Source organism: Pseudomonas sp. VEM90 (genome assembly GCF_054611535.1).
Window position 1 is genome coordinate 114,338 of the sequence record NZ_JBTRAR010000016.1, and the last position, 41,323, is coordinate 155,660.

Here is a 41,323-nt window from a genome sequence, read left to right on the forward strand (position 1 = left end):
AGCTCTTTGCTGGCAATAAATGAAGCCCAAGAGGGAGAGCTCAAGAAATTCGATCGTTCAATTTCGATTTTCTCGAAATGGACTTCCTCTTTGCTAAACGGTAAGCCTTGTACAACTGCGCCCAAACTTCTAGAGCAATGAAGTCTGATGTGTAGCGGAATATTATTAGCAACAAAGCGCGTGCTGCTAAGGGATTCAGGTGCCTCGACACACAAGATGTTTGGAATTCGCTCTACTTCATCGCGCACACGAAGGCGAAAAGCCTCGAGAGTCTCTTCCAATCCCTTTTTGATGACCTTCACTGTCAATCCAAGGATTGCTAGCTGCTCGGATGCATAGCGGGTGTATGTGGTGACGCCACTGTCTTTTCGGTTGAACGGGTCAACTAGTATGTAGATTCCATTCATCGTGGGGTCCATGCATCCCTTCCTGGAGCGGGTCAGCAAACTTAAAAACCGGCAGCTGGGCTGCCGGAAGTATCATAAATTATTACTGGTATGCACCAACGGTGCGGCCAAGAATCATCGTCTGAACTATAGGCGAAATAACTTTTTGCCACTCATAAACTGCAGCGTTTGTTACGTAGATCGTATCGTCCGGCTTGATCATAACCTGGCGGGCATAGAAAATGGCGGCCGGATCGCGCATGTTCAACCTCAAGACAGTTGGCTTGCTTACACCGCTTGCCATGCGGAAGACGAAAACGCCCTCAGGGTTTGCATTGGCTTCTCGTAGACCACCAACACTTCCCAGTGCATCAAGCAAGCTTGTATGTTGGCTGGGCAAATCCTTCAGTCCAGGTTCAGTGACAGCTCCCATGGCTACGAAACGCTGACGAGCTCTGTCGAGCACTACTTCAGAATTAGGTCGCAAAACCATGTTGTTGCCAGAGAGCACGTCTTCGTAGTTGAACTGCTGCACTTGGCTTCCGGTACGCACAGTGACGTTAACCAGGTGTGGTTCGATCACGGGGCCGCCAGCTTGGTTGATAGCATCTAGCAAAGTCAACGGACCCTGCAGGGTGCTGAAACGTCCTGGGCTTTTTACTGCGCCTGCCACCAATACAGAGCCAGATAGGTCACCAACAAGTTCTACATGTGTCTGGACATCTGTAGTTATGCCTTTCAGTTGGCGGCGAATCATGTCCTCAACTTGGTTAAGCGTCATCCCTCCGACGAACTGCCGGCCTACATATGGCAAGGAGAGCATACCTTGAGTGTCAATCCGCGATTTCAACTGGGTTCCACCGCTCGCGAGAGGAGCAAACAGGGCGGATCCCTCCGGAGCCGTATCGGCAATCAATACGTTCAGAGTGTCTCCGGGCATTAGGCGTACCTCTGGTGAAACAGGTTTGCTCACTGTTGCCAGAGGAGGAGGCTCAACACCGCGCATATAAGGGGCAATCGTATTTGCATTAATGTCGACGAGATTGTACGCCTCATTCTTGCTTTCGATTTCACCTTTGTATGGGCCGGCCCCTGATATGGTACCGCCGCAACCGGCAAGACCAACGGTCGCCAAGGCCAGTGCCGCCAGTTTCAGGTTAAATATCTTGGACACAGGCTGAAATTTAATCACGATGATCCTCGATTGAAGCCAGGATGAAGCGGGTAATACCGTATAGCATCAATAGTCCGAGCAATATGGTTGCCAAGTTGTACAAGCGCTCGGGATACAGTGCCAGTTGAGGGGTGTTTGGGCTCACCACAGTGACGAGTGTCCGTATTTTTTTACTTGCTTCGATCCGGGCGTTGTCCAGCGCAGCTACTGCACTTTTGTATGTCTCTTCTGCAATCCCGGCGTCTAGCGTCAGTTGTTGAAAGCGAGATGCAACTACGTTCAACTGCGAGCCTTTCGGGGAAGAGACAAGCAGGCGCTTCTCTTTAGCTAGCTGCTGGGTAATCGCTTCTACTTTTTGCTTCTGCTGCCGCACCTGAGGAGCGTCACCACGAAGCTTGAAGGTCATTTCTGTGAGCACTGCTTGCTCTTTCGTGTACTGGCTCTCCAACTCAGCGATAATGGTTGCACGATTTTGGGCAGTGTTGCCTCCGTCGAGAACCTTGTTATCATTCTGGAAGTTAAGGAGTTGGGTTTTTCGTTTCGTGTAATTTAATCGAGCAGTTTCCAACTCGCCTTGTGCGAACTTCATTTGTTCGCGAGCAATGTTGTGGCTTACTTCGTTTACAAAGTGTTCGCTTGCCTGGAGAATAGTGCGCAACATTTTCTCCGAGAGCTCTGGGGTGAAGGCCTGAACTTCAACCCGGAGCAATCCAGTGGTTTCGTCATAGTGCGCAGATACTAAGCGTTGGTAGTACTTTAGCAGATCCTCGCGAGGAGCATCGTTGTCAAGCCAGAAAAATATATCGCTCTTCTGAGTTGCGTAGGCTTCAATCCATTGAACTTCTTGCTCTAGGAGTAACATCATGTCCATAGAGGTGATGTACTCGCGCAAATATAGAGTTTCTTCTCGCGAGGCGGGATTAGTGCCGGTAAGCAGGGTGGCTAAGCCAGGAACCTGAGCACCTTGGTTGTTGCCATCCTGGCGCACTACCACTTGGGCGGTGCTCACGTAGCGGTCTACAGCGAAAACGCTGTAATAAACGGCCGCTAGGACCATGGGCAGGACTACCATGGCGATCGCCAGTCCCCAGCCTTTCTTGTTGCCCGAACTGCTCATAGTTGGATGCATCCTTGATATGTAGCGGTGTTGCAAAGTTAAGGGTTGGTCAGCTGTTATAGGCTTGGATGCCTTCATCAATATCGTCGTAAACGTGGATTCCTCCGCCGCGAACCAATAGCACGATATCGCATAGTTTCTTGATTTCCGGCATAGAGTGCGAGACTAGGACGACGTTAGATTTTTTTAATCTATCTTCGAAAACTTCAGCGCATTTTCGTTTGAACTGTGCGTCACCAACCGACATAACTTCGTCGATCAAATAATAGTCAAAGTCGAAGGCCATGCTGAGCCCGAATGCCACTCTGGAGCGCATGCCGGATGAATACGTTTTGATTGGCTCGTCGATCCAGTCGCCGATCTCTGCGAATTCTTGTACAAAGCGGATTTTTTCACGCATTGACTCGCCCTCGGCGCCATAAATTCGACACACAAACTTTATATTGTCGCGACCGGTCATGCTGCCTTGAAATCCACCAGTCAGGCCGACTGGCCAAGAAATACTTCTGTCGGTCACAATACTTCCAGAGTCTGGTACATCAGCCCCGCCGAGCAGGCGCATTAATGTTGACTTGCCTGCCCCATTTCGGCCGATCAGGCCAATGTTTTTTCCTGGTGGAATGGCCAGCGAAAGATTACGAAATACGTATCTGCGCCCATTGGGTGTCAGGTAAGACTTGGTTACGTTTCTAAGCTCGAACACGTTTGACCCGTACTCAACCGTTCTTGGTGGAAATGAGGTGCATCCTGCGAGCGCGATAGGCGCCGAGCGACAGGAACATTAGTACTACAGTGACTGTGACAACATAAGCTTCGGAAACGCCGTCAACCGGGACGTAATTCGGCAGAACCTCGGCGCGAATAAGCTCCAGCAGGTGCAGAAAAGGGTTTAGTAAAAGTGCTGGCATCATCGCTGGTGGTAGGTAGGCCGGTGGAATTAACACGCCTGAGATGAAGTACAGCGGGAAAAATGCCATTCTGATAATAATTTTAATGCTTGGTAGTGCATGTGTGATCATCGCGAAAAACATGCCCAAGCCAAACGCGAAGAAGAGACCTAGGGCGAGTGTCGTTATCCACTCTAGAGGGCTGTGTACGGACATGTTAAAGCCGAACCATGCAAAGCCAAAAACCAGAATGGCGTAGACAGTTGCACTAATGCATGTTTCAACAATCACTCGCGCTACGTATGTGTCAAGCGGTTTGATTTGTTTGTATCCAAAGAGCGAACGATTTTCGCGCAGACTATCCATCAAGCGCAATGCTGTATTTCGGTAAAGCAAAAACGGAGCCATACCAACTAAAACGAATACAGGATACTCGACGTCCGCAACCGTGCGGGCGCGGAGCATTGCAAACAGGATGGAGAAGATAAGCAGGTGGCATACTGGTTCGAGCAGCAGCCATAAGGCTCCCAGGCGACTATCACCAACACGAGACCGTGCCTCGCGAAGCACGAGAGCGAAGATGACCGATTTCTGAATCTGCAGAGACGAACGAGCTTTCAAGATGGCGACCGCAAAGCAATGCAGCGCGCCTAGGCACGCCGGAATTCATCTTCAGGAAAGGCTCGCCCTGAGGCGATTTCAGACGGATCTTCCGGACACTTCCCTGTTCTAAGGGGCGGAAGAGTAAGCGCGAGAGGGCGTAAGCGTCAAGCAAGACGCTGCAAATGCAACCGAAAGTTCTAATCCTTTAGCCGCATTCGAGACAAATGGCTTAGAGTGATGGTGGCACATTGATATCGTCTTTGGAAGGGGGCCAGCAGATTTTTGTTACCGATATTGCTCACAGCTTACGCTGGATGGACAGTTTTAGAAGTGAATGGGTTCACACTATGCAGTGCAAAGCATGGTCGTGCGATGGTCAGTCGCTGACTGTAAAATTTTTGACTGAAATGCGCGCCCGACCGGCGGATTTTGCAGCGATGGTTGAGGGGCGGGGTGCCCTTCGGGAGTCGAAGGTAGCTTCAGAACGCATAATGCCAAGCGCAAGCAGAGCTGCGACACTGGCCGCGAACCCTATGTGTTAGCAGCAAAATCCGCAAAATTATGGCACTCTGCCAGGCCTCGCTAGCCTTCTGGCTTGACTTATACCCGTACCGTGGCATCTGCCCGGCACGCCTGCCTGACCGTGAAACGATGAACATCCCTAACTTCAAGAAGTTGTTTATGCCTGATATTTCAGCAGACGCAGCCAGCCTTATCCATGCCATAGCCTCTGCCACTGCGGTAATCGCTGCGCTGATCGCCGCCAGTGCGATGATCATTGCCCATATGACCTCGGATGTAAAAAACCAGCATGCCGACGTGCCCGTTTCGCGGGGGGCGCAAGGGGTTACTGTCGTCCACGAGTCGGACGTGCAGGCCAGGCTGGAGATCGAGCAACTCATTGAGCAGAACGACGCGCTCAGGGCCGAACTGGAGCGCGAGAGGGCCGAGCGGTTGAAGCTGGAAGCCAGCCTCAAGCCCAGAACGCTGACGCCGCAGGCGCATGACGCATTCAAGGCATTGGCGGGCGAGCTGAAGGCTAAGACGCTGGCACCGGTGGTGCTGCTGAATATTCACAAAGACGACAAGGAGGCTGTGCGCTTTGCCAAGGAAATTGCCGTTGCGCTGACCAAGGCGGGTGTGCAGGTTCAGATCAAGCAGTTGCCCCTGCAGAAGCACAATACCGGTACCCAGGTGGTCGTTTATGGCGGGGTCGGCAGTGACGAGCTTGAGCAGGCGTTCAAGGCCGCTGATTTTGCTTCGGATATCAAACGCTCGGGGCAGAGCCCGCGGGTGAAGGTGGATGATGGGGATGCGATTGCCATTTCGGCGTTTATCAGTGTTTATCCGCGCACGTTGATTTGAGGGGCGGGGCTGGAAGGGGGCTCTGATTCTTTGCGGGATTGTTGGGGATGGCACCGGCTGTGCCGGTGTTCGCGGGCACGCCCGCTCCCACAGTGTGGGTTTGTTCAGCTCAGTGGCCTGCCCTCGGCAGGTCTTGCCTGATATTGCCCATTCCATCTGACTGCAAGCGAGGCATAGCCTCGCCTGGTCTCGCGTCATACCCTTCAGGGATGCCTGTTCTTCGCAATCTCGATGTCGTTCATCAGGGCTTTTGCGGTGGCCAGCAGGTAATCCGCTGCGCCCAGCATCTTGTGGTCGTCTTCCATATCGCCTTCGCGTACCAAGTGCTTGCAATAGCCCAGCAGGACCGAGACGTGTTCATAGGCGTCATCGATGGGGACGCCGGGTTGGACGCGGAGCAGGTTCAGGGTGGGGTTGCCGGCTTCGAGGAAGGTTTCGATGCCTGCGGTGAGGAGGGGGGATTGGTTGTGGTTTTTCATGGTGAGACTCCAGTGCGTTGACAGAACCCACCACCTCGATCTTTCTCACGGACAAAGGTGGCAGCCATTGCGCGGGGTGAGAAACCGATGCACTGAAACCGGCCAAGCCGAAGCTTGCCCGCGAATGGCTGCCATTGAACAGTAGAGCAGCAGTGCGCAACGGGTTCTCACACCCGGTCACCAACATGGCGACCCGGTGACGTTATCCCTGAGGCATTTCCCCGACAATTCAGCTGCTTCTGACTGGTGCGTAGGATAGTTCGCTTGGTTGTCCGAGCTGAAGGGGTGGGGCAGGGTTTCAGGAAAGTCTGACGTGCGGAATGTGCATCCCAAGGCAAATCTCTTCGCCGTGATTGTTGACCGTTGTTGGGGTGGGTTTACACGCGGAAGGGGGGCTGCTGGCCAGTTTTTACTGGGTGTTCAGCGGTGCTGCGGCTACCGTATTCGCGGGTGAACCCGCTCCTACGCCGGGCGGGGATGGGTTCAGGTCGGGGTGGGGCTGCTGGCCAGTTTTTACTGGGTATTCAGCGGGGCTGCGGCTACCGTATTCGCGGGTGAACCCGCTCCTACGCCGAGCGGGGGTGGGTTCAGGTCGGGGTGGGGCTGCTGGCCAGTTTTTACTGGGGGGGCAGCGGGGCTGCGGCTATCGTATTCGCGGGTGAACCCGCTCCTACATTGAGCGGTGGGGGCTGTTCCAGGTGGCCAGGGCTTCGCGTATGCGCGCGCAGGCTTTGCCATCGCCATAAGGGTTATGGGCGAAGCTCATTTCGCGATACGCCGCCTCATCGGTCAGCAAGGTACGCAAAGCCCGCACAATCGATGCCACTTCGGTGCCCACCAGCTTCACCGTACCTGCCGCTACGGCTTCTGGCCGCTCGGTTGTGTCGCGCATCACCAGCACTGGTTTGCCCAAGGCCGGTGCTTCCTCCTGAATGCCACCCGAGTCGGTCAGAATCACGTGGGCGCGGGTCATCAGGTACACGAACGGCAGGTAATCCAGCGGTTCGACAAGGTGGATGTTGCTCACATCCGCCAACAGCCGGTTGACCGGCTCGCGCACGTTGGGGTTGAGGTGCACCGGGTATACCACGTCCAACTCGGGGAATTGCCGCGCAGTCTGCACCAGGGCCTGGCAGATGCGCTCGAAGCCGCCACCAAAGTTTTCGCGCCGGTGGCCGGTGACCAGCAACAGCCGGCGTTCGGCTGCCAGGTAGCTGAACTGGCTGGCGAAACGGGCCTTGAGCGCGGGGTTTTGCAGCTTTTGCTCCACCTCCAGCAAGGCGTCGATCACGGTATTGCCGGTGGTGAAAATGTGCGCCGGATCGGTGCCTTCGCGCAACAGGTTGTCGCGCGAGGTGGGGGTGGGCGCAAAGTGCAGCGCGGCAAGGGCCCCGGTCAGGCGCCGGTTGCCTTCTTCGGGCCAGGGTGAATACAGGTTGTTGGTGCGCAGGCCGGCCTCTACATGGGCAATGGGGATTTGCTGGTAGTAAGCCGCCAGGCTGGTGGCAAAGGTGGTGGCGGTGTCGCCATGCACCAGCACCACGTCGGGCTTGAACGCGGCCAGCACCGGTCGGATGCCTTGCAAGATGGCGGTGGTCACACCGGTCAGGTCCTGGCCGGCTTTCATGATGTTCAAGTCGTAATCGGGGCTGATGCCGAACAGCTCCAGCACCTGGTCGAGCATTTGCCGGTGCTGGCCGGTGACGCACACGCGGGCTTCGAAGCGGCTGTCCTGCGCCAGTTGCAGGGCTAGCGGGGCCATCTTGATGGCTTCTGGGCGGGTACCGAAAACAGTCAGGGTCTTGAGGGGCACGGCAGTGATCCTCTTTCTCGGGTCCTTGAAGCAGGCCGGTTTCCATTGCTCAAGAAATCTAGCAGGCGGGCAATGGCGTGCCAGTTTGCCGGGGGGGGCTTACCGACTGGGGGAGGGCGGTTTACCGGGCGAGCCTTGTTCGGCGGGCGTTGTAGGACAATGGCCTGGCATGGGTGGGCAGCGGCTATCGGACAAACGGGGATTCGGCTACAGGCACAGGACCAGGGCCTTGTGCATTCAGGGCCGGGCCGAGCGGGGCGTAAACGGCCACGGTTGCTGGGTGGGCGAGGTTGAGCGTTTTGCTGACCGATTCGGTAACCATTCGCCGGGGGGGTTGGGTATTGTGCGGCCGGGTTACCCGCTAGGGTTGGTTGCGCAGCCGAAGGAAAGCGGTTGCTGGAAAATGACCAACCCAAGGAGTGTTGACCATGCGCAATAACGTTCTGTCGTACCTGCTGCTGCCGCTGTTCGCCAGTATGTCGTTCTCCCTGAGCGCCGCCCCGGCCAGCACCATGGCAGTGGCCGAACCGGTGCCGGTGGTGGCCCAGGCTCAGGCACAGCAGGCGCCGAGGCTGGACTTGAATACGGCGGATGCACTCACCCTGCAAAAGGAGCTGAATGGCATTGGCAAGGCCAAGGCGGAGGCTATCGTGGCCTACCGCGAGGCCAATGGGCCGTTTGCTTCGGTGGATGAGCTGCTGGAGATAAAGGGGATAGGCAACGCGTTGCTGGAGCGCAACCGGGACAAGGTGATGGTGGAGTAAGCGGGCAGGGGCCGGGGTGATGCCCTGGCCCGGCCTTTATGTGCCGGGAATGGGGGCTTCCACAGGCGCAGCGCCTGAAGGGCTGGGTGTTTTAACGGTCTTCTGCGTCCTTGGCATCCGCTTCGGCATTGCGCTCATGTACCTTGCGCAGTTGCTCTTCGGTCAGCGGCAGTTTCTTGGCCGTGTCGCGCAGCAGCATCAACCCGCCGACAATCGAGCCGAGGGCTATGATGAGTATCAGCCAGGCATACCAGGGCATTGTCGTTCTCCTTAGATCGGGCCGTGGGCAACGGTTACATGAATTTTGAGCAATTGCCCGTTCCGTTGGTTCAATTATAGGTGCCAGGCCGTGCTGGGCCAATTCCGTGACCTGCGGGCCCCCAAGCCTGCGTCACTTCGTTTACAATGCGCGCCGATTTCGACTTGCCAAGAGACCCTGCCCATGTCCGCCTGCCAGACGCCCCTGATCGTCGCCCTGGATTTCCCTACCCGTGAGGCCGCCCTGAAGCTGGCTGACCAGCTTGACCCTGCGCTGTGCCGGGTGAAGGTTGGCAAGGAGCTGTTCACCAGCAGCGCTTCGGGCATTGTCGAAACCCTGTGTGACAAGGGCTTTGAAGTGTTCCTGGACCTCAAGTTCCACGACATTCCCAACACTACCGCCATGGCGGTAAAGGCCGCCGCCGAGATGGGCGTGTGGATGGTCAACGTGCATTGCTCCGGTGGCCTGCGCATGATGGCCGCCTGCCGTGAAGAACTGGCCAAGCGCAGCGGCCCGCAGCCGTTGCTGATTGGCGTGACCGTGCTGACCAGTATGGAGCGTGAAGACCTGGCCGGCATTGGCCTGGATGTCGACCCCCAAGAGCAGGTGCTGCGTTTGGCGGCACTGGCGGAAAAAGCGGGGATGGACGGTTTGGTGTGCTCGGCGCTCGAGGCCCCGGCACTGAAGGCGGCGCACCCGTCGCTGCAATTGGTGACCCCGGGCATTCGCCCAGCGGGCAGCGCGCAGGATGACCAGCGCCGTATCCTCACCCCGCGTCAGGCACTGGATGCCGGTTCGGATTACCTGGTGATCGGCCGGCCGATCAGCCAGGCCGCAGACCCTGCGCAAGCGTTGGCAGCGGTGGTGGCGGAGATCCGCGGGTAATTAACCTGCGGTTGTCCAGCAGGGGCCTGCGCCGAACCACCGATGTGGGCCCACCACCGATGCCTGTGTCGAACCCCTGATGTGCCTGCACCCCCGATGCGTGTGTAGGAGCGGGTTTACCCGCGAATACGGTAGCGGCGGCAACGGTGAACGGCTGGTGGAAATTGGCCGGCAGGCCCGGCCCTTTCGCGGGTGAACCCGCTCCTACGACGGGCTGTGCCGAGCCATCGATGTGTGTTACCGCGAATACGGGGACGGGGGCAACGGTGGGCGGCTGGTGGAAATTGGCCGGCAGGCCTGGCCCTTTCGGGCCACCGATGCCTGTGTCGAACCATTGATGTGGCTGCACCCCCGATCCGTGTAGGAGCGGGTTTACCCGCGAATACGGTAGCGGCGGCAACGGTGAACGGCTGGTGGAAATTGGCCGGCAGGCCTGGCCCTTTCGCGGGTGAACCCGCTCCTACGATGGGATGTAGGAGCGGGCTTGCCCGCGAATGCGGTGGCTGCGGCGACGGTGCATGACTGGGGGATATTGGCCGGCAGGTCCGGCCTATTCGCGGGTAAACCCGCTCCTACGACGGGCTGTGTCGGGCCATTGGTGCCGTGCAGGGCGTTTAAACCTTCAACACCAACTTGCCAAAATTCTCCCCGCTGAACAGCTTCAACAAGGTCTCCGGGAAGGTTTCCAGCCCTTCCACCACATCCTCTTTGCTCTTCACCTGCCCGCTGGCCAGCCAGCCGGCAATCTCCTGCGCGGCCTTGCCGTAATCTTTGCTGTAATCCATCACCACAAAACCTTCCATGCGCGCGCGGTTCACCAGCAGCGACAGGTAGTTGGCCGGGCCTTTCACGGCTTCTTTGTTGTTGTACTGGCTGATCGCGCCGCAAATCACGATGCGTGCCTTGAAGTTGATGCGCGTCAGCACGGCATCGAGGATGTCGCCGCCCACGTTGTCGAAGTACACGTCCACGCCTTTGGGGCATTCGCGCTTCAGGCCGGCCAGCACGTCTTCGGCCTTGTAGTCGATCACGCCGTCAAAGCCCAGTTCGTCCTTCAGGTACTGGCACTTCTCGGCACCGCCGGCAATACCGACCACGCGGCAGCCTTTGATCTTGGCAATCTGCCCGACAATGCTGCCCACCGCACCGGCCGCGCCGGAAATGACCACGGTGTCGCCAGCTTTGGGTTGGCCGACGTCCAGCAGGGCAAAGTAGGCGGTCATGCCGGTCATGCCCAACGCTGACAGGTAACGGGGCAGGGGGGCCAGCTTGGGGTCGATCTTGTGCAGGCTCTGGGGCTCGCCGGTGAAGTAGTCCTGCACACCGAGGGCGCCGCTTACGTAATCGCCGGGCTGGTAGCCGGGGTGATTGGAGGCAACCACCTCACCGACGCCCAGCGCACGCATTACCTGGCCCAGGGCCACGGGCGGGATGTAGGACTTGCCTTCGTTCATCCAGCCACGCATGGCCGGGTCCAGCGACAGGTACAGGTTGCGCACCAGTATCTGGCCTTCGCCGGGTTGTTCGGCGGGTACGGTCTCGAAGCTGAAGTCGTCACGGCGCACGGCGCCGACCGGGCGTTTGGCAAGCAGGAAGCGGCGGTTGGTCTGGGTCATGGCGGGTCCTTGTGGGCTGTGGAGGGCGTAAGGCGTTCAATCTACCTTGTTGATGAAGGCGGTTGCTTAAAATCACTGACAAGCATGGTAGCCCAACCGTTGCTGTGATGATGCTGCCCGGCCGAGTGGTGGCTGACTATGCTCTGACCCCTACCCAAACCCTCACAGGAGCACGCGATGAGCATGACCTTTTCTGGCCAGGTAGCCCTGGTGACCGGCGCGGCTGCTGGGATCGGCCGGGCAACCGCCCTGGCGTTCGCCCACGAGGGCATGAAGGTGGTGGTGGCCGACCTCGACCCGGTCGGCGGCGAGGCCACCGTGGCGCTGATCCACGCGGCGGGCGGCGAAGCGCTGTTCATTGCCTGCGACGTTACCCGCGACGCCGACGTGCGCCAGTTGCATGAGCGCCTGATTGCCGCGTACGGCCGGCTGGACTACGCCTTCAACAACGCCGGGATCGAGATCGAGCAACACCGCCTGGCCGAAGGCAGCGAAGCGGAGTTCGATGCCATCATGGGTGTGAACGTGAAGGGCGTGTGGTTGTGCATGAAGTATCAGTTGCCCTTGTTGCTGGCCCAAGGCGGTGGGGCCATCGTCAATGCCGCGTCGGTGGCGGGGCTTGGGGCGGCGCCGAAGATGAGCATCTACAGCGCCAGCAAGCATGCGGTCATCGGCCTGACCAAGTCGGCGGCCATCGAGTACGCCAAGAAGGGCATCCGCGTGAACGCCGTGTGCCCGGCCGTGATCGACACCGACATGTTCCGCCGCGCCTACCAGGCCGACCCGCGCAAGGCGGAGTTCGCCGCAGCCATGCACCCGGTGGGGCGCATTGGCAAGGTCGAGGAAATCGCCAGCGCCGTGCTGTACCTGTGCAGTGACGGCGCGGCGTTTACCACCGGGCATTGCCTGACGGTAGATGGCGGGGCCACGGCGATCTGAGTGGATGCCGTGCGGGCTGCTTCGCGGGCAAGCCCGCCCTTTGCAAGTGCGATCACCAGGCCAAAGCCCACAATGTCGCGCATGGACAGGATGGGCGTGCCCAGGCCTTTCCTGAGCAAGCCGCGCAGGCAGCTGGCCCCCGGCTAAAAGCTGACGCCTATCTTCAAGCCATACTCGTCACGGGTTTGTTCGTCCGAGGCGGTCATCTGGAACTGCCCGTCCAGTTCATAGTTGTAGCGGCTGAAGTAAAGCGAAGCGTATACCGGCACAGTACCGTGTTGGTTGAAGAGCACGCTAAGTTCGGCAAAGGGGCTGGTGGTATCTTTCAAATCAACCTCTTCACTGCTGATGCCATGTATTTTCAATTGCGAGTCGCCATTGATGACCTGGCGTATGCCCGCTTCGAAACGCAGGGTGGCATTATTGAAGCGGTAATTGTACCCCGCTGCGAGCTTGGCGAATGGCGTGCGGTTGGTAAGGTCGACATCATGACGGCTGGTATTGGGCTCCAACCGGTTCCATTTGTAGCCGGCGCCCAGCAGCAGGTCGACTGAATGCCGTTCCGCCAACGCCAGCCGCCAGCCCAGGTCCAGGTCGGCCTGGCCGTCCTTGAGCTTCTGGTCATGCTGTTTCGAGTACATGCCGCTGGCTTCGGCCTGGTAGACAAGGCCTTGCCTGGCCGTCATCTTGTTGCCGTAATTGATGAATAAACCACCTTCGGGCATATCTTCGGTGTCATCCTTGGGGCCGTTCAATTCCAGTTGGGTGTAGCTCCCTTGTAGGCCGAGGGTGAATATCGGTGCGGTGGAAGTATCGGCATATCCAACGGTTGGCACAGTAAACAGCAGCAACGGGGTGACCACAGCAGTAAACATGGCTGTTTTCATTACAAACTCCAGGGTGCACTGCAGGTCCGGAGAACGGGCCAGTTACCGATCACGATAGCGACGTTTTTAATGTGTGCAGGGGTATTTAAAAAAATTTCAATACCCTCTGTTTGGCGCAAATTTAATGGCGTCAATAGTGTTTTATAAAGTGTGGATTGGAATAAATTAATGGCTTACTTGCGTCGATTTAATATGGGAAAGCACCGTCGCAGGTTGAGGGGCGGGCTATCATTGATGGCCTAGTGATATCGCTTACAGCGGGCACTGAAAGCGACCCCTTTGCAGCCAAAAACGACAAGACATAGCTATTTGACACTATTTTGGCGCCACCCCCTTGTTCATTGGCAGATAACGTTGCCACCCTTAGCCTTCGGGATAACCTCACTGGCTGAAAGGGGATCGGTGATGGGCGCGAGCAAGCACGGTGTGCTGGCCAACCTGGGCATGGCCCGCAAACTTGGCCTGGGCTTTGCCCTGGTGCTGCTGCTGACGCTGGCAGTGGCAGCTATCGGCGTTGTGGCGTTGCAAAGCGTTGGCCAGCGCTTCGACAGTTTGCGTCAGCTGGCCCAGTTCAATACCGACTTGCTGCGTTTGCGCGAGCATGAGCAGGCATTTGCCCTGCGCTCCGATATTCAGCAGGCCGACGCCTTGCGTGGCGGCCTGCAGGGTTTGGTCGAACGCGCCCAAGGCCTGCCGGCGCTGGCCGCGGCGCAAACCGATCTTGCCGCCTATGGCCAGGCATTCGAAGCCTTTGTCGAGGCTGTGCAGGCCAAGGAGCTGGCGCTGGACATGGCCAGCTGGTCGGTGTCCAACGTCTCCAATAACCTTGATGTGCTGCAGGCCGGCCTGGCCGATGACGGCGCATATACCCTCAAGCAGTCCCAAGGCCAGCAGGGTAGCGAGTTTCTTGAGCAAGCCGCGCAGGTGGCCCAGGTGTCGCGGCTGATGCTGCAGGCCATGGACGAAGCACGGGTGCGTCTGGATAAAAGCCGCAAGGGCGAGGAGGGTGTCAGCCAGGAGCGTATTGCCCAGACGGTGGAGGCCGCCGGCCTGGTCAGCCAGTTGCAGGGTGCGGTTGGCGATGCCGGTTACCAGAGCGTGCTGGGTGAAGTGGCTGGGCACATTGGCAGTTTCTCGGAAAAACTCAACGAATACACCGACCAGCTGGCCCGCGAGCAGGGGCTCAAGGCGCAGTTGCAAGCCAGCGCCGAGCGGGTGACCGGGCGTGTCGACCAAGCCTATCTTGGGCAAGAGCAGGCCCTGCAAGGCGAGCTGCAGCGTAATGCCCTGGCCATCGGCCTGGCCACGGCGCTGGCGTTGCTTGTAGGCGTGTTGGCGGCCTGGCTGATTACCCGGGCTGTGGTCGGCCCGTTGAAGCATGTGATTGCCCGCGCCCAGCGCATTGCGGCGGGTGAACTGGGCTTCGACGCCCAGGCACCGCGCCGGGATGAGGTGGGGCAACTGATGCAGGCCATGCAGCAGATGGCGGCGGGGCTTTCGGGCATTGTCAGCGGCTTGCAGCAGGGCATCGAACAATTGGCCGGCAGCGCCCAGGCGTTGTCGACGGTGACCGAGCAGACCAACCGCGAGGTGGGCAGCCAGAAAGAGGAAACCGAGCAGGTGGCGACCGCCATGCAGCAGATGACTGCCACCGTGCACGATGTGGCGCGCAATGCCGAGGAGGCGGCGCAGGCGGCCCAGGCGGCGGACGAGAAGGTCGACTCCGGTCAGCAGGTGGTGCGCCAGAGCATGCAGCGCATCGAGCAACTGGCGTCGGCGGCAGAAGCTGCCAGCGCCGGCATCGACAGCCTCAGTGCCGAAATCCACACCATTGGCGACGTGCTGGAAGTGATCAAGAGCGTGGCCGAGCAAACCAACCTGCTGGCGCTCAATGCCGCCATCGAGGCTGCCCGCGCCGGCGAGCAGGGGCGTGGCTTTGCCGTGGTGGCCGATGAAGTGCGCGCGCTGGCTCGGCGTACCCGGCAATCCACCGAGCAGATCGAAACCTTGGTGGCCAGCCTGCGCGGCAATGCCCAGCAGTCGGTGGCGCAGATCCGTGGCAGCACCGAGTTGGTACGGTTGGCCGTGGCTGATGCCCTGCAGACCGAAAGCGCGTTGGGCAGCATTGCCGCAGCGGTGTCATTGATTCAGCAGATGAACCAGCAGATTGCCGCAGCCGCCGAGCAGCAGAGTTCGGTGGCGGAAGAGATCAGCCGCAGTGTCACGCAGATTCGCGGCAGTGCGGACCAGGCGGCGTTGGCGATGCAGGACAATGCCCGGTCCAGTGTCGAGCTGGCGCAGCTGGGCACCGATTTGAAGGGCATGGTGGGGCATTTCAGGTTGTAATCTCGTTGCCTGTGGCGGCCCATTCGCGGGTTTTGTGATTTCCCGTTGTAGGAGCGGGTTTACCCGCGAATAGGCCGCCACAGGCAACAACAACCCTCACCCCCTGCGCGGGTTAAGCATCACCAAGGCCAATACCCCCGCCACAATCCCCCAGAACGCTGAGCCAATCGAGAACAAGGTCAGCCCCGAAGCGGTCACCATGAAGGTGATCACCGCTGCCTCCCGCTCGCGCGCCTCGCTCATGGCCACGGTCAAACCGTTCATGATCGAGCCAAACAGCGCCAGTGCCGCGATCGACAGCACCAACTCTTTCGGCAATGCCGCGAACAGTGCCGCCAAGGTGGCGCCGAACACCCCGGCAATGCCGTAGAAAATCCCGCACCACACCGCCGCGGTGTAGCGTTTGTTCGGGTCTTCATGGGCATGCGGCCCGGTGCAGATCGCCGCGCTGATCGCCGCCAGGTTGACCCCATGCGAGCCGAACGGCGCCAGCACCAGCGAGGCGAAGCCGGTGGCCGAAATCAGCGGCGAGGCCGGTACCTGGTAGCCGTCGGCACGCAGTACGGCCACGCCGGGCATGTTCTGCGAAGTCATGGCCACCACGAACAGCGGAATGCCGATGCTGATGGTTGCCGCCAGCGAGAAGCTTGGCGTGGTCCACACCGGCTTGGCCACTTCCAGGTGGAAGCCGCTGAAGTCCAGCAGGCCCAACGCGCCGGACAATGCCGTGCCCACCAACAGTGCGGCCAGCACGCAATAGCGCGGCGACAGGCGTTTGACCAGCAGGTAGCTGAAGAACATGCCCAGTACCAGCAATGTGCGGTGCTGCGCGGCCACGAAGATTTCGCTGCCGATCTTGAACAGGATGCCCGCCAGCAGTGCCGAGGCCAGCGAGGCCGGAATGCGCTTGACCAGGCGCTCGAAGCTGCCGGTCAGGCCGCACGCCAGCACCAGCAAGGCACAGGTAATGTAGGCACCAATGGCCTCGCCATAGCTGACCCCACCCAGGCTGGTGATCAGCAGCGCCGCGCCGGGGGTGGACCAGGCGATGGTGATCGGTGTGCGGTAGCGTAGCGACAGGCCGATGCTGCACACCGCCATGCCGATCGACAGCGCCCAGATCCATGACGAAATCTGCGCGGTGGTCAGCCCGGCTGCCTGGCCGGCCTGGAACATCAGCACCAGCGAACTGGTATAGCCGGTGAGCATGGCAATGAAGCCGGCGACCACCGCCGACGGGGAGGTGTCTGCCAGGGGCCGCAGACGTGCGGAAGTGGCATCGGTCATGAACAAAATCCTTGTAAAGGTGTAAGCAGTTTTTTCAGACTACAGCGAGCAAGGTTGATCCTTGCCATACAGCGGCCATTGCTTTTAGCCGTACAGTCGCCACATATTGGGCGCAATTGCGAAACTGCTTTGCAGGGAGAGTCGATGTACAAGGTCTATGGCGACTATCAGTCGGGTAACTGTTACAAGGTCAAGCTGATGTTGAGCCTGCTGGGCCGGCCGTATGAATGGCACCCGGTGGACATTCTCAAGGGTGAGACCGAAACGCCCGAGTTTCTGGCGATGAACCCCAACGGCAAGGTACCGGTGCTGGAACTGGAAGACGGTAGTTACCTGTGGGAGTCCAACGCCATTCTCAACTTCCTGGCCGATGGCAGTGAGTTCCTGCCCAGCGAGCCGCGCCTGCGTACCCAGGTGTTGCAGTGGCAGTTCTTCGAGCAGTACAGCCACGAGCCGTATATTGCTGTGGCGCGGTTCATCCAGTTCTACCTGGGCCTGCCGGACGAGCGCCTGGACGAGTACCGCAAGTTGCACAAGGGCGGCTACAAGGCGTTGAGGGTGATGGAGCGACAGTTGCAGATGACGCCTTACCTGGTGGGTGAGCAGTACTCGATTGCCGATGTGGCGTTGTATGCCTACACCCATGTGGCGCAGCAGGGCGGGTTCGACCTGGCAGAGTACCCGGCGGTAAGGGCCTGGCTGGAGCGGGTCAGCAGCCACCCGCGGCATGTGCCGATGGTGGGTTGAAAACCGACCTGTTTTCCAGGCTTGTGGGAGCGGGCGTGCCCGCGAACACGGGCGTAGCCCGTGCCAACCACCGCGGTGCCTGCTTCGCGGGCTCGCCCGCTCCCACAGAGGGATCTGCAGCGTCAGTCAGATGGCGGCAAACCGCTTATTCCGGCGGTAAGGGCCTGGCTGGAGCGGGTCAGCAGCCACCCTCGGCATGTGCCGATGGTGGGTTGAAAACCGACCTGTTTTCCAGGCGCTTGCGCAATCCTTGTGGGAGCGGGCGTGCCCGCGAACACGGGCGCAGCCCGTGCCAACCACCGCGGTGCCTGCTTCGCGGGCTCGCCCGCTCCCACAGGGATCTGCTTCGTCAGTCAGATGGCGGCAAACCGCTCATCCAGGTAAGCGATGATCGCCTTGGACTCGTACATCCAGGTCACCTTGCCGGCTTCTTCAATGCGCAGGCATGGCACTTTCACCCGGCCGCCACCTTCTTGCAGGGCCTGGCGGTGCACCGGGTCGTTCTTGGCGTCGCGCAGCGCCACCGGCACGTTCAACCGGTGCAGGGTGCGGCGGGTTTTGACGCAGAACGGGCAGGCGTGGAACTGGTACAGCGCCAGCCCCTTGGCCGCTTGCTCGATGCGGGCCTGGGCGGCGGCGTCGCGCTTGCGTTTGGCCGGACGGCTGATCCAGTCACCGAACACGATGAGCTGGCCGAGGCCAACCCGCAGGGCTTTGACGATCATGGGCAACTCCTGAAATGCAAAAGCCGACCCTTAAGGGTCGGCTTGGGGCCAGCAACCAATCACTTGATCAGGCTGAGGAACTCGCTGCGGGTGGCGGCGTTATCGCGGAACTCACCCAGCATCACGGAGGTGATCATGGTCGAATTCTGCTTCTCGACACCGCGCATCATCATGCACATGTGCTTGGCTTCGACCACCACGGCCACGCCCGCAGCACCGGTTACCTGCTGCACGGCTTCGGCGATCTGGCGGCTGAGGTTTTCCTGGATTTGCAGGCGGCGGGCGTACATGTCGACGATACGTGCCACCTTCGACAGGCCCAGTACCTTGCCTTTTGGCAGGTAGGCAACGTGTGCCTTGCCAATGAACGGCAGCATGTGGTGTTCGCACATCGAATACAGTTCGATGTCCCGGACCAGCACCATTTCGCTGTTGTCAGAGCTGAACAAAGCGTTGTTGGTGACTTCTTCCAGTGTTTGCTCATAACCGCGGCAAAGGTACTTCATCGCCTTTGCAGCCCGCTTGGGCGTGTCGAGCAGGCCCTCACGGGAGACGTCCTCGCCAATCTGGCTGAGGATCTCGGTGTAGTTCTGTTCCAGGGACATGGATCTACCTGTGGGAAAAAATCGCAAAAACGAAGGGTACGGCGGTGAGGGCGGCGCTGCAAGCGCGGCGTTACTCGTCGCGGCCTTCGAGCATGGTTCGCTTCAGCATCACATACACCGCGCCAGTGCCGCCGTGGCGGGCACTGCACGAGGCAAAACCGAGCACTTGCGGGTGCTGGCGCAGCCAGGTGTTGACGTGGCTCTTGATCATCGGGCGCTTGCCGTCCAGGCGCGCGGCCTTGCCGTGGGTCACCCGCACGCAGCGGACCTCCAGTCTGGTGGCTTCGGCGATGAAGTCCCACAAGGTTTCGCGGGCCTTTTCCACCGTCATGCCGTGCAGGTCGAGGCTGCCCTCGAACGGAATCTGCCCCAGCTTCAGCTTGCGCAGTTGGCCTTCCTGTACGCCGTCGCGGCGCCACATCAGCTCGTCTTCGGCGCCTACGTCGATGACGAACTGGTCGGACATGCCGTCGATGACCAAAGCCTTGTCACTGCGCACGGTTGCCGCCTGGCGCAGGCCGGCCAGCTTTTGGCGATCGGCCTTGGGCTTGCCGACTTCGGCACGATCGTGACGGATCGGTTTTACGCCGCGCACTTCGGCCTTGAACAGGGAAAAATCGTCGTCTTGCATGATGCCTCCACGTAGGCGGCGTAGTTTACGCGACTGTGGGGCCGTGTGCAGCCTGTGCGGGCCTCTTCGCGGGTGAACCCGCTCCTACAGGTACCCCGACGTCTTCAGGCTCTGTGACATCCCTGCAGGAGCGGGTTTACCCGCGAAGAGGCCCGCACAGGTTACGCAAAACCATCAATCGTGCTTCTTCATCAGGTGCGGCGACAGGTTCAGCTCCCGCCCGCGGCGCAAGCGGATACGGCTGCGCCGCCAGAAACGCACGCCCAGCCACAGCAGCAACAAGCCAGCCACGGTGAGGATGCTGGACAGTGGCTTGTTGGTGTTGAGTTCCTGCAGGGCAGGGTAGTTGCCCAGCAGGCCGGCGACGCCGGCCATGGCCAGCAACACGCCCAGCGTCGCCAGCAGGGCCGACAGGCCGGCCGCCAGGCGGGCGCCCCAGTTACGCGGTTCGCGCGGGCGCAGGCGCTTGGCGTCGAAACTGCCTTTAAGCTTCATTCCGCTCTCCTCGGTGGATATCCGGAATTCGACCTGCTGCTGCCCATCGGGTTCCGCCCGGCTGCCGGGCGGTCCTGCAAGCCGCTCAGATCAGGCTGGCGGTGGGGGCCACGCAAGCGAAGTTGTCAGCCATCACGGCCATTTCGCACTGGTGAATCTGCGCGGCCGGAATGACGCCGTCCTTGAATGCCAGGTCGCGGGTGGCCGACGCGTCTTCTACCAGGGTGCACCGATAACCATAGTCCTTGGCGCGGCGAACGGTGGTGCTGACGCTGGAATGGCTCATGAAACCACAGACGATGAGGTCCAGGTGGCCCAGCTCCTGCAATGTTTCGTGCAGCTTGGTGTTCTTGAACGCGTTGGGCATGCGCTTTTCGATGACGATTTCACCTTCCAGCGGCTCCAGCCCTGGAATGAACTCACCAGCCGGCCCCTGGGGGTCGAAGCGGCCCCCGACAGTGCCCAGGTGGCGAACATGGATGATCGGACGGCCGCTTTTACGGGCGGCGTCGAGCAACCTGGCGATGTTGGCCACGGCCTCGTCCATGCCCGACAGCTTCAGGGGACCGTTGAGGTACTCCTTTTGTGCATCGATGATGATCAGGCTGGCGTGGCTCAGCTTGGCCGGCGGATAGTCGCGGCCAGTGAGGCGAAACATCGTGGTTGGAACGGACATCAAGGGCTCCTTGGATAGGGCTTTTGTATACCTATTCTCCCCTGCCTTGACGCCAATGGGAATGGTTGACAACGCAAGCGGCATGGTTACTGGCTTGTGGCTAGCCTTTGGGCAAGGCAAAGGAACAAATGTGCGGGTGGGGCTGTTAGACTTTTGTCCGGTCTGAAAATAGGAGTACCCCGTGATCACATCCCGTCTGCGCACGCTGCGCGACTACATCCGCTGGGCGGTCAGCCGCTTCCACGAGCATGATCTGTTCTTCGGTCACGGTGCCGATAACGCCTGGGACGAAGCCCGCATGCTGGTGCTCGGTGCCGTGCACCTGCCATGGGAGGTGGCCGACAGCTACCTGGACTGCATGCTCGAGGACGACGAGCGGGTACGCCTTCAGCACCTGCTCAAGCGCCGTATCGAAGAGCGTGTACCAGCCGCCTACCTGCTGGGCGAGGCGTGGTTCTGCGGCATGTCGTTCATCGTCGACGAGCGGGTGCTGGTGCCGCGTTCGCCCATTGGCGAGCTGATCGAAAAACGTTTCGAGCCGTGGCTGGCCAGCGACCCGGCGCGCATTCTGGACCTGTGCACGGGGTCGGGTTGCATCGGCATCGTTGCTGCCGACGTGTTCCCCGAGGCCGAGGTGGTGTTGGCCGATCTGTCGTTCCAGGCCCTTGAAGTGGCCAACCAGAACATCGAACGCCATGGCCTGGACGGTCGCGTGTACACCGTGCAGGGCGATGGCTTTGGCGGTTTGCCGGGGCAGCGTTTCGACCTGATCCTGTCCAACCCGCCGTATGTCGATGCCGAAGACTTCGACGACATGCCGGCCGAGTACCACCATGAGCCCGAACTGGGCCTGGCCTGCGGCAGCGACGGCCTGGACCTGGTACGGCGGATGCTGGCCGAAGCGGCTGACCACCTGACCGAGAAGGGTTTGCTGATTGTCGAAGTGGGCAACAGCCAGGTGCATGTCGAGGCGTTGTACCCCGAGGTGGACTTTGCCTGGCTGGAATTCGAGCGTGGCGGGCACGGGGTGTTCATGCTCACTGCGGAGCAGTGCCGCCAGCATCAGGAACTGTTCAAGGCCCGCGTTTAGGCTATTTGGGGCTGCTGTGCAGCCCATCGCGACACAAGCGTGTGGGAGCGGGTTTACCCGCGAAGAATACACCGCGGTGGATGGCACGGGCTTCGCCCGTGTTCGCGGGCAAGCCCGCTCCTACACGGATCGCGCCAACTTTTAGAAATTGAGCAAGACACAAGCGGCCCAATCTTTACCGGCTGGTGCGCTCTTAGCGGGTTGCAATCCAGATCAACAGCCCTGCCTGGAACACGGCAAACGCCACCAGGCAAGTAATGGTGAAACGCAATCCGCCGTCTTCGCGCTGGTATTTGGCCACGCGCTCATCCCGCTCGCGCAGTTGCCCTTCCTTTTCCAGCAGTTGCTGGTCCGCCTGCTGCAGCAGGTTGGCGGCATCCAGAATCTCCACCCGTTGCAGGCGCTCGCTGCTCCAGACGGCCTTCAGCTGGCCCACCGTCATATCTGCGGTACGGCCCTTCAGGTGCTGGCTGTCCTCGTACTGCACCTCGATACCCACCCCGCGCAAGCAGTGGTCACGGCGCAGGCGTGAGTCCTCGTTCAGGGCGTCCTTGCTAGGCAGCGCCATACCTTCCACCCGGTAGTGCGACCACTTGCGCTGCAACCACTGGGCGGCCTGGGCCAGCATGAAACGGCCGATACCGCGGTTCACGGGCTCCACTTGCAGGCCATTTTCATTGCCAATACGCACCAGACGCTCGGCATGGTCGACGCGGATGTCCAGGCGGTTCTGCTCTTTGTGCACCTTCTGGCCCGGCAACTGGATTTCCATGCGCAGCAGGCTGTGCGCCTTGTCATGGCGCTCGGCATAGCCGAACTGCACAAAGCGCAGCGGCCGCGCGCCGGTGCTGCGGTCGGTCGGTAGTGCTGCCAGGCGTAGCAGCTGGAAATGTTCGGCGGTCAGCTCGCCCCAGGGCAGGGCGGGGGCTTCCTGGGGTTCTTCGGCCGGCTCGACGGCGGTGGGGGAGGTGGTCATCAGGGCTTGTCCTCAGCTATGCCTGCTGTATCGGCAGGCATGCCCGAGACCTGAGCCTGTTTGACTTACGCCGCAGGCAAATGCTGGATGAACGTCACAATTCGCTCACCCAGTTCGTGCGCCAGCGGCAGTTCGGGGTTGAGGTAGCTGTCGCGTTGCTGGCTCATGCCCTTGGGGCTGATGCGCAGCATGTGATTCATGCCATCGATCAGGACCAGTTGCGCATCTGGCTTGGCCGCTTTCAGCCGTTGGGCGTCGGTCACGTCCACCTGCACGTCATTGCGCCCCTGCACGATCAGCGCGGGCATGGGCAGGCGGGCAAAGGCGGCTGCCGGGTTTTGCTGGAACAGCGAGATCAGGTAAGGCTGCACGCTGGGGCGAAACACCTGGCGCAGCGGCGCTGGTACATCCAGGCTGGTCTGCCCGGCCTGCAGGCGGTCGAGCAGGGCACTGCCACCGGCCAGTTGCGCCGGCGGCAGGCGCTGGGCCAGTTGTTCGCGCAGTACCTCGGCCAGCGGCCGGCCGCTGCCGGCCAGGGTGATGACCGCGCTGGCGCCAGCCTGCTCGGCGGCCAGGCTGGCAATCAGTGCGCCTTCGCTGTGGCCAATCAGGATCAGCGGGCCGAAGCGCGGGTCGGCTTTGAGCTTGTGGCTCCAGGCGACCACATCGGCCACATAGCGCTCCACGCTGAGGTCACGCTCGTCAGGCGTGGCCGGCTGGCTGGCGGCCACCCCGCGTTTGTCGTAACGCACGCTGGCAATGTGTTCGTTGGCCAGCAGCAGGGCCAGGCGCTTGAGGTTGTCGACCTTGCCGGAGGCCGGGTTGTTGCCGTCGCGGTCGGTGGGGCCGGAGCCGGCGATGATCAGCACCACGGGCGGCGGGGTGGCCTGTTGCGGCAGCAGCAGGCTGCCGTGCAGCACGCCCTGGCCGGTGTCCAGGTCGATCGGGCGTTGTAGCACAGTGGGTGCGGCGGCCTGGGCCAGGCCGGTGCACAGCAGGAAGAACAAGGCGACGAGGCGCGACATCATGCGGTACTACTTGGGGAGATGTGGGTTTGACCCACTGTTTGCGGGAAGGTTCTGGGGGGCGAATTGCAGGTTCGGCCCTTTCGCGGGCACGCCCGCTCCCACAGGTATTTCACAGCATTTGGATCTGTGGTGATCCTGTGGGATGCAGGTTCGGCCCTTTCGCGGGCACGCCCGCTCCCACAGGTATTTCACAGCATTTGGATCTGTGGTGATCCTGTGGGATGCAGGTTCGGCCCTTTCGCGGGCACGCCCGCTCCCACAGGTATTTCACAGCATTTGGATCTGTGGTGATCCTGTGGGATGCAGGTTCGGCCCTTTCGCGGGCACGCTCGCTCCCACAGGTATTTCACAGCATTTGGATCTGTGGTGATCCTGTGGGAGCGGGCGTGCCCGCGAAGAGGCCCGCACAGGCGATCAAACCATCTGTATACTGCTGCTTTCGTCCATTTCAGGCAGAACTCGCGGAGCGTCCATGTCCGGCAATACCTACGGCAAGCTGTTCACTGTCACCACCGCTGGCGAGAGCCATGGCCCGGCGTTGGTCGCCATTGTCGATGGATGCCCACCGGGCCTGGAAATTTCCCTCGCCGACCTGCAGCACGACCTTGACCGGCGCAAGCCCGGCACCAGCCGGCACACCACCCAGCGCCAGGAAGCCGACGAGGTAGAAATCCTTTCCGGCGTGTTCGAAGGCCGCACCACCGGCTGCTCGATCGGCCTGCTGATCCGCAACACCGACCAGAAGTCCAAGGACTACTCGGCCATCAAGGACCTGTTCCGCCCGGCCCACGCCGACTACACCTACCACCACAAGTACGGTATCCGCGACTACCGCGGCGGCGGCCGCAGCTCGGCCCGTGAAACCGCCATGCGTGTGGCCGCCGGCGCTATCGCCAAGAAGTTCCTGGCCACCCAGGGCATCACCGTGCGTGGCTACATGAGCCAGCTGGGCCCGATCGAAATCCCGTTCAAGACCTGGGAGTCGGTGGAGCAAAACGCCTTCTTCAGCCCCGATCCGGACAAAGTACCTGAGCTGGAGGCCTACATGGACCAGCTGCGCCGTGACCAGGATTCGGTGGGCGCCAAGATCACCGTGGTCGCAGAAGGCGTGATGCCCGGGCTGGGCGAACCGATCTTCGACCGCCTGGATGCAGAGCTGGCTCACGCGCTGATGAGCATCAACGCGGTCAAGGGCGTGGAAATCGGCGCCGGCTTCGCCAGTGTGGCCCAGCGCGGCACCGAGCACCGGGACGAGCTGACCCCGGACGGCTTCCTCAGCAACAATGCAGGCGGCATTCTGGGCGGTATTTCTTCGGGCCAGCCGATCGTTGCCCACCTGGCACTGAAGCCCACTTCCAGCATCACCACCCCGGGCCGCTCGATCGATGTCGATGGCAACCCGGTGGACGTCATAACCAAAGGCCGCCACGACCCGTGCGTGGGCATACGCGCCACGCCGATTGCCGAGGCGATGATGGCCATCGCGTTGATGGACCACCTGCTGCGCCACCGCGCGCAGAATGCCGATGTGCAAGTGAATACCCCGGTGCTGGGCCAGCGCTGATCCACCTGCACCGGCCTCTTCGCGGGTAGACCCGCGCCTACATTGGGATATCACTGCCCTCAGGTGCAGTGACAGGGTGAAGTCCGCGTAGGAGCGGGTTCACCCGCGAAGAGGCCGGCCCAGGTCCCCACAAGGCCATCCCATGCAACCCGTCCCCTACTGGCGCCTGTCCAGCTTCTACCTGTTCTACTTCGCCCTGCTGGGCTCCACCGCCCCCTTCCTGGCGCTGTACTTCGACCACCTGGGCTTCTCCCCGGCGCGCATCGGCGAGCTGGTGGCCATCCCCATGCTGATGCGCTGCGTCGCCCCCAACCTGTGGGGCTGGCTGGGCGACCGCACGGGCCAGCGCCTGTTGATCGTACGCCTTGGCGCGCTGTGCACCCTGGCCACTTTCGCCCTGATTTTCTTCGGCAAAAGCTACGCCTGGCTGGCGCTGGTGATGGCCCTGCACGCGTTCTTCTGGCATGCGGTGCTGCCGCAGTTCGAGGTCATCACCCTGGCCCACCTGCACGGGCAGACGTCGCGCTACAGCCAGGTACGTCTGTGGGGGTCGATCGGTTTCATCCTCACCGTGGTCGGCCTGGGCCGCTTGTTCGAGTGGTTGAGCCTGGACATCTACCCGGTGGCCCTGGTCACGATCATGGCCGGCATCGTCGCCGCCAGCCTGTGGGTGCCCAATGCCCAGCCGGTGGAGCAGGGCGGGCGCAGCAGTACGGGGGGCTTCCTGCAGCAGTTGCGTGCCCCGGGGGTGATCGCGTTCTACGCATGCGTGGCACTGATGCAGCTCAGCCACGGGCCTTACTACACCTTCCTTACCCTGCACCTGGAGCACTTGGGCTACACGCGCGGTGCCATCGGTCTGCTCTGGGCGCTTGGGGTGGTGGCCGAGGTGCTGATGTTCATGGTCATGAGCCGCCTGTTCGCCCGCTTCAGCGTGCAGCGTGTGCTGTTGGTCAGCTTCCTGCTGGCGGCATTGCGCTGGCTGCTGCTGGGCAACCTGGCCCAGGAGCCAGCAGTACTGATCTTCGCCCAGTTGCTGCATGCGGCCACCTTTGGCTGCTTCCATGCTGCCAGTATCGCGTTCGTCCAGGCCAGCTTCGGCGCCCGCCAGCAGGGCCAGGGCCAGGCGCTTTACGCAGCGCTGTCGGGTACCGGCGGTGCGCTGGGGGCGCTGTACTCAGGCTACAGCTGGAAGCTGCTGGGCCCCACCTTCACCTTTGGTATGGCCAGTGCCGCAGCCTTGGCCGCAGCCGTTATCATTGCCCTTTGTTCGCAACCGACCAGGACCCGCCCCTGATGAGCATTCTCAGCGTTTTCCACCCCGCCAGCCCGGCACTGCCGAACAAGGTGCTGACTCACCACGATGATATCGCCGCTACGTTGGCCGAGCAGGGCGTGCGCTTTGTGCATGCCGAACCTGGCCTGCGGGTGCGCCCGGGCACCGCCCAGGACGAGGTGCTGGATGTTTGCCGCGAGTACCTGGATGAGTTGATGACGGCGCATGGCAGCAAGGCCTTCGCGTTGCTCAACCGCGACGGTGAAGACCCGGCACAGGTCGATGTGCGTGATGAACATGTGCATGAGGCCGACGAGCTGTTCGCCGTGGTCAGCGGGCGGGCGCAAGTAGGCCTGCGGCTGGGTGACTGGGTGTATTCGGTGCTGTGCGAGAAAGGTGACCAGCTGCTGGTACCGGCCGGGACGCGGCGCTGGGTTGAGCTGGGGGATGCACCGTTTTGCCTGGCGTTTCGCTTGTACGGCAGCGAGCAGGGCATGCAGGCGCGGTTTACCGGGGATGTAACGGCGCGAGCGTTTCTGGGGATCGACGAGTTGTAATGGCATTGCCGGCCTCTTCGCGGGTGAACCCGCTCCTACAGCGGTTGCGCCGCCCTTAGGCACCGCGCAGTCAATGTTGCGCCGCCCTTAGGCACCGCGCAGTCAATGTTGCGCCGCCCTTAGGCACCGCGCAGTCAATGTTGCGCCGCCCTTAGGCATCGCGCAGTCAATGTAGGAGCGGGTTCACCCGCGAAGAGGCCAGTTCAGGCAATACACCCCTCAGCGGTAAGTCGGCAGGGCAAACCGCTGCTGGCTCTGCAGCATCGAGATCACCGGCAATTCGCTGGCCTCTTCAGCCAGGTCACGACGGATGGCACTGATCGCCCAGGACAGCTGTTCGGCACTGTGCAATTGCCCATAAGTCAGCACCCGGCGGGTAACCTTGCCATCCGCTGCGCGCAGGGTAAGCAGTACACCGCCATCGGGCCGGGCTTGGGTATTTACCTGATAGGCCGAAAATACCGAGGCGAACTTTTGCTGGATGAGGTCCATATCAACTCCTGGCTGGTGTGTGGCAGACATGAGTTGATGGTTGCAGTGACCGTGCCAGAATCCTGTTTGGCAAAAAACCCAGTAAATACAGGCTGTTACGGAGAATTTTCAGAAGCGGTATCGTGCAAGCTGCATGGTCATGCATTTTGCACAGTGCATTTTGCACGGGTCAGTACTTGCCTATCAGCCTTATAGAATCTGAACCTTTGACCACCATGGCATGCCTGACGAACACTTGGGCCATCAATTATGCCAGGAGGTTCCCTATGTCCAGCCAAACCGCGCCCGCCACCATGACCGATGACGAAACCGCAGCGTTCGCCGAGCAGGTGTTCGAACGTGCCCGCCAGGGCGATGCCGAAATGCTCGGGCGCCTGCTTGCCAGCGGCCTGCCGGCCAACCTGCGTAACCACAAGGGCGATACCCTGCTGATGCTGGCCAGCTACCACGGCCACCACGATGCGGTGCGTGTGCTGCTGGAGCAGGGTGCCGACCCGCTGATTGCCAACGACAATGGCCAGCTGCCGATTGCCGGCGCCGCATTCAAAGGGGACCTGGCGATGATTCGCCTGCTGGTGGAGCATGGCGTGCCGGTGGATGCCGCCGCGCAGGACGGTCGCACCGCGCTGATGTTGGCGGCCATGTTCAACCGCAGCGAAATCCTCGACTACCTGCTGGCACAAGGGGCCAACCCGACGCACCAGGATGCCCGCGGCATCACCGCCCTGATGGCGGCGCAAACCATGGGTGCAGCAGACACCGCCGCGCGCCTGCAAACGCTGGCCGGCTAACCGCCAGGGGGCATTTGCGGCTATCCTTGGCGCCTTTTCACCCGTCGCAGGCCCCCTTTCATGAAAACTCAGTTGCTTGAATTCATCAGCCTCATTGGCGCCGGCTGCATGCGTGAGGCAGACATCGAGCGTATCGCCGACGAGGCCGCCCAGGCCTACGCCGACCCTGTCGCCTTCCTGGCCGCCAACCCCGACATCAACTACGACGACACTTTCCCGATTCCTTTGGGTGAATGGGTGGTGCTGGGCAGCCTGCCGGATACCGTGGTGTTCCAGGCCGACAGCTATCAGGAGCTGTTCCAGCAGATCAGCGACTCGTTCGACAATAGCGTGCCGTTTACCCTCAAGCCCAAGCAATTGGCCCGTACCGAACCACTGACTGCGCTCAACCGCATCCAGGTACAGATGGGCGCGCTGAACAAGGAGGCGGGGGGGTATGTGCTGCTCAACTTCAGCCAGTTGCTGGATGACGAGATGCAGATGGTCATGGTGGGGCAACAGGACCTGGCGCGGGTAATGGAGCTGGGTGCAGCGCTGGGCATCAAGGTCGAGCCGGCGCTGGAGGCTTTGAAAGTCGCCGTCCACATCTGATACCAGTGATTGCTTGTTCGCGGGCATGCCCGCTCCCACAGGTACTCCAGCGCATCAGGCCCTGTGATAACCCTGTGGGAGCGGGCGAGCCCGCGAAGAGGCCGGCTCACGAAACATCAATCTTCAGCCCAGCGCAGTGTCGAGAAACATCATCACCGCAAACCCACCCATCAACCCCAGGGTCGCCGCTGTCTGGTGCCCATTGCGGTGGGTTTCGGGGATCACCTCGTGGCTGACCACAAAGATCATCGCCCCTGCCGCCAGCCCCATGCTGATCGGGTAGGCGAGGGCAAAGCCGGTAGAAATCCCCAGCCCGATCACCGCCCCTAGCGGCTCCATCAGGCCCGACCCAATCGCCACCAACGCAGCCTTCAGGTTCGAAAGCCCCGTGGCGCGCAAGGCCAGCGCCACGGCCAGCCCTTCGGGGATGTCCTGGATGGCGATGGCACTGGTCAGCGGCAGGCCGATGTTCATGTCGCCATTGGCAAAGCTCACGCCGATCGCCATGCCTTCAGGCAGGTTGTGCAGCGTAATCGCCAGCACGAATAGCCACACCCGGCTGATGCGCTCGGCTTCAGGCCCGCACGGGCCGGTGCTTTCGTGTTCATGCGGGGTGAAGCGGTCCAGGCCCAGCATCAGCAGCACACCCAGGCCCATGCCCAGCACCACGGTAAAGGCGGCGGCCGGGCCGTTGCCGGTGATCTCGCGGGCAGCCTCCAGGCCCGGCAGAATCAGCGAGAACGAGCTGGCTGCCAGCATCATGCCGGCAGCGAAGCCCAGCATCACGTCCTGGGTGCGCGCGTTGACATCGCGCAGCACCACTGCCAGCACGGCGCCCAGCGCGGTGGCGCCAAAGCCGGACAACCCACCCAGCACGGCCAGGTGCAGGTTGTCGGCATGGTCGCCGTTCACCGCGTTCCAGAGGCTGGCGGCCAGCAGTACGCACACCGCCAGCAGGCTCAGCCCCAGGCCGGCGCTGAGCCAGGGGGTATCGGTGACCTGCTGGCGCCAGGCTTGCAGCAGTGAGGGTGGGGCGGCGCTTTGGCTGTGGGCGGATGGCATGCGAACCTCGAATCAATGAATGCAGTCAGTCTACCGAGGGACCTGCGACATCCGCCAAGGATTCCCTTCTATTGGCGCGATAGCTGACTATGCTGTGCAGCAAAGCCTCTGGACAGGAATTCAGACATGGGATCTACCTTCAACAGCCTGGTCGGGCTGATCATTCTGGCGCTGGATATCTGGGCCATTCTCAACGTGATCAAGAGTGGCAGCGAGATGGGCATCAAGGTCTTGTGGATCTTGTTGATCGCTCTGTTGCCGGTGGTGGGGCTGGTGATCTGGGCGATTGCCGGGCCGCGGGGGAACGTGCGGCTGTAGGCGCGGTACCGACATAGCCAGTAATGGGACCGTGACACAATTTTCACATTGATTTAAACAGAATCCGCATCCGCATAATGCTGCGTTGGTCTAGCGCCATCGCCTCTTCGCAAACCGCAATCCTAGGACCTTCCCATTCATGGCTAATACGGATGCCTTGAAGCAACAGGGTGCGCGAACGTCATTTTCGCCGACCCTGAAATCCCACCTGGCCTACACGCTGCTCAGCGGCCTGGTGATCATGCTGATGCTCAGCCTCGTGCGCCTGGCGTTGCTGGCCTACAACAGCGACATGGTCGGTGATACCCCATATTCGACTGTCGCCGAAGGCTTCCTCAACGGCTTGCGCTTCGACCTGCGGGTGGTGGTGTACATCAGCATCCCACTGCTGCTGGCCATGCTCAGCCCCTGGGCCATGGCCCGGCGCGGGGTGTTCCGTTTCTGGCTGACCCTCGCTTCGAGCGTGGTAATGTTCCTCGGCCTGATGGAAATGGACTTTTACCGCGAGTTCCACCAGCGCCTCAACGGCCTGGTGTTCCAGTACATCCAGGAAGACCCGAAAACCGTCATGAGCATGCTCTGGTACGGTTTCCCGGTGGTACGCTACCTGCTGGCCTGGGCCTTCGGTACCTGGCTGCTGAGCCTGCTGTTCAAAGGTATCGATCGCGCTACCCGTGCCGAAGGCCTGCACCGCGTTGCCCCGTGGTACCACCGCCTGGCGGTGTTCATGGTGATCTTGCTGGTGGCGGTGGCCGCTGCCCGTGGCACCCTGCGCCAGGGCCCGCCGATGCGCTGGGGTGACGCTTTCACCACGGACTCCAATTTCGTCAACCAGTTGGGCCTGAACGGCACCCTGACCCTGATCGACGCCGCCAAAAGCCGCTTCGACGAGGACCGTGCCAACATCTGGAAGCCAGTACTGGAGCAGGACGTGGCCACGCAAAGTGTGCGTGAGCAACTGCTCACCGCCAACGACACGCTGGTCGACGCCGACGAAGCCGCTATCCGCCGCGACTTTGTACCGCCGGCTGATCGTACCCTGCCGACCAAGAACGTGGTGGTGATCCTGATGGAAAGCTTCGCCGGCCACTCGGTAGGCGCGTTGGGCAGCCCCAATAACATCACCCCGTACTTCGACAAGCTGGCCAAAGAAGGCCTGCTGTTCGACCGCTTCTTCTCCAACGGCACCCATACCCACCAGGGCATGTTCGCCACCATGGCCTGCTTCCCCAACCTGCCTGGTTTCGAATACCTGATGCAGACTCCGGAAGGCGGCCATAAGCTGTCGGGCCTGCCGGCCCTGCTCGGCGCCCGTGACTACGACGACGTGTATGTCTACAACGGCGACTTTGCCTGGGACAACCAGTCCGGGTTCTTCGGCAACCAGGGGATGACCACCTTCATCGGCCGTAATGACTTCGTCGACCCGGTATTCTCCGACCCGACCTGGGGTGTATCCGACCAGGACATGTTCGATCGCGGCAACGAAGAGCTGGCCAGGCACGATGGCAAGAAGCCGATCTACGCGCTGCTGCAGACGCTGTCCAACCACACGCCGTATGCGCTGCCGAAGGACTTGCCGGTAGAGAAGGTTACCGGCCAGGGTCGGCTGGACGAACACCTGACCGCCATGCGTTATTCGGACTGGGCGCTGGGCCAGTTCTTCGAGAAGGCGCGTAAAGAGCCTTACTTCAAGGACACCCTGTTCGTCATCGTCGGTGACCATGGCTTTGGCAACCACCAGCAGGTTACCGAACTGGACCTGGGCCGCTTCAACGTGCCATTGCTGCTGATTGCCCCGGGCATTCAGGAGAAATTCGGTGCGGTGAACCACACCGTGGGTACCCAGGTCGACATCGTGCCGACCATCATGGGGCGCCTGGGTGGCAAGGCTCGCCACCAGTGCTGGGGACGCGACCTGCTCAACCTGCCCGAGGGTGACCAAGGCGTGGGCATGATCAAGCCGTCGGGCAGCGAGCAGATCGTCGGGCTGGTGCAGGGTGATCGCATCCTGATCGAGTCCAAGGACATGAGCCCGCGGATGTACCGCTACCAGTTGGGCAGCGAGTTCAAGGCCGAGCTGATCGAAAGCCCGGACCAGCCGGAAATGCTCAAGAAGCTGGAAGCGTATATCCAGACGGCGACCAAGAGCCTGCTGGATAACACCGCTGGCGTGGTGCACGGCACACCGAAGTAAGCGGGTGCCGCGTTGCGGCCCATGCGCGGGCAAGCCCGCGAATGGGCCCGGCACAATTCTCCCGGACTGAACATTCTCCCCGTCCCAAGGTCAGTTATTCAGGCATCACACACCTGGTGTTCGTTGACTGAGAGGGTCCGTTCAATGAAAGAGTGGGAAGTCATCTTTGCCGACCAGAAGGGCGAACCGTCCGCATTGCTCTTGCATGCCGAGCATTGCCCCAGCGAGGAAGACGCTGCGCGGGCCATCCGCTCACACCTGTTTCCGGTGATGGACGAGCTGGACCTCAACGACTTCCAGGACCGTATCATCTCCCCGACCGCTCGCTGGCTCAAAGAGCACAGTGGTGTGACCATCACCAGCATTCACGAAGCACCCTGAACCACACGTTTGCGTGGTGCCTTGGCAGGCGCTACGCTGGTGGAGGGCCTGCCTGTTCTGTGGGTTGGCGCCGCCTCAATAATTCGCGTCTTGCATCAGCTCGAACTGCCCGGCCGTTGCCGGCAGGTGCGTAGTGCACGGAAAGTCTATCCATTGCTTTATTCAGGAGGACGATTCATGAGCAGCCAGAACGACGATATCAGCAGCAACGTCCTGCGCCAGATGAAAGCAGGCGGTTTCGACTTCACCCAGATCCACCCCATCGAGTTCTATGCCGTATTCCCGGACGAAGCAGGGGCCCGTCGTGCAGCCGGGCAGTTTCGCGGGGAATCGCTCAATGCCCAGGTGAAGGAGCTGGGCGACGGTGCCTGGCACCTGGAACTGAGCAAGGTCATGTACGCCACCCATGGCGGGATTGGCGACTTTGAAGAGGCCTTCGAGCAGTTGGTGACACCGTATGGGGGTGAGGTGGAAGGGTGGGGCGTCAAGCACGAACGGCTCACGGCCTGACAGTTTTGTGTTGGCCCCTTCGCGGGTTAACCCGCGCCTACACATTGATGGATGGTGGACACCACCTGCCGTTGTAGGAGCGGGTTTCACCCGCGAATACGGTGGCGGCGGCAACGATGAACGGCCAGGGATATTCGCCAGCAGGACCGGCCCTTTCGCGGGTAAACCCGCTCCTACGACGGTCTGTGTTCAACCCCCGGTGTGTGTCCATCACCTTGTAATCGATAGACTCGCCCCCGCCGAGGCCCTCAAGGCTTGCGCGCTGCCATGTGCCCCAAATAGGCCAGCAGCGCATCCAGTTCCTGTTCACTCAACACACTTTCGGCAAACCCCGGCATCTTCGCCTGCGGCCATTGCCGCAGGCTTTGCGGGTCGCGTATCAACTTGCGCAAATAAACCGGCTGAAAATACTCGGTCGGGTTATGCGGCACATTCAAGTCCGGCCCCACCTGCCCATCTCCCGCCCCGTTCAACCGGTGGCACACCAGGCAGTTCTGCTGGAACAGGGCAAAGCCCTGGCGCACCGGGCTGTCGGCCGGCAGTTTCGGGTCGGGCAGCAGCGCGGGAAACCGTTGGTCCACCGGGGCCAGCTTGCGAAGGGTGGCAATCTGGAAGGGCCACTGCTCAGGGCGAATACCGCTGGCCTGCGGTGCAGTCCACACCAGGTAGAACGGCCCGGCACTTGGCTTGCCTTGGCCCAGTGGCGGCCACGGCTTGCCTGGGTCTTCCACGGCCAGCCAGGCGCGTGCCGGCCCTTGCTGCAACAGGGGCGCAGCGGGCATTTCGGCGGCAAAGCCATCCAGCGCCACGGCCTGCAGGTGATCGCTGGCGCGCACACCTTCCAGCAGCGTGGCCAGCGGCACCGCTCGATAGCGCATGGGGCGTTTGTAGGAAACGTCCTGTTCGATGCTGATGTCCTGGGCCTCAGGGTGGCCAAGCAGTTCGGCGCTGCTCCACTGGCGCGGTGTAGCGCCCAGTTCAAGGTGCAGTTGCGCCGCCGACAATGGCAGGCTCAGAAGCAACGCTAGCAGGGCAAGGCAGTGGCGCATAGGCAATCTCCGACCATCAAGGCCAGCAGGTTACCTGTGCGTTGCCCGTTGGCGCCACCGCCGCCGTCAGCCAAACAAACGTGTCAGGTTCGGCAAGATCAATAGCAACGTGGTGGCGAATAAAATGAGCCCGGCTTGGCGAATTTTCGATTGTCTGAACATGGCGGACCGCCTTCTTGTTGTTATTCCTGAATACCCGTTGGCTTCCTTGTCGCGTTTCGGGTCGATCACAGTGGCGTTGCGTGGCGCCTGACTGCTTGCCTCTTGAAAGTGGATATACATCCAACAGTAGGGTGTGCGTTATCCATGCTTGAGAACCCTTTGTTCTAACCAAGTGGTTAAACCATTTCTTCTGGCTATGAGGCCAAGTGCCAGCCAGCTGGCATGCTCTATCTAGACAGTGGCGCAAGTGCCAGGCACGCACCGACGAAATGTGACCGTTCGTCAGCGCAGCCTACTTGCTTGTACGTGCCTTTCGCGGCAGTCTCTACAGCAGATTCCCACCCATGTCGTTCAGGACTACCCCTATGTCGTTACGCATCTGCATCCTTGAAACCGATGTCCTGCGACCGGAGTTGACGGCGCAATACCAGGGCTACGGCAGGATGTTCGAGCAGCTCTTCTCGCGTCAGCCGATTGCCGCCGAATTTTGTGTGTACAACGTGATGCACGGCGACTATCCCGCCGACAGTGAAAAGTTCGATGCCTATCTTGTGACGGGCAGCAAGGCCGATTCGTTCGGTACCGATCCGTGGATCCAGACCCTCAAGGCCTACCTGCTCAAACTGTACGAGCGCGGTGAGAAGCTGCTGGGCGTGTGTTTTGGCCACCAGTTGCTGGCCTTGACCCTGGGTGGCAAGGCCGAGCGGGCCGAGCAAGGCTGGGGCTTGGGTATCCACCGCTACTCGTTGGCGGCGCATGCGCCGTGGATGGACCCGGAGGTGTCGGAGCTGACCTTGCTGATCAGTCACCAGGACCAGGTGACCGAGCTGCCGGAAGGCGCCACGGTGATCGCCTCCAGCGATTTCTGCCCGAATGCGGCGTACCACATTCGCGACCAGGTGCTGTGCTTCCAGGGCCACCCGGAGTTCGTGCACGACTACTCCCGCGCACTGCTCGATGCGCGCCAGGAATACCTGGGTGACGAGGTGTACCACAAGGCCATAGCCAGCCTGGCCACCGAGCATCAGGGCGATCTGGTAGGGGAGTGGATGTTGCGCTTTATCCAGCAGCCGTCAAAGGCCAGCGACAGCGCCGCTTAATCGGTGGCAACCCTTCGCGGGCACGCCCGCGAAGAGGCCATCAAAGCCAACCCGATTTCTTGAAGCTGGCATACAACCCGGCACACCCCGTCGCAATCACCCCCAGTACCGCGAAGTAACCATAGTGCCAGCTCAGCTCTGGCATGTTCTGGAAGTTCATGCCATAAACCCCGGCAATGGCCGTAGGGAATGCCAGAATCGCCGCCCAGGCCGCAAATTTGCGCTGCACGATGCTTTGCCGTGACGACTCCAGCAGCATGCCGATCTCGATAGTCTGGCTGGCAATGTCGCGGATGCCGGCCAAGTCTTCCATCTGCCGCGTCACGTGAATCTGCACATCACGAAAGTACGGGCGCATGTTCTTGTCGATGAACGGGAAGCTCAGGCGCTGCAGTTCTTCGCTCACTTCAACCATGGGCGCCACGTAGCGGCGCAGGCGCAGAATGTCGCGGCGCAGGCTGTGCAGGCGACGGATGTCGTCTTCCTGCAGCGAGCCGCCCAGTACGCTTTCCTCCAGCTCTTCGATCTCGCCATGAATGGCCTCGCTGACCGGCTGGTAGTTCTCGGTGACGAAGTCGAGCAGGGCGTACAGCACGAAGTCTTCGCCATGTTCCAGCAACAGGGGCCGAGCCTCGCAGCGCTGGCGGACCATGGCGTAGGATTTGGAGTGGCCGTTGCGGCAGGTGATGATGTAGCCGTTGCCCGCGAAGATATGGGTTTCGATGAACTCCAGTTTGCCTTCGTGGCGCACTGGCGAGTAGGTGACGATGAACAACGCGTCACCGAAGGTTTCCAGCTTGGGCCGGCTGTGTTTTTCCAGGGCGTCTTCGATGGCCAGTTCGTGCAGGTTGAACTGGGACTGCAGGTTGGCCAGCTCTTCGGCATTGGGCTCTTCCAGGCCGATCCACACGAAATGCCCCGGCTTGCGCGCCCACTCGCTGCCTTCGTCGATGCTGATGTTGGTGACCTTTCTGCCGGCGCTGTACACCGCCGATGCCACGACTCGACCCATGGTTGTCCGCTTATTCGTTTGAACACGGATACAGCTTGGGCTGTACCCGGCGCCAGAGCAACCCGGATCAGGCCTGTTCTTTTTCCATCCGGTCAATGCACTGCTGCATTTGCCCCCGGCACTGCTCGATCAGCGCTGGCAGATCCTGCGGCGTCATGCCCGTCGTGGCAATGGGCGGCAGCGAACGCACGATTACCGTGCGCTGGCGCCAGCTGTTCAGGCTCAGACGCCTGGCATAGCGGCTGACGCAGACCGGCACGATCGGCACACCGGCCTCGATGGCCATGTGAAATGCGCCTTTCTTGAACGCCAGCAAATGCTCGCCGGCATTGCGGGTGCCTTCGGGGAAAATCCAGATCGAGGTGTCGTCCTGCAAAACCCGGGTGGTCTTCTGGATGGCCTTGCGCGCCTGGTAGGCATTCTTGCGGTCGACCAGCACGTTGCCGCCCAGCCAGAACAATTGGCCGAACAGCGGGATCCAGCCCAGGCTCTTCTTGCCGATGGCGACGGTGCGTTGCGGCACTACCTGGCCCAGCACGAACAGGTCGAAGTTGGACTGGTGGTTGGCCACGATCACACAGCCGGGCGGATGGTCCCACAATGGGCCGACTTCGGCCTTGACCTTGATGCGCATCAGCCAGGTGGCCGGCAAGCTGTAGAGCCGGGCAAATACGCGGCTGTTGTCAGGGTTGAAGGGGCGGCACAGACCAATGATCAGGCCCACGACGCCAACGGCTAGAAAATGCAGCCCCAGCAGGAACATACGCAATGAATAAAGCATGGTACGACTCACACCAGACAGTCGCCGGGCAGTGTACGGGTGTGCACTGGTTGGGGCAAACCTTGGTGCACGCCTGTTCCGGCCTTTTCGCGGGCAAGCCCGCTCCTACACAGGTTGCGTATGCCCGTTGAATTGCGGATTTACCCGCGTAGAGGGCGAATGTGCAGGCGCGGGCTTGCCCGCGAAAGGGGCCGTGCGGCTAGCCCATATGCTGCTGGTCCAGCTCGATCGCCTTGTCCAGCGCCTCCAGCAGCCCTTTGCGCACTTTCAGCTTGGTGTTCTTGTGCGCCAGCATGTTCAGCTTCTTCAGCTCCCGCGCCGCGGTCATTGCCGCTTCCTGCAACTGCTCGGCCGGCACCACCTTGTCGAGGAAGCCGGCATCCACTGCGCCCTGCGGGTCAAACACTTCGGCGTTGATCACCGAGCGGTGGAAGGCCGAGCGTCGCAGGCGGTCGCGGGCCAGTTCAATACCGGCGTGGTGCATGGTCATGCCGATTTGCACTTCGTTCAGGCATACCTTGTACGGCCCTTCGACGCCAATGCGGTAGTCGGCCGACAGCAGCAGGAAAGCGCCCTTGGCCACGGCATTGCCGGGGCAGGCGACCACCACCGGGAACGGGTGCGACAGCAGCCGGCGGGCGAGGGTGGAACCGGCGGTGACCAGGCTGATGGCCTCTTTGGGGCCGCTGGTCATCACCTTGAGGTCGTAGCCGCCCGACAGAATGCCCGGCTGCCCGGTGATGATCACGACTGCACGCTCTTCGGTAGCGCGGTCCAGTGCTGCATTGAAGGCAGTGATGACGTCCGGCGAGATGGCATTGACCTTGCCGTTGTTCAGGGTAAGGGTGGCGATGCCGTCTTCGGCGTGGTAGGTAATCAGCTCGCTCATGGCAGAGTCCTTTTGTTGGCGTGGCGACGACGTTACCCAGCGTCAGGGGCGAGGTAAAGCAGCAAGGCTGACTGGTCGGTCAGCGCTCACGGCACCCCAAGTGCAAATACATGAAAAAATTGAAAAAAATGCTTGCCAAAGGGAAAGTCTTTCACTAAATTAGCGCACCTCGACGGGCCGCAAGGCTTGAAGAGAAACGGTGAAGTGTCCGAGTGGTCGAAGGAGCACGCCTGGAAAGTGTGTATACGAGAAATCGTATCAAGGGTTCAAATCCCTTCTTCACCGCCACATTCTACAAAAAGCCCCCGCGCTGAAAAGCACGGGGGCTTTTTGTTTTCAGGGCCATTGGGGCTGCTGTGCAGCCCATCGCAACACAAGCGGGCTTGCCCGCGAAGCCAACACCGTGGTGGATGGCACGGGCTTCGCCCGTGTTCGCGGGCAAGCCCGCTCCCACAGGTCGCGAAAGGGCCGCAGAGCGGCCCCGGCAACCTAGAAGCTGATCGAAGCCGAAAGCCGAGCGGTACGCGGTGCCCCCTGGAACAGGTAGTTATCCCCCAGGTAATCCCCCACATCGCGCCAGTAACGCTTGTCCAGCACGTTATCCACCGTCAGCCGCAGCACCGTGTCATACCCGGCAACACGGGTACTGTAGCGGCTGCCAAGGTCGAACACGGTATACCCGCCAACCTCAACATTGCCCGCCTGGCTCGCATACTTGCTGGCGCTATACCGCGCACCGCCCAGCAGCGCGAGCCCCGGAACCGGCAGGGTATATTCCGCATGCAGCGCCGCCCGGAATTTAGGCACGTTGATCGCCTGGTGCCCTTCATAGGCTTCGGTACCGCTGTTCTGCACCCGCGCCCGAATGGCTGCCGCACTGGCCTGTACCTGCAGGTTCGGGGTCACCCGGCCGCTGGCGCCCAGTTCCAGGCCGGTATTCTTCTGCTGGCCTTGCTGCACGTAGGTGAAGTTGCCGGTGCCGTCCGGGCGCGCGTACTGGTAAGCCTGGCGGATCTGGAACAGGGCGGCACTCAGGCTCAGGCCTTGCCAGTCGTGCTTGACGCCCAGTTCCAATTGGCGGGAGGTGGTGGGCGCCAGGATCTCAGCTGCATTGCTGGCGAACCAAGGGGCCGTGCCTCCGGCAGACAGGCCCTTGGCGTAGCTGGCGTATACCGTGGTGTTCGGCTGCGGCTTGTAGATAAGCGCAGCGTTGGGCAGCAGCTCGTACTGGCGTGTGTGGCGCCCGGCAACGCCGTTCTCGTTCCAGGTCTTTTCATCCAGCCGCACTTCACGGGCGCCCAGCACGGTCTGCCATTGCTCGTTGAAGCTGATGCGGTCGCTGACGAACAAGCCGTACTGGCGGCTGTCCAGTCGACGTTCGCTGGCGCCTACGGGCTTGTCGGACGGGGCGAATGCAGGGGCGCCGGTGTCGATGTTGCCGGTACCAAGCCACTCGTTGTAGTACGGGCGCTGATCCAGCGTACGCCGTTGCGCACTGGTACCGACGGTTAGGTCATGGCCCACGCCCAGCGCATCGAAGTGCCCGTTGAGCATGGCCTGTGCCTCGTCGGTACGGCGTGTATCGTCGGGGCTGCGAAAGTCATAGATGTCGTAGTCACCATTGCTGCCGAAAAACGCCCCCTCGCTCGAACCCCAGGCAAACGCGCTGTAGTCGTCGATCACCACTTTGCTGCGGGAGGCGCTCAAGGTGCCGGTCCAGGTATCGTTGAAACGGTATTCGAAGCGCCCGCCCAGGTTCAGCGAGTCGTTCTGCACGGGCTTTGCCCAATGCTGGTAGGCCAGGCGGTCTTCCGGGTCGATGCCGTGGGGCACTTCAGTGCCTCCGAGCAGTTGGTAACCCGGCACCGACGCCTGTTCGCGGTGCTGGTACTCGGCATCCAGCTGCAGGGTGGCATCCGGGCCGATCTGCCAGTCGAATGCCAGCGAGGCGAAGTCGCGCTTGCCGTCAGCGTGGTCGACGTAGGTGCGGATGTCTTCATGGGCCAGATTGGCGCGCAGGCCGAACTGTTTTTCGCTGCCGAACCAGCCGCCAAGGTCGGTGGCCAGATAGCGTTCGCCTTGTTCGTTGGTCGACACCGTGACGCTGCGTATGTCTTCGGCGCGCTTGGTCACATAGTTGATCAGGCCGCCCGGCTCCGACACACCACTCTGCAGCCCGGACAGACCCTTGAGCAGTTCCACCTGCTGCTTGTTCTCCAGGGCTACGTTCTGCTCGCCGGCAATGGTCTGGCCATTGATGCGATAGCTACTGGCGGCGTTCAGCCCGAAGCCGCGCACATTGAAGTTTTCGTAGTAGCCGATGGGCGCATAGCTTTCGCCGACTGACGCATCGCTTTGCAACACTTCGCTAAGCTTGCGGACCTGGCGGTCTTCCAGCAGCTGCTGGCTGAACACGCTGACAGAGGCGGGAGTGTCGAGCAGCGGCGCGGGCTGGAAACCGCCCACAGCCGCCTGGCGTGCCTGGTAGCCATCGCTGGCGAAGGTGTCGGAGACCTGCAAGGGGGCAAGCACCACGCTGTCTTCGGCAAGCACAAGGGGGCACTGCAGGGCCAGGCCCAGGCTGAGCAGGCTCAGGGGCAGGCGGGGGTGATGCGGGGGCATGCGGTTGGGGCTCCTGGATGCGCGATACCTGTACTGGCCCTTTCGCGGGTAAACCCGCTCCTACACCGGTTGGCGATACACCGGGTGGTGAAACACCGGTTGGCGATACACCGGGTGGTGAAACACCGGTTGGCGATACACCGGGTGGTGAAACACCGGTTGGCGATACACCGGGTGGTGAAACACCGG

Annotated in this window: 42 protein-coding genes, 1 tRNA gene and 2 pseudogenes (1 of these 45 only partly in view); 20 read left to right on the forward strand and 25 right to left on the reverse strand. The window is 61.2% G+C overall.

Features of this window, described 5'->3' with window-relative positions; genetic code table 11:
- From ACYCCG_RS16645 to ACYCCG_RS16665, 5 genes are all read right to left on the reverse strand, one after another.
- Positions 1-419, reverse strand: partial view of a glycosyltransferase gene (locus ACYCCG_RS16645; protein WP_459671194.1) — the 5' end (the start) only. The gene continues 1,732 nt to the left of window position 1, outside the view; the window shows 419 of its 2,151 coding nt (coding positions 1-419); the start codon lies at positions 417-419; the stop codon falls past the left edge of the window.
- Between the two features lie 70 nt (positions 420-489).
- The gene (locus ACYCCG_RS16650) at positions 490-1,578 is read right to left on the reverse strand and encodes a polysaccharide biosynthesis/export family protein (protein WP_392460470.1); all 1,089 of its coding nucleotides are present in this window, start codon (positions 1,576-1,578) and stop codon (positions 490-492) included.
- Entirely contained in the window at positions 1,571-2,677 is a 1,107-nt protein-coding gene (locus ACYCCG_RS16655) for an ABC transporter permease (RefSeq protein ID WP_392460469.1), read from the reverse strand. The genes ACYCCG_RS16650 and ACYCCG_RS16655 overlap by 8 nt, the downstream gene beginning before the upstream one ends.
- Positions 2,678-2,726: 49 nt before the next feature.
- Positions 2,727-3,380: an ABC transporter ATP-binding protein gene (locus ACYCCG_RS16660; protein ID WP_392460468.1), complete on the reverse strand. Its 654-nt coding sequence runs from the start codon at positions 3,378-3,380 to the stop codon at positions 2,727-2,729.
- 13 nt (positions 3,381-3,393) lie between these two features.
- Positions 3,394-4,185 carry an ABC transporter permease gene (locus ACYCCG_RS16665; protein WP_076403582.1) on the reverse strand — a complete coding sequence of 264 codons (792 nt, stop codon included), beginning with the start codon at positions 4,183-4,185 and terminating at the stop codon, positions 3,394-3,396.
- A gap of 543 nt (positions 4,186-4,728) precedes the next feature.
- Between ACYCCG_RS16665 and ACYCCG_RS16670 the strand changes: the two genes are divergently transcribed.
- On the forward strand, positions 4,729-5,532 hold the full coding sequence (locus ACYCCG_RS16670; RefSeq protein WP_339444528.1) for a hypothetical protein: 804 nt from the start codon (positions 4,729-4,731) through the stop codon (positions 5,530-5,532).
- A 203-nt stretch (positions 5,533-5,735) separates the two neighbouring features.
- On the opposite strand, the gene ACYCCG_RS16675 is transcribed toward ACYCCG_RS16670, so the two are convergent.
- Together ACYCCG_RS16675 and wecB are read right to left on the reverse strand one after the other, a co-directional pair.
- Positions 5,736-6,011, reverse strand: a complete 276-nt coding sequence (locus tag ACYCCG_RS16675; protein WP_176685649.1) for a DUF3077 domain-containing protein — start codon at positions 6,009-6,011, stop codon at positions 5,736-5,738.
- Positions 6,012-6,681: 670 nt separating this feature from the next.
- Positions 6,682-7,824, reverse strand: coding sequence for a non-hydrolyzing UDP-N-acetylglucosamine 2-epimerase (wecB, locus tag ACYCCG_RS16680; protein ID WP_459671200.1), 1,143 nt, complete (start codon positions 7,822-7,824; stop codon positions 6,682-6,684).
- A gap of 428 nt (positions 7,825-8,252) precedes the next feature.
- Here wecB and ACYCCG_RS16685 point away from each other — a divergent pair, with 428 nt between their 5' ends.
- Complete coding sequence (locus tag ACYCCG_RS16685) at positions 8,253-8,588, forward strand: ComEA family DNA-binding protein (protein WP_209964270.1); 336 nt, start codon at positions 8,253-8,255, stop codon at positions 8,586-8,588.
- A 91-nt stretch (positions 8,589-8,679) separates the two neighbouring features.
- Here ACYCCG_RS16685 and ACYCCG_RS16690 read toward each other — a convergent pair whose 3' ends face one another.
- Complete coding sequence (locus tag ACYCCG_RS16690) at positions 8,680-8,847, reverse strand: DUF2897 family protein (protein ID WP_209964273.1); 168 nt, start codon at positions 8,845-8,847, stop codon at positions 8,680-8,682.
- Between the two features lie 183 nt (positions 8,848-9,030).
- On the opposite strand from ACYCCG_RS16690, the gene pyrF reads away from it, so the two are divergent.
- Positions 9,031-9,732 (forward strand): orotidine-5'-phosphate decarboxylase, encoded by a 702-nt coding sequence (gene pyrF / locus ACYCCG_RS16695; protein ID WP_010952851.1) that lies wholly within the window; start codon positions 9,031-9,033, stop codon positions 9,730-9,732.
- Between the two features lie 614 nt (positions 9,733-10,346).
- On the opposite strand, the gene ACYCCG_RS16700 is transcribed toward pyrF, so the two are convergent.
- Positions 10,347-11,348, reverse strand: coding sequence for an NADP-dependent oxidoreductase (locus ACYCCG_RS16700; RefSeq protein WP_459671203.1), 1,002 nt, complete (start codon positions 11,346-11,348; stop codon positions 10,347-10,349).
- 177 nt (positions 11,349-11,525) lie between these two features.
- On the opposite strand from ACYCCG_RS16700, the gene ACYCCG_RS16705 reads away from it, so the two are divergent.
- The gene (locus ACYCCG_RS16705) at positions 11,526-12,287 is read left to right on the forward strand and encodes an SDR family oxidoreductase (RefSeq protein WP_459671205.1); all 762 of its coding nucleotides are present in this window, start codon (positions 11,526-11,528) and stop codon (positions 12,285-12,287) included.
- 143 nt (positions 12,288-12,430) lie between these two features.
- Here ACYCCG_RS16705 and ACYCCG_RS16710 read toward each other — a convergent pair whose 3' ends face one another.
- A complete protein-coding gene (locus tag ACYCCG_RS16710; protein WP_459671206.1) occupies positions 12,431-13,174 on the reverse strand; it encodes an outer membrane beta-barrel protein in 744 nt (247 codons plus the stop codon).
- A 957-nt stretch (positions 13,175-14,131) separates the two neighbouring features.
- Between ACYCCG_RS16710 and ACYCCG_RS16715 the strand changes: the two are divergent.
- Together ACYCCG_RS16715 and ACYCCG_RS16720 are read left to right on the forward strand one after the other, a co-directional pair.
- Positions 14,132-14,611, forward strand: a pseudogene (locus ACYCCG_RS16715) (methyl-accepting chemotaxis protein); the annotation flags it as partial.
- Positions 14,612-14,815: 204 nt separating this feature from the next.
- Positions 14,816-15,520, forward strand: coding sequence for a methyl-accepting chemotaxis protein (locus ACYCCG_RS16720; protein WP_370853135.1), 705 nt, complete (start codon positions 14,816-14,818; stop codon positions 15,518-15,520).
- Between the two features lie 96 nt (positions 15,521-15,616).
- On the opposite strand, the gene ACYCCG_RS16725 is transcribed toward ACYCCG_RS16720, so the two are convergent.
- Complete coding sequence (locus ACYCCG_RS16725) at positions 15,617-16,807, reverse strand: benzoate/H(+) symporter BenE family transporter (RefSeq protein ID WP_209964282.1); 1,191 nt, start codon at positions 16,805-16,807, stop codon at positions 15,617-15,619.
- Positions 16,808-16,951: 144 nt separating this feature from the next.
- Here ACYCCG_RS16725 and ACYCCG_RS16730 point away from each other — a divergent pair, with 144 nt between their 5' ends.
- Complete coding sequence (locus ACYCCG_RS16730; protein WP_176685806.1) at positions 16,952-17,554, forward strand: glutathione S-transferase family protein; 603 nt, start codon at positions 16,952-16,954, stop codon at positions 17,552-17,554.
- Positions 17,555-17,704: 150 nt separating this feature from the next.
- Positions 17,705-17,770, forward strand: a pseudogene (locus ACYCCG_RS16735) (glutathione S-transferase family protein); the annotation flags it as partial.
- Positions 17,771-17,907: 137 nt separating this feature from the next.
- On the opposite strand, the gene ACYCCG_RS16740 reads toward ACYCCG_RS16735, so the two are convergent.
- The 5 genes from ACYCCG_RS16740 to ACYCCG_RS16760 form a co-directional block, all read right to left on the reverse strand.
- Entirely contained in the window at positions 17,908-18,279 is a 372-nt protein-coding gene (locus tag ACYCCG_RS16740) for a glutaredoxin family protein (protein WP_010952857.1), read from the reverse strand.
- Between the two features lie 59 nt (positions 18,280-18,338).
- Positions 18,339-18,884 carry a GTP cyclohydrolase I FolE gene (gene folE / locus ACYCCG_RS16745; protein WP_003252789.1) on the reverse strand — a complete coding sequence of 182 codons (546 nt, stop codon included), beginning with the start codon at positions 18,882-18,884 and terminating at the stop codon, positions 18,339-18,341.
- A 70-nt stretch (positions 18,885-18,954) separates the two neighbouring features.
- Positions 18,955-19,515 carry a Smr/MutS family protein gene (locus ACYCCG_RS16750; RefSeq protein ID WP_176685831.1) on the reverse strand — a complete coding sequence of 187 codons (561 nt, stop codon included), beginning with the start codon at positions 19,513-19,515 and terminating at the stop codon, positions 18,955-18,957.
- A 174-nt stretch (positions 19,516-19,689) separates the two neighbouring features.
- Positions 19,690-20,010 carry a hypothetical protein gene (locus ACYCCG_RS16755; protein WP_176685830.1) on the reverse strand — a complete coding sequence of 107 codons (321 nt, stop codon included), beginning with the start codon at positions 20,008-20,010 and terminating at the stop codon, positions 19,690-19,692.
- Between the two features lie 85 nt (positions 20,011-20,095).
- Positions 20,096-20,686, reverse strand: coding sequence for a cysteine hydrolase family protein (locus tag ACYCCG_RS16760; protein WP_176685829.1), 591 nt, complete (start codon positions 20,684-20,686; stop codon positions 20,096-20,098).
- A 181-nt stretch (positions 20,687-20,867) separates the two neighbouring features.
- Between ACYCCG_RS16760 and prmB the strand changes: the two genes are divergently transcribed.
- Complete coding sequence (prmB, locus tag ACYCCG_RS16765) at positions 20,868-21,776, forward strand: 50S ribosomal protein L3 N(5)-glutamine methyltransferase (protein ID WP_021783085.1); 909 nt, start codon at positions 20,868-20,870, stop codon at positions 21,774-21,776.
- Positions 21,777-21,969: 193 nt separating this feature from the next.
- On the opposite strand, the gene ACYCCG_RS16770 is transcribed toward prmB, so the two are convergent.
- A complete protein-coding gene (locus ACYCCG_RS16770; protein WP_209964285.1) occupies positions 21,970-22,752 on the reverse strand; it encodes a hypothetical protein in 783 nt (260 codons plus the stop codon).
- 65 nt (positions 22,753-22,817) lie between these two features.
- The gene (locus ACYCCG_RS16775; RefSeq protein WP_176685827.1) at positions 22,818-23,780 is read right to left on the reverse strand and encodes an alpha/beta hydrolase; all 963 of its coding nucleotides are present in this window, start codon (positions 23,778-23,780) and stop codon (positions 22,818-22,820) included.
- Between the two features lie 472 nt (positions 23,781-24,252).
- Between ACYCCG_RS16775 and aroC the strand changes: the two genes are divergently transcribed.
- From aroC to ACYCCG_RS16790, 3 genes are all read left to right on the forward strand, one after another.
- On the forward strand, positions 24,253-25,344 hold the full coding sequence (aroC, locus tag ACYCCG_RS16780; RefSeq protein WP_129933735.1) for a chorismate synthase: 1,092 nt from the start codon (positions 24,253-24,255) through the stop codon (positions 25,342-25,344).
- Positions 25,345-25,486: 142 nt separating this feature from the next.
- On the forward strand, positions 25,487-26,641 hold the full coding sequence (locus ACYCCG_RS16785; RefSeq protein WP_339444680.1) for an MFS transporter: 1,155 nt from the start codon (positions 25,487-25,489) through the stop codon (positions 26,639-26,641).
- A complete protein-coding gene (locus ACYCCG_RS16790; protein ID WP_459671214.1) occupies positions 26,641-27,177 on the forward strand; it encodes an oxidase in 537 nt (178 codons plus the stop codon). The genes ACYCCG_RS16785 and ACYCCG_RS16790 overlap by 1 nt, the downstream gene beginning before the upstream one ends.
- 219 nt (positions 27,178-27,396) lie before the next feature.
- Here the strand turns inward: ACYCCG_RS16790 and ACYCCG_RS16795 are convergent, their stop codons facing one another.
- Entirely contained in the window at positions 27,397-27,669 is a 273-nt protein-coding gene (locus tag ACYCCG_RS16795) for a DUF3509 domain-containing protein (protein WP_021783091.1), read from the reverse strand.
- Positions 27,670-27,935: 266 nt separating this feature from the next.
- On the opposite strand from ACYCCG_RS16795, the gene ACYCCG_RS16800 reads away from it, so the two are divergent.
- Complete coding sequence (locus ACYCCG_RS16800) at positions 27,936-28,460, forward strand: ankyrin repeat domain-containing protein (protein ID WP_209964296.1); 525 nt, start codon at positions 27,936-27,938, stop codon at positions 28,458-28,460.
- A gap of 60 nt (positions 28,461-28,520) precedes the next feature.
- Positions 28,521-29,051, forward strand: a complete 531-nt coding sequence (locus ACYCCG_RS16805; protein ID WP_392513960.1) for a hypothetical protein — start codon at positions 28,521-28,523, stop codon at positions 29,049-29,051.
- Positions 29,052-29,174: 123 nt separating this feature from the next.
- Here ACYCCG_RS16805 and ACYCCG_RS16810 read toward each other — a convergent pair whose 3' ends face one another.
- Positions 29,175-30,113 (reverse strand): ZIP family metal transporter, encoded by a 939-nt coding sequence (locus ACYCCG_RS16810; RefSeq protein ID WP_392460459.1) that lies wholly within the window; start codon positions 30,111-30,113, stop codon positions 29,175-29,177.
- Between the two features lie 126 nt (positions 30,114-30,239).
- Here ACYCCG_RS16810 and ACYCCG_RS16815 point away from each other — a divergent pair, with 126 nt between their 5' ends.
- From ACYCCG_RS16815 to ACYCCG_RS16830, 4 genes are all read left to right on the forward strand, one after another.
- Positions 30,240-30,431, forward strand: a complete 192-nt coding sequence (locus tag ACYCCG_RS16815; protein ID WP_004577083.1) for a PLDc N-terminal domain-containing protein — start codon at positions 30,240-30,242, stop codon at positions 30,429-30,431.
- A 139-nt stretch (positions 30,432-30,570) separates the two neighbouring features.
- A complete protein-coding gene (locus ACYCCG_RS16820; protein ID WP_459671218.1) occupies positions 30,571-32,628 on the forward strand; it encodes an LTA synthase family protein in 2,058 nt (685 codons plus the stop codon).
- A 144-nt stretch (positions 32,629-32,772) separates the two neighbouring features.
- A complete protein-coding gene (locus tag ACYCCG_RS16825) occupies positions 32,773-33,009 on the forward strand; it encodes a hypothetical protein (RefSeq protein ID WP_021783096.1) in 237 nt (78 codons plus the stop codon).
- A 177-nt stretch (positions 33,010-33,186) separates the two neighbouring features.
- Positions 33,187-33,519 carry a ribonuclease E inhibitor RraB gene (locus ACYCCG_RS16830; protein WP_003252824.1) on the forward strand — a complete coding sequence of 111 codons (333 nt, stop codon included), beginning with the start codon at positions 33,187-33,189 and terminating at the stop codon, positions 33,517-33,519.
- A 248-nt stretch (positions 33,520-33,767) separates the two neighbouring features.
- Here the strand turns inward: ACYCCG_RS16830 and ACYCCG_RS16835 are convergent, their stop codons facing one another.
- Positions 33,768-34,568 carry a cytochrome c gene (locus ACYCCG_RS16835; RefSeq protein ID WP_209964302.1) on the reverse strand — a complete coding sequence of 267 codons (801 nt, stop codon included), beginning with the start codon at positions 34,566-34,568 and terminating at the stop codon, positions 33,768-33,770.
- A 527-nt stretch (positions 34,569-35,095) separates the two neighbouring features.
- On the opposite strand from ACYCCG_RS16835, the gene ACYCCG_RS16840 reads away from it, so the two are divergent.
- On the forward strand, positions 35,096-35,830 hold the full coding sequence (locus tag ACYCCG_RS16840) for an amidotransferase (RefSeq protein WP_209964305.1): 735 nt from the start codon (positions 35,096-35,098) through the stop codon (positions 35,828-35,830).
- Positions 35,831-35,870: 40 nt separating this feature from the next.
- On the opposite strand, the gene ACYCCG_RS16845 is transcribed toward ACYCCG_RS16840, so the two are convergent.
- The 3 genes from ACYCCG_RS16845 to ACYCCG_RS16855 form a co-directional block, all read right to left on the reverse strand.
- Complete coding sequence (locus tag ACYCCG_RS16845; protein WP_084852262.1) at positions 35,871-36,842, reverse strand: magnesium and cobalt transport protein CorA; 972 nt, start codon at positions 36,840-36,842, stop codon at positions 35,871-35,873.
- 67 nt (positions 36,843-36,909) lie between these two features.
- Positions 36,910-37,623, reverse strand: a complete 714-nt coding sequence (locus ACYCCG_RS16850) for a lysophospholipid acyltransferase family protein (protein WP_339444675.1) — start codon at positions 37,621-37,623, stop codon at positions 36,910-36,912.
- A gap of 199 nt (positions 37,624-37,822) precedes the next feature.
- Complete coding sequence (locus ACYCCG_RS16855) at positions 37,823-38,512, reverse strand: crotonase/enoyl-CoA hydratase family protein (protein WP_028698250.1); 690 nt, start codon at positions 38,510-38,512, stop codon at positions 37,823-37,825.
- A 198-nt stretch (positions 38,513-38,710) separates the two neighbouring features.
- Between ACYCCG_RS16855 and ACYCCG_RS16860 the strand changes: the two genes are divergently transcribed.
- Positions 38,711-38,800: transfer RNA gene (locus tag ACYCCG_RS16860), tRNA-Ser, on the forward strand.
- Between the two features lie 201 nt (positions 38,801-39,001).
- Here ACYCCG_RS16860 and ACYCCG_RS16865 read toward each other — a convergent pair.
- Positions 39,002-41,134, reverse strand: coding sequence for a TonB-dependent siderophore receptor (locus tag ACYCCG_RS16865; protein ID WP_459671222.1), 2,133 nt, complete (start codon positions 41,132-41,134; stop codon positions 39,002-39,004).
- Positions 41,135-41,323 lie beyond the last annotated feature (189 nt).

Excerpts from the sequence above, each read along its gene's own strand:
- ACYCCG_RS16655 (WP_392460469.1), bottom strand. The coding sequence starts at position 2,677 with ATGAGCAGTTCGGGCAACAAGAAAGGCTGGGGACTGGCGATCGCCATG.
- ACYCCG_RS16670 (WP_339444528.1), top strand. The coding sequence starts at position 4,729 with ATGGCACTCTGCCAGGCCTCGCTAGCCTTCTGGCTTGACTTATACCCG.
- ACYCCG_RS16675 (WP_176685649.1), bottom strand. The coding sequence starts at position 6,011 with ATGAAAAACCACAACCAATCCCCCCTCCTCACCGCAGGCATCGAAACC.
- ACYCCG_RS16685 (WP_209964270.1), top strand. The coding sequence starts at position 8,253 with ATGCGCAATAACGTTCTGTCGTACCTGCTGCTGCCGCTGTTCGCCAGT.
- ACYCCG_RS16690 (WP_209964273.1), bottom strand. The coding sequence starts at position 8,847 with ATGCCCTGGTATGCCTGGCTGATACTCATCATAGCCCTCGGCTCGATT.
- pyrF (WP_010952851.1), top strand. The coding sequence starts at position 9,031 with ATGTCCGCCTGCCAGACGCCCCTGATCGTCGCCCTGGATTTCCCTACC.
- ACYCCG_RS16700 (WP_459671203.1), bottom strand. The coding sequence starts at position 11,348 with ATGACCCAGACCAACCGCCGCTTCCTGCTTGCCAAACGCCCGGTCGGC.
- ACYCCG_RS16705 (WP_459671205.1), top strand. The coding sequence starts at position 11,526 with ATGAGCATGACCTTTTCTGGCCAGGTAGCCCTGGTGACCGGCGCGGCT.
- ACYCCG_RS16710 (WP_459671206.1), bottom strand. The coding sequence starts at position 13,174 with ATGAAAACAGCCATGTTTACTGCTGTGGTCACCCCGTTGCTGCTGTTT.
- ACYCCG_RS16720 (WP_370853135.1), top strand. The coding sequence starts at position 14,816 with ATGACTGCCACCGTGCACGATGTGGCGCGCAATGCCGAGGAGGCGGCG.
- ACYCCG_RS16725 (WP_209964282.1), bottom strand. The coding sequence starts at position 16,807 with ATGACCGATGCCACTTCCGCACGTCTGCGGCCCCTGGCAGACACCTCC.
- ACYCCG_RS16730 (WP_176685806.1), top strand. The coding sequence starts at position 16,952 with ATGTACAAGGTCTATGGCGACTATCAGTCGGGTAACTGTTACAAGGTC.
- ACYCCG_RS16740 (WP_010952857.1), bottom strand. The coding sequence starts at position 18,279 with ATGATCGTCAAAGCCCTGCGGGTTGGCCTCGGCCAGCTCATCGTGTTC.
- folE (WP_003252789.1), bottom strand. The coding sequence starts at position 18,884 with ATGTCCCTGGAACAGAACTACACCGAGATCCTCAGCCAGATTGGCGAG.
- ACYCCG_RS16750 (WP_176685831.1), bottom strand. The coding sequence starts at position 19,515 with ATGCAAGACGACGATTTTTCCCTGTTCAAGGCCGAAGTGCGCGGCGTA.
- ACYCCG_RS16755 (WP_176685830.1), bottom strand. The coding sequence starts at position 20,010 with ATGAAGCTTAAAGGCAGTTTCGACGCCAAGCGCCTGCGCCCGCGCGAA.
- ACYCCG_RS16760 (WP_176685829.1), bottom strand. The coding sequence starts at position 20,686 with ATGTCCGTTCCAACCACGATGTTTCGCCTCACTGGCCGCGACTATCCG.
- ACYCCG_RS16770 (WP_209964285.1), bottom strand. The coding sequence starts at position 22,752 with ATGACCACCTCCCCCACCGCCGTCGAGCCGGCCGAAGAACCCCAGGAA.
- ACYCCG_RS16775 (WP_176685827.1), bottom strand. The coding sequence starts at position 23,780 with ATGATGTCGCGCCTCGTCGCCTTGTTCTTCCTGCTGTGCACCGGCCTG.
- aroC (WP_129933735.1), top strand. The coding sequence starts at position 24,253 with ATGTCCGGCAATACCTACGGCAAGCTGTTCACTGTCACCACCGCTGGC.
- ACYCCG_RS16785 (WP_339444680.1), top strand. The coding sequence starts at position 25,487 with ATGCAACCCGTCCCCTACTGGCGCCTGTCCAGCTTCTACCTGTTCTAC.
- ACYCCG_RS16790 (WP_459671214.1), top strand. The coding sequence starts at position 26,641 with ATGAGCATTCTCAGCGTTTTCCACCCCGCCAGCCCGGCACTGCCGAAC.
- ACYCCG_RS16795 (WP_021783091.1), bottom strand. The coding sequence starts at position 27,669 with ATGGACCTCATCCAGCAAAAGTTCGCCTCGGTATTTTCGGCCTATCAG.
- ACYCCG_RS16800 (WP_209964296.1), top strand. The coding sequence starts at position 27,936 with ATGTCCAGCCAAACCGCGCCCGCCACCATGACCGATGACGAAACCGCA.
- ACYCCG_RS16805 (WP_392513960.1), top strand. The coding sequence starts at position 28,521 with ATGAAAACTCAGTTGCTTGAATTCATCAGCCTCATTGGCGCCGGCTGC.
- ACYCCG_RS16810 (WP_392460459.1), bottom strand. The coding sequence starts at position 30,113 with ATGCCATCCGCCCACAGCCAAAGCGCCGCCCCACCCTCACTGCTGCAA.
- ACYCCG_RS16815 (WP_004577083.1), top strand. The coding sequence starts at position 30,240 with ATGGGATCTACCTTCAACAGCCTGGTCGGGCTGATCATTCTGGCGCTG.
- ACYCCG_RS16820 (WP_459671218.1), top strand. The coding sequence starts at position 30,571 with ATGGCTAATACGGATGCCTTGAAGCAACAGGGTGCGCGAACGTCATTT.
- ACYCCG_RS16825 (WP_021783096.1), top strand. The coding sequence starts at position 32,773 with ATGAAAGAGTGGGAAGTCATCTTTGCCGACCAGAAGGGCGAACCGTCC.
- ACYCCG_RS16830 (WP_003252824.1), top strand. The coding sequence starts at position 33,187 with ATGAGCAGCCAGAACGACGATATCAGCAGCAACGTCCTGCGCCAGATG.
- ACYCCG_RS16835 (WP_209964302.1), bottom strand. The coding sequence starts at position 34,568 with ATGCGCCACTGCCTTGCCCTGCTAGCGTTGCTTCTGAGCCTGCCATTG.
- ACYCCG_RS16840 (WP_209964305.1), top strand. The coding sequence starts at position 35,096 with ATGTCGTTACGCATCTGCATCCTTGAAACCGATGTCCTGCGACCGGAG.
- ACYCCG_RS16845 (WP_084852262.1), bottom strand. The coding sequence starts at position 36,842 with ATGGGTCGAGTCGTGGCATCGGCGGTGTACAGCGCCGGCAGAAAGGTC.
- ACYCCG_RS16850 (WP_339444675.1), bottom strand. The coding sequence starts at position 37,623 with ATGCTTTATTCATTGCGTATGTTCCTGCTGGGGCTGCATTTTCTAGCC.
- ACYCCG_RS16855 (WP_028698250.1), bottom strand. The coding sequence starts at position 38,512 with ATGAGCGAGCTGATTACCTACCACGCCGAAGACGGCATCGCCACCCTT.
- ACYCCG_RS16865 (WP_459671222.1), bottom strand. The coding sequence starts at position 41,134 with ATGCCCCCGCATCACCCCCGCCTGCCCCTGAGCCTGCTCAGCCTGGGC.